This is a genomic window from Spirosoma terrae, from assembly GCF_010435915.1.
GTDB lineage: Bacteria > Bacteroidota > Bacteroidia > Cytophagales > Spirosomataceae > Spirosoma > Spirosoma terrae.
Genome location: NZ_JAAFZH010000005.1, coordinates 1 through 57671, shown reverse-complemented (window position 1 = coordinate 57671; position 57671 = coordinate 1). Strand labels below are relative to the sequence as shown.

Genomic DNA, 57671 nt, shown 5'->3' with positions numbered 1-57671 from the left:
TTTTCGTCAACGTTACGAGCGTGGAATCATTCTCTCCAACCACAGAAATGGTATGATTGAATGTTGTCTTCCCAAGCGAAAACGGCTGTCGGCTATCCCGATACCGAAGCAACGTATCGGGGCTGGCATTATACGCATTGGTATTCCACTCGGTAGTTGGAGCTACCGGAAAAAGCAACGTAATAACGGGTACGTTATTGGTAACGCTAACCACTTCCGACACATTTTTATAAATGGTACTCAGCGCGTTGAGCTGCCAGACCGCCTGATCAGAACTACGCCGGGACTCTTCGACCTGAAAAAACACTTGTCCTTTCTGTGTATACGTGCCCGTAATTTTTTCCTGTATCTGAAAAACTCGTTTCGTATAAGGGTTTGTTGGCGAATACGTTTCCTGCGTAACCTGATAAATCCAAAAATCTCCTGCCTGCAGCGGGAAATAGGCGCTCTCATCGGATGCCGGATCGACCGCGTTCTGACGACAGCTCCCGTAAATAAGCACTAGGATAACAAGCAAAATACTCCTGGAGCCACTATTTTTAAGCATAATCAGGCAACGTAATGACTGTATCGTAACGTAAATTTGAGCTGAAAGCGAAGATACAAAAGAAGCGTATTTTTATTGGTAGATTAAGGAATTGAAACCATGAGTGGAATTGCAGGAATAATCCGATTTGATGGTCGGCCCATTACCAGTATCGACGTAGAAACAATGGCATCTTTGCTGAAACATCGTGGCCAGCCAATCATTACGTCCCTAAGCAACGCTACTCTGATCACCTTTAATGGTAAGCAGGAAGTTGATGAGGACCATCATAAAGTGGCCGTAGCGGATGCCGATCTTTTTGAAAAAACGATCGCGAATCCATTCATCGAAGCGTCGCTACAGGATACCTTCAATTCCCTGCATGCCGACTTTGCCGCCGTTGTATATGACAACCAACAGCAGGCACTCACCTGTGTACGCGACCCAATGGGTGTTAAACCCCTGTATTATACCTTTTCGCCGGGTCGTTTTTTTGCCTTTGCCTCCGAGATAAAAGTACTGCTAGCGCTGAACGACGTCGATTGCCAACCCAATTACCGCAAATTTCGGGAGTACCTAACCTGGCCAACATCGTATGTTCACTACAGCGAAGAAACCTTCTACGAAGGTATTTACAGCGTATTGCCCGGCCATTACCTTCAGGCCACCAATCAGAGCCTAACGGTTGAACCCTATTGGGATATTGATCTGGACCGCTTTGCCGGGTTGAAGACAGCATCCAACTATCATGATACGTTCCAACAGCTTTTTTCTCACGCTGTTAACGTTCGTATGAGCGAAAAAAAAATCATTGGTTCTCATTTGAGTGGAGGGCTGGATTCATCCTCGGTTAGTAGTATGGCTCAGCATCTACTAAAGCAACAGCAGAGACCCAGTGTACACACATTTAATATCGATTCGGGCCTTGCTTCTACCGACGAAAGCCAGTACGTACAAGCCGTTGTGAACAAACATCAAACGCTGCACCAAACAGTACGCCCGCTGACCGATGTCCTGGGTTCGGTTACTGAAATTACGCAACAATTCGACCGTCCCGAACAATTTATTATTCCTTCCAGCTTTCACGTCTGTGTTTCGCAGGCCGCTCAACAAATCGGTTGTGATACTATTCTGACCGGTCATGATGGCGATAGTGTTATTACAGCAGGATTCGACTATCTGAACGAGTTAATAGAACAAGCGGATTGGCAAACACTAAAAGAAGCAGACCGTCAGTTTGTTTCTCACAAAGGCCGGACATTATCTAATATGAGCCCGAAGTGGAAGCAGTTAAGTGATGACGAAAGATATCAAAAGCATATTTTATCACTTGTTATTCCCTCGCTAAAGAAGACAATTAAAGAAAAATCAATCGGTGAGGTCCTTTCTACTTTTCAGAATCAGAAAAAATACCTGGAAATTTCGAATGCATCATTAGTTGCATACATAAAAAAATGGGCTCAACAAAAATGGATTCATCGAGCTTGGATAGACACTGTTTTGAGTGACGATTTCAAACAAAAATACACCTTATCTAACCAGCGATCAACGTATCAATTGAGTCAAAATATTACCAAAGCACATCATGTTTCAGTAAGTCATATAGTGAATATCAACAATGTTATCTGCAACGAGCAATTAAATCATATTGGCGCTTATCATGGCCATCAATACTCATTTCCTTTTTTCGACAAACGGATTATTGAATTAGGTGTGGCAACACCATTAAAAGTCCGATTTGATGAGGGCCGAGGACGAGGACTCATTCGGCATGGCCTTCAATCATTTCTCCCGTCCGAAGTTTATACCAGGCTCAGCAAAACTAATTTTGTCGAATACAGTCATGTAACTGCCCAGCAACTCTATGAAGCAACCCAGGAAATACTATTGAAAACCAATAATCCAGTCTGGGATATGGTAGACAGGAAAGCTTTTCAAAAAACCACCGATTTTGTCTTTTCAGAAAAAATGCCGACGAAGAAAAAAATGCGCTACAATTGGCTTTTAAGTCGGGTTATTTATTCGTCGATTTGGTTTGATCTTCTTGCAACAAAAAAGAAATAGACTCCGTCTTATACAGATCTGGAAGTTGTAAAAAAGGCCATAAACGATCTGGCGGCTCTGACAAATACGGTTATCAAGCCAAATTCTTTTGGAATATACACGATTTCTTTGCCAATCCTGAACGTACTGGCCCTGAACACACGGCTTGTACAGAACGTACTATAAATTCGTGCTTTTTTTGACAATTGGCTTTGCGCTTCGGCAAAATAGCGGAATTGGCTAAGTACCAGCGGACTAAATTCTTTTTCCGTATCAAGCTCCCAATTCTTTTCGTATTCGAAAACTAATTGCCTCACCTCTTTGCTACGTACCAAATCCAGAATAGCTTGTGGAAGCGTTAGGTCCCACATTTGCTGACACCAGTATAAACCTGCCAGCAAGATGCGCTCCATGCCATAGTTACGCATTTGACTCATCAGCCAGGGCCAATCAATGTCTTTATTATTCATTAAGAAATATAGATCATTGATGTAGTATATTTTCTGCCAGATATTCGTTACGCCGTGATGAGCAACCAGCAAAATTATCTGTACTTCAGTGTGGTAGCAGGGAAAAGATCGAATATAATTCAGATCAAACGTAGCGAAATCCTTATTGAAACAGACAATGTTCCAATGCAAATCAATATCTATATAATTGTTATTAAAAATAGCTTTAAAAAGACTAACCTCATATAAATCATTTAATACCCGCCCATCACCATCATTGACATATAATGTATGTTTTTTAGTTAATAGATACCCGTTAGCCTGTAAAAGGCGAATCGTCGATAAAGCGTCATCTTTACTCACTAAAATATCTATATCACCGCTAATTCGTAGGCTGTTATCTGGGTAGCAATATTCCGATAAATAAATCCCTTTAAAGGCAATATGATCAATATTATTTGCCGACAATAACGTATCGACAGAGCGATATTGCTGAATCTTGACCATACCATCAATGGCGGTTGCTTTATAGCTATGCCGAAGTTGGTCTATAAATGCGGAGGGAATATTATCTATGTTCTGTAATGAACGGTATAAAAACGGTATAAGCCGATGGCGGTCTGCCTGCCTGTAAACTCGATCCCAATCAATTGAATGAGTTGCCAGAAAATCACTCAATTGATTTTTCTGATCAGGCTGCAGTTCAAGCCTGCACGCCATAAGCAATAAAATTAATTCAGGACTTCGACTACTCTTCATGAAGGTCGTTCTTCTAACTACTTATTTCCAGTTTAAAATAGGTTCATAAACCTGATTTTTCTGCCCACCAAGTATAATTTTATCATCATGCGTTATCCAGGCATGTGCCGAAAATTGATGATCGTTACTTTTACTCACGCCAATGTGTAATTGCAGATTATAGTTGTTTCTCAACAACCATTTTACACTTAGTGCCTGAACAAGGCACGTAAACCCCAATGGCATTCGATTACCCAGAACAGTAATTGCCCAGATAATATCCTCTAGCCGTTCTTCTGACTCGGTAGTGATCGCTGTTTTTTTTCCATTCTTGACAAAATGGCGGAACGGCAAGAAAATAAGTATGACTTTATAGGCGCTTAATACCAGCAACGCTTCAACCAGGCTTTTTTTTCTACGCGTGTTGAGTTGCCAGAATTTCATGAAGCTAGACCGTAGTTTCGATAAGTCGTTCATGTAAAAGCCCTTCCAGAAATGTCTTTAATTCAGCCTCGCAAACCGCTTCGTCTACCTCAAACTCGGCCAGAATTTTTTCTTTCAGCTCCCCAACAGTTATAGCTTCGTTATCAGGAACTTGCGACCATATAAAACTCCCTAATTCGTCCAGTTCATAATAATTGCCTATTTCGTAATTCAGGATAATTGTTTCCTGCCCTAAAACAGACGATGATTGATTAGCTACTCTCTTAACAGGAGTGGAAGATGTTATCGGCATATCAATACTAAAAAAACGTACTTATAAAAATAGCTTGCTTTCTCAAATGTACAGAGAAAGCAAGCTATTTATTACTATTAGCTCAATGATTTACGGAGCAAATGTGCCGAAGCCATCCCCACCGGAGCCAATTTTTAGAGTCAATTTTTTAACGCTACCCAGCACTTTCAGCTTTGGCGTTTTGTAAGCCTTTTTAGGCGATGGAACCAGAGTATGTTTAGTGTTCTTATTCATTATCAATGAGATCTTAAGGTCTTGAATGAGTTTTGATGAACGAGCAAATGCTCTCCCGTTTGATGAATAGTCGATTTGAAGTAGCTTCTGATTAGGCTAACGAACACTATTCAACCACAATCCGATGCTGTCTGCTCTGTCCACGCTCTTCAACCGTTACGATGTACATACCTGTCGATAGAGTGCCTGTAGTACGTAGCAGGACGGCTCCCGATTGAACTCCGGCTTTCTGTAAAGGCAAGGCGCGGCCATCGGCACCAAACATATTAACAACGGCTGTTTCAGGTTCATCTAAATTCAACAGGAACTGTTGACCCTTTACTACTGGATTAGGATATACGCCATAAGCCCCTTCCCGTAATACTACCGATACAGCTGGATAGGTGGTTGTTTTCCCACTTAGATCAATCTGTGTCAACCGATAATAGCTGGTTCCGGCAAAAGGTGTTCTGTCGAGCAGACTATAGTACTTCTTAGCGCTACTATTTGGAGCTATTTCACCCACTTCTCCTACTTTCTCAAAGCTCTTCAGGTCTTTACTACGTTCTACCACAAACCCTTTGTTATCGGTTTCCAGAGACGTCACCCAATCCAGTTGCACCGTACGATCTTCCAGTGCTTTGGCTGTGAATGAGATTAACGCAACTGGTTGAGCAGAAGTTACCGTAATACTTCCGCTAGCCGATTGGTTGTTTCCATCTCGGTCGCTAACAGTAGCAGTAGGCGATAGAGTGGACGCCAAGTTCAAATTTCCAGCTCCCTGAGCATTACCCCGCACTCCGAAGCGAAGTGAATAGCCGCCAGCTGGATTACTAGGAAGAGGCCCCCCAGTATTAGACAGTATTAATGTATTAGTATTGGAAGAAGTCACAGTCCACAAGCCAGAAGCATCCGTAAAATTTAAAGGCGTATCGAAACGGAGTTGTGGAGTAGAGATAGTTACAGTAGCTACCGCTTCGCCTGTTGGTATTGCTCCAGGGCCATTATTTTTCAAGACTACCTCTACAGTCTGAGGCTGATTAATACCAATCGGATCACTTGTCAATGGAGCAATAGAGACGCCCTGCAGATCAACTTGCGTCTGCGCAGAGGCCCATTGGGTAGCCAGCCCAAAAAAGGACAAAAATAGAGATACGTAGAGAGGCTTTTTCATAAATTTTTATTTTTGGTTACCGTTTAAGATTTATGAATGATATTAAATATTTAATATCATTCATAAATCACATTAGAGTTAATTATTGTTTAAAAAATCTATTCGATATTGTATTATTGTTTACGGGGGTTTCTCCTCCGCCCGTTCCATCTTCAATTGTAACCGTGTTTGTCACATCACCCTTGGTCGAACCAGTAGCACGAGTTATTTTGAAAGCGATGAATTTTCTGCCATTAGCTGATATAACCCCGGATGGCCCAGCCACCGATTCGAGAGTAAAGGCGAAATTGTTGGACGAAATAGCGAAGTCACTGGTGTTAAGCTGATAACTTGTTCCACCAATTGTAACGCTTGGGTCTGTGTTTACAACCATCGTCAATCCCGTAGAAGGTACATAGTTGGTGACGTAGAATCTAACAGTGCCATTGGTTGATGTTCCAGATACGTTCCGAATCGATACCAATACATCAACGGTTTGTCCTTCTGCTATCTGAGCGCTTGACAAGAATTGTGAAGGCGTCAAATCCGGGAAGCCCTGGTTTACTAATACATGGATTGTTGCACTGCCACAGGTTCCAGCGGCATCACAAGCGGTATAAGTAAATTCAGTTGGCCCTGTTACGCCTGGTGCTGGCGTGAAGGTAAAGCTACCTGTATTGGTGATTACAAGTGTACCCGACGACGTAGTGGTGGTGCCCGTATTTGATACGTTCAGGTTGTTTCCTAAATCGTTGTTCAGCACATTACCCGTTGCTTGCGTACCGCCCGATGTTGATACGTAGTCATCATTGATCGATACTACAGTTGGGCCGCCCGGCGCCTGTACCGTAATAGTGACTGTTGCGGTTGCGCAGTTAGTACTGCTGCCTGGTTCACACACCTGATACGTTAAAACATCGACTCCGTAGAAACCAGCATTCGGTGTGTACTGTACGTTTCCACCAACAATGCTGGCCGTGCCATTTGACGGGCCTTGCGCAATAGTTGGATCACCTAACGTACCACCCGTGTTACCAGGTCCGTCATTGGCCTTCACGTTAATATTGACCGGCGGTGGCGCGGTTGGACTACCAATGATCAGCGCAAAATCAGGATTAACAACGGGTCGATTGGTTGTTACGTTAGGATCAAGAACCGTAATGGTTAATGACTGAGACACGCAATAAGTTGCCGTTGCACATACTGGTACGCTATAGACATACACACCAGGCGTAGTACTTGTAAACGTATAACTACCGGTCGATGTCAACGTCAGTGTTGGCGAGGAGCCCGACGGTTGGCTAACCAGGGTAGCAGTTGGTCCATACGTAGTACCAACCGGCACAATATCGTTTGTTCTTACGCTTCCGGCAGTAGGTACGCCCACATTGCTAACCGAGAAATCCGGGTTTGGATTAAACGGATTTACCAGAATATGCAGTGTTCCCGAAGCACTTACGGATGGCAAACCGTTATCACTAACCGTATAGGTAAAGTCAACAGGGCCGGTCGACCCAGCGGTTGGCGTGAAGGTAAAGCTGCCCGTTGATGTCAGAACAAACGTGCCCTTTCCAGGAATAGTTGTATTCTGCGTTGCTACGGTTTGGGTGTTGCCTTCCGGATCGCTGTCGTTCGTGCTAACATTACCCGACACAGGCAAGCCCTGGAACGTACTGACGTAATCATCGGCAACCAATGTCGTGTTGGCACTGTTTGGTGCTTTTACCGTTATAGTAACCGTAGCCGTAGAGCAAAGCGGAGACCCCTGGTTGGGTGTTTCGCACACCTGATATGTAAACACATCTGTTCCGTAGAAGCCATTAGCCGGTTTATATTGTACGTTACCGCCAACGATCGTAGCTGTACCATTTGTAGGTCCACTGACAACCGATGGGTCACCTAACGTACCACCGGGATTTCCTGGACCGTCGTTCACTCTGACATTGATCGTAACAGCCGTAGTGGCGGTTGGCGCGCCAGTCATGGATACGATGTCGGGATTGGCAACCGGGTTGTTCGTATTTACGGTCGGATCGAGTACTGTAATCGTTAGTTTCTCCGATACGCAATTGTTAGCTGTAGTACATACCGGTACACTATATACGTAAACACCTGGCGTAGCACTAGTGAACGTAAAGCTACCTGACGACGTAAGCGTCCACGTTGGTGTTGCTCCCGACGGCCCACTGATTAGCGTGGGCGTTGGCCCATACGTAGTGCCTGTTGGAACGATATCGTTTGTGCGGACATTGCCCGCTACCGGTACGTTCTTATTCGTTACGGCAAAATCAGGGTTGGTAGTAATCGCACAAGCCAATCCATCGCCCGACGATGTACGCGTATCGATAAAGGCCCCAAACACATCAATCGATCCAGACAGAGCAGCTACACTGGCGAGCGAACCTACTGTTAGTTTGATTTCATCGAAAGGTTTGGTTGTCACGAAGCCTACATTCACGAAATCGCTGGCCGTAGTTCCGAAAATTTGCAGAATCAAGGTCAAATCAAGCAAATTACCCCCTGTTTTAGATTCCTGCTGCTGCCCATCCAGATAGGTGGTAACCGTCAACGCATTCAACAGATCGAGGGTAACCAGGTTGGTAACTCGTCTTAAAGTGAAGCCGGCAAATGTACCCGTTGGGAACGTATTGACAGGATCGACAACCGCTAATGATACAGAAGCGACACCCGATACGTTATTTTTTATGCTGGCGAAATCGCTGGTACTAGCCGACACTACGTTCCACGGTTCGTTGACTATGGCATTGCCTAATCCAACTGATGCAATCCCTGAAGCTCCAGTCTTGGCTGCGTCTATGACAACTGGGAACGTTGGTCGATTCAGGAAATACGTATTATTACAGGCAATCGTGTTGGAACAGCTTTTCTGAACAATGGCATTGTAAATCCGAACGGTTCCAAGATTAACGGTTGCCACCTGATTGAATGTAATTTTAACCTCGTCGAAGGGTACCGTAGCAACAATACCTACTGTCTGGCTATTCGGACCAGAGGTCAGCAAGTTAGCCGTTACCCCGGCCAGCAAAACACTAGGCGACGCGGCCTGAACTAACGTACCATTATTATAAAGACTAATGGTTGCCGAACCGATAACATCAGCCGATACCAACGTCGGCGTTTCGATATGGAAACCGGCAAAGCTGCCCGCCTGATACGTATCAATAGCGTTAGCGACGGCAAATGAAGCTGTTCCCAGGGCATTGGCTGTAAGAACAATCGATGCGTAATTGGACGGATCACTATCTACCGCCCGTTCAGAGTTGTTGATGGTACAACCAGCACACAGCGCCGAAGTGAAACCAGTATTACGTCCGCTGACATAGACCGGATGAGTTGGATTGGCTACCGGTGTCAGTGTGTTGCAGGCCAGGTCAGGAACCGGGCAATCAGCCGAAAACTTCGTAAGTACGGCTCCGTATACTCGGATGGTGCCTAAATCGACCCCCGTTTGCTGAACCGTTAGTTTTACCTCGTCAAATGGTACACTGGCCACAAAACCAATCGTTTGGCGACCGGTTCCGCTCAAGATCGACGACGTAACGCTGGCCAGGCTGCCACTCGCAACCGACTCGCTGGTTGGGACACCATTGTTGTAGGTTTCTATCTTTATGCCGCTAAGTGCGTCAACACCAATCAAAGCAGTGTTTTCAATATCAAAACCAGCGAATGTTCCGGCCGGATATTCGGTAATCTGATCTTTAACCGAAAGATTAGCATTAACGGCAACCCCAACAGGTAATACAATGGAAGCATAATTCGTAGCATCAGCGTCGACCAGATTGGCAGTATTCTGAACACCACTGTTAGCGCTTATCGCTCCAGTATAACCGGTATTAGCGGCATTGACAAAAACCGGGTAGGTAGGGCTCGTAACCAGGGTAGGCGTATTACAAACCAGACCTGGCGTAGCCGCACAAAATCGCTTAAAAACAGCGCTATACACCCGAGTAGCGCCTAGTAAGTTCACATCAAGCAGCCCCGATTTAATCGAGATTTTAATACCGTTAATTGGTGCGGTTGTTACAAATCCAATCGTCTGGCGACCGCTCGAACTGGCAACTCCTGCCGACAGTAGAAGATTACTACCTGTTGCCACCTGCCCAGCAACCGCCGAGCCATTCAGTAACCCTGTGACTTCAATAGAACCTAATAAGCCAATACTTAGTAGGCCGGTATTCTGAATATCAAACCCAACAAATGTACCCGAAGGATACGTAGTCACCAGATCTTTAACCGCCAGGTTAACCGAACCTCCCGCCACACTAGCCAACATAGTCAGCGTGGCATAATCAGCTGGATCTGTACTAATTGCGTTACCAGGATCACTAATGGACCCCAAACTTAAAGCTCCTCCCGCAATACCCGTGTTATCGTCATCAATGATAACCGGATACGCCGGAAAATTTAACGCAATAGGTGTATTACAAGTAGCACTGGCTACAGGCGTACCGGCACAAAAACGACGAATTAATGGGTAATAAACCCGGAAAGCCCCTAATCCCGAAGCGCTGACCTCTATAGCATCAAATGACAACCGTGTCGTAAAACCGATATCGTTACTAGAGGTAATAGCCCCTGTATAGGGGGTTGTATACACATCTCGCTGATTGCCATTGAGATAGGTTTTTATAGTAAGATTTCCTACGAATGCCGTTACACCCGAACCAACACGAAACCCTACATAATACGTTTCTGTACCACTCGCATTGTAATCATTGGTAGGGTCTCCCACCCGAATGAAACGATCACTAAACGTTCCTGATGTTAACGCAAAATTGCTGGTGCCGTTATCGATAACATCGCCCGGATCATTCCATCCATTGATCGGTAGAGTTGTGGTTCCACTATTTGTTTGTGTCAGTGAAAAAGGTGTATTAACCCAATTTGTGCTTGCTGCGGCATTACATGTTAAGTTACTTTCCTGTGCTAGAACTGTTGGAGCATACAGTACCCAACATACCGTAGCTGTTACCCATGTGAGGCAACTGGAACATAACAGCCTACACCATTGCGTAGATAGTTTTTTCATAAAACAGTTGATTAGTAGAGAAAATTGAACGTAAAGGATAAGAAGGAGGAGCACCGTGTCGATACAGGTGCTCATAAGCTATTGCCAGACATGCAATGCGATAGAGAGCAATTCATTCATGTTCCAAGAAAAGTTTTAGAAGCTGTTTACGCTAATCACTTTGTCTGGATAAGTTGTCCTTAGAACGTAATTCGTATTCCTTTCCTGACAACGGTCGACCTATAGCACCTGGCTGACGATCAACGTCTATCCATCAAACTGCTTAACGCAGACACCTTTTGAGGTTGAGTTTCAATGAACACTTAGGCTACTTATTTCAGATTATAGACCATCATTGTATAGACTAAAAAACTTCTATAATCAATTTGTAACCCTGACGACTTTCATGAGTCACAAATGTATACGCATGAACATACAAGAAAATAAAAATATACTATTTGGTTAATTTATATGATCATATATACTATACGTAAAACTTTATATATTCAGTTGTGTAAAACTACATATGATAAAATACACTTATCATCACAGTATAGTCCATAAATATTATAGAATAGTACCAAAACTAACATAATAACCAGGAACAATACTTACTTTTTAGTGACTAATTCATTCATATTCATCCGTTTTGAGTAATTAAGTGTATTTACTTACTAGGCTCGCTGTCGAACAGATTAGGATGAATCCTCCGTCTTGCAATCAATTACCTGCAAAAAAAAAACGGGTCAGTACACATGGTGTGCTGACCCGTTACGTTACGTTCACTTGATCGTTACTACTACAAAATCAAGCCGCTTCTACGTAGCATCGCTTTAGGTGATGGCTCACGGCCACGGAATTTTTTATACAGTTCCATTGGTTTCTCACTGCCACCCTTCTCCAGTACGTTCTTACGGAAGCTCTCAGCGGCAGCCTTATTATCCAGACCGCCTTTTTCTTTGAAGAACTCAAAGGCGTCGGCATCCAGCACTTCACTCCATTTATAGCTATAATACCCCGCCGAATAACCACCCGCAAAGATGTGTGAAAAGGCCGGGCTGAATGCTGTACCCTCAACCCGAGGAAACAGGTTGGCAACCGAATCGACTTTACCTTCAACCTGCGAAATGGTTTCTCCCGTTGGCTTCTGACCGTGGTAATACATATCGACCAGACCAAAACGCAGCTGACGCAGGTTAGCCAGACCAGCCAGGAAGTTCTGACTCGCCCGAATTTTCTCAATCAGTTCATTCGGAATGACTTCACCAGTCTGGTAATGTTTCGCGAACAATTTCAGCGCTTCCGGATCGTAGCACCAGTTTTCCATCACCTGCGATGGCAACTCAACGAAATCGCGCGGAACGCTGGTACCACTTAAACTTTCGTATTTACCGTTCGCCAGCATACCATGAAGTGCATGACCAAATTCGTGAAACAACGTAGTGACTTCGTAGAAGGTCAACAACGATGGTTTGGTTTCGGTTGGACGGGTAAAGTTGCAGACATTGATAATGTGCGGACGAACATTCTCGCCATTTTCAATCTTCTGCCCCTGAATGTCGTTCATCCAGGCACCGCTCCGTTTGCCCGGACGAGGGAAGTAATCGCCATAGAACACGGCAACAAACTTTCCATCTTTGTCGAACACGTCAAACGTTTTTACTTCTGAATTATACACCGGAATATCCTTACGCTCTTTGAACGTAATACCATACAGCTTATTAGCAACCGTAAATACGCCATTCAATACGTTCTCCAGCTTGAAATAGGGTTTCAACGTTTCATCGTCGAGATCATATTTTTCTTTCTTGAGTTTCTCGGCGTAATAGCTGTTATCCCAGCTCTGCAATTTGTCTTCGTTGAAACCATTCGCCTTCGCGTAGGTAGTCAACTCAGTCAATTGCCGTTCTGCAGCCGGGCGCGCATACGTAACAAGCTCATCCAGGAAGCTTTGTACTTTATCTTTCGAACCGGCCATACTTTCTTCCAGAACAAAGTCAGCGTGAGTTTTATAGCCTAATAAATTGGCCCGTTCGTAACGTAGGTCAACAACCTTTTTAATAATGGCCGAATTATCGTTCTTATCCCCGTGGAATCCTCGTCCGTTATAGGCCAGGAATAATTTCCTACGTAATTCGCGGTTGTCGGCGTATTGCATGAATGGGCCATAACTTGGCGCCTGCAAAGTGAAAGCCCAGCCCTCTTTGCCTTTTTGTTTAGCCGTTGCTTTGGCTGCCTCGCGGGCAAATTCGGGTAAACCGGCCAGATCTTTTTCGTCGGTTACGTACATAACGTACTCATTGGTTTCGTTCAGTACGTTCTCGCCAAACTGGAGAGACAGTTGTGAAAGTTCTTTGTCGATAGCCCGGAGCCGTTCTTTCCCTTTTTCATCCAGATTAGCGCCATTACGGGCAAACCGCTTATAGGCTTTTTCGAGCAACATTGCGCTTTCCGGATCAAGTTTCAGACTAGCCCGCTGGTCATAGACCGATTTTACACGCGCAAATAACTTCTCATTCAGCGTAATATCGTTACCGTACTCAGTCAATAAAGGCGAGGCTTCTTTGACGATTTTTTGAAGTTCGGGCGATGTTTCAGCACTGTTTAGATTAAATAGGACGGCTGCTACTTTTCCCAGTAACTCACCCGACCGCTCCAGTGCAACAATGGTATTCTCAAACGTAGGTTTAGCCGAATTCGTAATAATCTTGTCAACATCGTTACGTCCCTGCGCCAGGCCGTCTTTCAATGCAGGCAGATAATCTTCATTTTTAATTTTGTCAAAAGGAGCCGTCTGATGGGGTGTCGCATACGGCAAAAGGAATGGATTCTGAGTCATAGTAACCTTGGGGGGCGCTGGCTGAGCAAAAACCGACGTAGCGGCTACAGCCAACAGAACGCCCGTTTTTTTGATCTGTTGATGTCTTAACATACAGTTCTATAGTATGAGTTTCCTGGAAAAATACGAATAAAGACGGACACACTCATCAAGCGTTGCATGTACGGTCGTAGGTAAGGCTGAATGGCAGTACTACTAGGGCTGGAGGCTCAACAAAAAACCAGCCGATCCAAACGACCGGCTGGTTGTAACCTCACTCCTCTACAATTAATAACTTCTTGGGTAATAGCCCCGATCATTGCCATAACCGCGCCCCCGACTGGCCGAACGTTCATAAGGACGCATCCGCTGAATAACCCGGTCGCGCTGATCAGGATTGAGAACCGCCATCATATCGAAGAACTCGCGCTGACGAGTCTGACGGAAGAAATCCCGTTGGCGCGGATCACGCGCATCAATACCACGGGTTTGTTGTTCAAAACGATTACGAATCCGGCGAATTTCCCGCTCCTGCCTCCGCGACAGATTCAACTCACGATCCCACCATTCCAGATGCCGGTCAAACTGATAATCATCGTAATCGTAGTTGTAATTGGGCTGATTGTAACCTGGTTGATTATACCCAGGCCGGGCAGGCGGATAAGAAGGATAGCCATAGCGTTGCGCTACTACGTTCGTCGATAATAACACAACCAGAGTAGCGGCAGTCATCAATGCTTTTTTCATTTGTAGTTGTTGTTTAAGGTGGTATTTGCCCCTTTGAACAACAACCCACGAAATGGTTTAATTTTTTCGTCGAATAAGCCTAAAAATTTTAAATAGTATACGCTAATCTACTAATTATCTAGTACTTATAATCGCCCGATTCGCTTTCGGTAACTCCGCTGGCAACTTGATTATATTTAACCCGGTCAAATTCGCGTTCGTTGTTGGCAATAAAAATCGTTGCGACCGTATTACCAATGATGTTTGTGATTGAACGCGCTTCCGACATAAAGCGATCGACACCCAGCAAGAGCGCCAAGCCTTCCACCGGAATCACTTTAATAGCGGTCAGCGTACTGGCCAACACAATGAAGCCACTACCCGTAACCCCGGCCGCCCCTTTCGACGTAACCATCAGAATGCCAATAATAGTAAGTTCCTGCCCTAGCGTAAGATCTACCCCAAAAACCTGAGCCAGAAAAACTGTAGCCATAACCAGATAAATGGTTGTGCCGTCCAGATTGAACGAATACCCTGCCGGTACTACCAACCCGACAACCGAACGAGAACATCCCAACGCTTCGAGCTTATCCATGATCTGGGGCAAAGCCGACTCCGACGACGATGTACCCAACACAATCAGGAGTTCTTCTTTGATAAATTTGAGCACTGTCCAGAGGCTGATTTTATAATAACGTAGTATCAGATTCAGAACCACAAACACGAACAAGAACATGGTTGCATAAACCGTTCCCATCAGCTTGGCCAATGGGACTAACGTACTGAGGCCATATTTACCGATGGTGAAAGCCATTCCGCCGAATGCTCCCAGCGGTGCCAGTATCATCACTACGTTCAGAATATTGAAAAACACTTTCGATAAGCGTTCAAAGGTCAGAATGAGCGGTTTGCCAAAGTCGCCCATACGGGTCAGACCAACACCGAATAGAATCGAAAAAACCAGAACCTGCAAAATATCACCTTCGGCAAACGCCTTAATAGCATTGCTGGGAACGATGTGCAGAAAAAACTCCGTCCAGTCCATTCCAGCGCCCTGCTCGGTATATTTGCTAACATCGCCCCCTTTTACGGCACTGGTCTGAACGCCATCGCCCGGCCGAATCAGATTCGCTAACACCAGTCCAATGGCCAGTGCGCCCGTCGTAACGATCTCAAAATAAAGCAGCGCCTTACCTCCTACCCGTCCTACTTTTTTCAGGTTGCCCATATTGCTGATTCCCAATACAATCGTCAGGAAGATAATGGGCGCAATCACCATCTTAATCAGATTGATAAACAGATCGCCAAGGGGCTTCAGTTTTGCTGCTGTTTCGGGGAAAAAATAGCCTGTTAAAATACCAAGTGTGATGGCAATCAGGACACGAACGGTTAAGTTATTGAGGAGACGCACAGGGGAGAGTTTTTTTCAACTTGCAGTTTACGGTTTTCGACTCAATTTTGGTAGCAATCCAGGCAAAATCACCCCAAAACCATTGTTGTATCGCTAAATTGCTTTAGTGGGGAACAACTGGTTCTTGATTTCTTTGATTCGATCGTTAAAGCTAATAGCCGGATAGTCGACATCAGGCAGTTTTGTTGCTTTCAAATAATCCATCACTTCCGGATCGTGGGGGGTCCGTTTTCCGGTTACAACACTGATGTATTTTGATGTCATCCATAACACATTTTTCAGGTGCGTTTTGGCATCGTCGGTCATAAAAAACTCCTCCACGAGCGTATCATCATTGTAATAGATCAGCCGGGACGTAATACGTACCCACTCACTGACCAATGCAGGCCGGATGTAGGCAATCTGATGCTGATAAACGACCCAGCTCGTTTTCAGCTCCCGGAACATTTGTCCGTAATTAAAATCATAGAGCTTTGCTACCTGATCCTCACGGGCATTGAAGTAATAGTCAAAATACTTGGAATTATTCAGGTGCTGCAACGGGTCGCAGTCCTGAAATCGAATAATCATTCTCGACTCTGTTTCAGTTGGATAAGAACGGTTGGGGTCGCGATGGAACATAGCTTAATTAGACCAGCAAAGCGGTTAGAGTTAGACCTGATTAATAACGGAACAGTACGTTCGATACCTCTATAGATACGTAACAATACGTTGTAAATCTAAGAATCTCGCCCATCTATCGGTAGACTTTTTGCCCCATATTTACGTTAGTACAACAAAATCGCATTTTATTCTAATTACTAAATCCACATGAGAAGCATTCGTAACCTCTCAATCGTTCTTATTCTCTTCATCACACAAACCGCCTTTGCCCCTAAAGAGAACCCGGATGCCGTTATTGGCACCTGGCTTAATGGCACCAAAAAGGGACACGTGCAAATTTATAAGCAGGGTGGTACGTACTTTGGCAAACTCATCTGGCTTAGCGAACCCAACGATCCGGCAACGGGCAAACCCAAAACAGACGCTAGAAACGGCGATGCTTCCAAACGGAACAGGCCGCTTATGAATTTGCCAATTATGTATAATTTTAAATTCGATGGTGGAAATGTCTGGAGCGATGGGAAAATCTATAATCCCGAAGACGGAAAAGAGTACAATTGCAAAATGACCCTGAAAGACCCTAATACGCTGGACGTTCGTGGTTATTTAGGCATTTCGCTAATTGGAAAAACCCAGACGTGGGTACGGGTTAAATAAAACCAATGGACTATGGTTTTCAGATTGCATAACTGTTGGTTAATTCGATGGTACGTCGTTTCCCATACCTACCTACGCTGAAAACCACATTCCAGAAGTTATGTCAACAATTATTATTGGAGCAGGGCCAGCGGGATTGGCTATAGCCGGTCAACTGGCCTTTCATAACATCGCGTTTACCGTTCTGGAGGCCAGTGATTATATTGGCTTTTCATGGCGCAATCACTACGACCGGCTTCACTTACATACGGTCAAAGAGTACTCGGCCCTGCCTCATTTCCCCTACCCGGCTAATTTCCCTACCTATATTTCCAGACTACAGTTTGTCGATTATCTGGAACGATATGCCGAACAGTTCAGCATCAAACCGCTTTTCAATCAGTCGGTTACAAAAATCCATAAAGCATCTGATGGTACGTGGACGGTGAACACCCAAACCGATACGTTCTCGGCGGATCGGGTTATTATCGCCACGGGCTACAACCGGGTTCCCTTTCGACCCGAACTCCCCGGCCAGCGGAATTTTCGGGGTATTATCTGGCACAGCCATGAGTATAGAAATGGAGCGCCTTTTCGGGATGAAAACGTGCTTGTCGTAGGCATGGGGAATACCGGAGCCGAGCTTGCGTTGGATCTGCTCGATTATGGCGCAAAATCATTTATTTCTATTCGAAGACCAATCAACATTATCAGACGCGATACGTTCGGACGGCCTGCCCAGCGAACAGCTATTTTGCTGAGTAAATTTCCAGCCTGGTTTTGCGATCTGGTTTCTGGCCTCACGCAAAAAATTACCGTAGGCGACGTATCACCATATGGTCTGGGAAAACCGGAACATCCGCCTACGTATGACTCCCGGCGAGGTAAAATACCCGTCATTGATGTGGGTACGCTGGATCAAATCAAAGCAGGCAACATCACGGCACTGCCAGCGATTACTCAGGTAAACGCGAAAACAGTAAATTTTTCTGATGGTCGTGAACTCCCATTCGATGCCATCCTGCTGGCTACTGGTTATCGCCCAGAAATCGCTTCATTTATCGGTGACGAGTTGGCTGATAACGTACTGAATGAACGAGGGTTTCCCAAAAAACTCTGGTTCGACACACCGTCCCTGAAAGGACTCTATTTTCTGGGTTTTTCGGTTCCGGCAAAAGGCGTTCTTTATCACCTTGCTATCGACTCTGAGAAGATTGTCGAACACATCGCAGAAAACAATTCTGTCTCCACATAGTTCTATTGATGTAACTACGAAAGTTACATTTTTTCTCAACGCATAAACACTACTGTCATGAACGAGACAACGATTAAAGGAGGCTGGAACGAACTGAAAGGTAAAATCAAACAAGCCTATGGCGACCTTACTGACGACGATCTAACCTACGCAGAAGGTAAGGAAGACGAAATGTGGGGTAAAATCCAGCAGAAAACCGGAAAAACGAAAGACGAAATCAATAAAGCAGTCGCCGATCTGTAAGTGATCAGGTAATCATATTAAGAAAGCCGGGGCAATATTGCTCCGGCTTTCTTATTGTATTTCATTCGCTTCGCAAGCTCTTGATAGGATTCACGAATGCCGCTCGTATTGTTTCGTAGCTGACAACCACCATTGTCAGAAACATGACCAGGAAAATGCTGAGCAGGAAAATGAAAACATCCAGACTGACGCGGTATGTGAAATCCTGAAGCCAGCGGTGCATCATATACCAGCCCAGCGGAATCGCCAGCAGGCAGGCTACGGCCAGCAACGTAAGGAAAGGCGTGAACAGAAGGCCAAGAATCTGAGTCAGCGATGCGCCCATCACTTTGCGAATGCCAATTTCCTTCTTGCGTCGTTCGGCCAGATAAGACGATAGGCCAAACAAGCCCATGCAGGCAATCAGAATCGACAACAGCGAAAACGCTTTGAACAAACCGGCCATCCGATTTTCACCTTCGTACATCCGCCCGAATTCCTCACTCATGAACCAGTGCCCAAAGCCAACTCCCGGTAGCACCTGTTTCCATTTTGCTTCGACTTCGGCAATCTTTTCCTGAAACTTTCCGGCGGGTAATTTGATGTACACAATCCGATCTTCCGGATCAGGGCGAGCGCTGATGGCTAAGGGGGAAATGGTGTGATGAATGGATCGAAACGGAAAATCACGAACAATGCCAATGACGGTTCCTTCCTTTTTCTGATTCGCTTGTTCGTAGGGGCGTTTTATGGTTAGTCGCATTCCCAGTACTTTATCCAGCGGCAAACCCAGTGCTTTTAGGGCACTTTCGTTGAGCAGATAGGCACTTGAGTCGGCTGGGGTATCGTTGCGGAAACGTCGCCCGGCGAGTAGTTCCAGCGAAAAAGCCTGCGGTAAATCGAAGTCGCCGTTCATACCCGCCCACCGATACGATTGATTGCCCAACTGAGGGAACGTAACATCGTGGTCGAGCGAACCAAAATAATCCTGATTCGGCAAGTGATTGGCCATCGTTACCACCTCGATTTCGGAATCTTCCAGAATACGTTGTTTTAAGGAACGATATTTATCCATCGACGCCATGCCCGACCAGCGAATAGACAGCAATTGATCGCCACTTTTGCTCAGCGTCGACTGGTGGATATAATTCATCTGTTTCATCATCACCCAGGTCGAGATAATCAGCAGCATGGTAATGGTGTATTGCAGCACAACCAGCCCTTTCCGAAGCCAGTCGGAGCTGGGACTGGTAAACCGGGCATTCTTCAGGATACTCACCGGCAGCAAACCCGACAGATACAGAGCCGGATAGCTCCCGGCCAGCAACCCAACCAGCAACGTAGTGCCGAGCGTCATGCCAATCAATCGGCCTTGCACCAGATGGGCCAGTGTGAACTGCTTTCCCGAAATCAGATTAAACACGGGCAGCAGGAAAAGAGTCAGCATAAACGCAATCAGCAGAGCGATGAACGTAGTAAATAACGATTCGCCCAGGAATTGCCAGATCAGTTGTAATCGATTGCTGCCCAGTACTTTTCGTAAGCCAATCTCCTTGGCTCGCCTGACTGCCCGGGCTGTGGCCAGATTCATGTAGTTGATACTGGCGATGATAATGACCAGCAATGCCGTACAGGCGAAAATATAGAGGTATTTGACGTCGCCAATCCGGCTGTTGTTATAACTCGATCGCAGAGCCTCGTTGAAATGGACATCCTTCAACGGCATAATAACCGGCTCAATCGTTTGCATAGGGTCTTTCTTCAAATTCGCCTGAACGACCTGATTCAGCGATTTGGTAAGCTTGCCGACATCGGCAGTGGGTTTAAGGTGCAGATACGTCAGGAAGTAGCCCGCTCCATTGCCCCAGTTTTCCAGCCAGTTCTGGTTATTAGCCGTCATCATGGGCCGAAGCATACCAGTACTAATCAGATAGTCGGGCTGGATGTGCGAATTGGCGGGGTAGTCTTCCAGCACACCCGTTACCGTAAGTGGTACGTATCTGTTCTCCGTGGCATAAATGTGGCTTATCTCCAGCGTTTTACCGACGGGATTCTGATCGCCGAAAAATTGCCGGGCAATGGTTCGGCTAAGAACAATGCCGTTGGGTTTTTCAAACGCCGTTTCGGGGTTGCCGTGCAGCAGCGGAAACAGAAAGACCTCTTTAAAATCGGAATTTACCCAGAACGCATTTTCCGACAGGAGGATCTTATCGGATTTTTTGTCCCAGAACGAAGCCGGATACCCCAGCGAAACCACCTGAGTACCACCTGTAACATCCGGGAAACGACTTTTGAGCGCGTTTAGCCAGGCTCCGGCCGCATAAGCCGTTGTATATTCCTGGCCATTACTTTTCTGGTGGCTACCCAGAATATACAGATTGTCGGAGTCGGGATGAAATCGGTCGAAACCTTCTTCGTCAATGATAAACAGATAAATCAACGTAACGCTGGCCAGCCCAATAGCCAACCCGAATACATTAAGAAGCGTAAACCCTTTCTGACGTTTGAACGTACGTAGCGCAATAAGCAGATAATTACGTAGCATGGTAAGAGGAATTTGATTGGTGAACGCTTAGTTCATGAGCTGAATACCAACTGTGTCATCCAGACGGGCCACAATGCCCCATCCGTAGAAATAGTTAGCCAAACCGATCAGGATTTCATTGTTACCTTCTTTCAGTGGCAATCGGATGGTTGTATTCTCAATGGTGCAGCGGCCACTCGGAAATTTCTGCTGGGGAGTGCCGAAGTAATTTTTGTCGGCGTACAGAAATTGGCCGTTGATAAAGACCCAGACTTCGTCGCTGAAACCCAGATGCAGGACACGTTCCTGCGCCTTACTGGATTGAATACTGGTTTTAAGCCAGGCCAGCGTCCGCGCTTCATCCTTCGTCCGCGCTACGTGCCGGCTCAGATTGACAATGCCCCGGTGTTCGGCTTTGATTGGCATCCATTTAGTAGTGCTGTCGGGTAGTTGGGCCGGACCCGCTTTTGCATAGGTGCTCTGTAGGCCGATAACGGGCTCGTTGCCAAATGGGAAAGGCTTTGCTTCGCTGACGAGCCAGTTACGGAGGTAACGGGTATCATGGTCAATTAGATTATAACCAGCCTCCGGATTAATGCCCTCCGTTACGTCGGGTCTGATCACCAGATTGGCATAATTGACGGCACCACTCAGCGAGATACCACCCGATAAGGCCGGACTTTCCAGTTCAGGAACGATCAGGGCAGGCTTACTCATGTCGTTGACATAGGCTTTCATCTGCCGTCCCGAAATGACTAGCTTGACGTGGTTCCAGCCAGCCTCAAACATGGTTGCACCCGCCTGATATTCATCTGCCAGATCCCACATACTCATACCATTGACGATGGACGCATATTGCAGCGTAGTTCGTATGTCGGGCGTTACTTTCCCGAACGAACGCAGGTAGAAATTTTCGCCGTTCAGTTGGTCGGCATCCATTCTGAAATTAATGCCGGGGAAACCGGGACCCGTGAGTTCTACGTCGTACTCAATGGTGCCATTAGTAAACGTAACGTCGTTCAGAACGATGCTTTTCGGACCTTTTATTATTTTCATGGCGGTCGTTCCTTTCTCTTTACTGGGTATAAATTCGACCTGTCCGGGGGCATAAGTCCACTGCTGAGCGGTCATGGGAATACGTAGTTCGGCTGGTTTACGATTAGGCACTTTCTGAGCGTTTGCCAGACGTATCAGCAGAAAAAAGAGAAGAAAAGCGAGACGGTACATAAGGGTATAAGTAAGCGTTTGGGATTGACGAAAAAGCGACAACAGATCGTTTTAAGGCGGACAGGTGGTGTTGAGTTGATCGTAAAAAAATGTATACTCGTACCCCGATTAACGATGTGTCGGCAAACATACCGAGAAAGCCCATCTGCATAAAATCATTCAGCAATCAAGTTTTTTCAACTTATATCACACTGATTTTCAATGGTTACCGAGTCAGCAGATTTACTGCGATGTAAACAAGTGATTGAGCAAAAGCTCGATTGGGGCGCGGGTGAAACCTGGAATAGTGCCGACTTTGAGAATCTTCAACAACGTATTCTGGACGAAACGGGCGTTTCGCTCAGTGCCAGTACGCTACGTCGAATCTGGGGGCGGGTCGATTATCAGCATATGCCGAGCGGCACTACGTTGAATACGCTGGCTCAATTTGCCGGTTTCGCCGACTGGCGGCAGTTTGTTAAGTTGCAGGAGAGCAAAAATGAGGTACCAGTCTCTGTTGATACGTTATCTGAGAAGTCTACCAAACCAGCCATCAACTGGCGTAAGCTGGGCTGGATTTCGGGGGTTACTATCGTGATAGTCTTGCTCGGGATGGCAGCATTTGAACAGAAAAACCCCCAGATCAATGCCGCCCGCTATACGTTCAGCAGTAAACCACTTACTCGCACTATTCCGAACTCGGTCATTTTTACTTACGATGCCTCAGCATCGCCAACCGATTCGGTTTATATCCAGCAATCCTGGGATCAGACCCGGCGGGAAGTCGTTGCTAAAGACGGCCAAACGCATACGTCAATTTATTACGAACCGGGTTTTTACCGAGCCAAACTGGTGGTGGGGCATGAGGTTGTGAAAGAACATTCGCTGTTGATTCCGACAAACGGCTGGCTGGGCACGATTGCGACCAAGTCGGTTCCGATCTACCTAAAGTCGACCGATTTTATTACGCCGGATATGATGCGCTTGCCCCTGGCGACAATCAACGAGAAGAACGTACCGCTACAACCAGAAGCTCCCCTGGTAAAGTACTTCAACGTTGGCAATTTTTCTCCCGTGCCCGTAACCGAATTTACGTTCGACTGTGACGTAAAAAATGAATATAGCGAAGGTTCCGCTACGTGTCAGCTATCCTGGATTGTGCTGATGACCAACGATATGCCCATTTCGATTCCGCTCTCTACGAAAGGATGCGTGTCTGAGCTGGCGCTGATGGACGGAACACGTAACGTTTCTGGGAAGAACACGGATTTGTCCGGGCTGGGCGTCGATTTCACCAACTGGGTTCACGTAGGCTGTCACAGCGACGGGAAGAAACTGTATTATACTGTCAATAATAAGGTCGTCTATTCGTCAACACTGCCCACCAAAAAAGTAGATATTATAGGCATCCTGTATGGTTTTCGCGGAACAGGAGCCGTAAAAAACGTTACGTTGCGGACAACGAATAAACCAATGTTCCAGTCGTTCTGAGCAACGTATTGTTGAATTCGTTGTCTCTTTGGTTGATCCACAACGTAGTATGAAACCTCAATTCGGTATAAACGGGTATGATCTCTTATTTCTGGCAGCCATTTTCATTGGTGCTACGTTCAGCCTGTTGTTAGTACTGACAAAACGAATCAATCAGGCTGCCAACCGTTTTTTGGGGCTGGTTTTACTCACTATTGTTTTATGGATGGTTTGGGTGGTGGCTATTGACGTACAGCTGGACCGATACTATCCCCGTTGGAGCTGGATTCCTCTCCAGTTTTCATTAACCATTGGCCCACTGCTTTATTTTTATGTAAGCAAGCTGACTCGGCCCGAATTACCGATTAAGCCTAACGATTTCCTGCACTTTAGTCCATTACTGCTTGAGCAGGCTGTGCAGATTTTACAAATACGGGAGAGCAGTCACCAACAGATTCCTACCTATACTACCCAGATTTTTCAGCTCATCAACCCCGTTCTACAACTGCTGGCCATTATTTCCGTGTTAGTCTATTCTGGATTAGCGCTGAAACGGTTGCGGGCGTTTGACCAGGAGCTATCGGATCAATTAAGTGATGCGCAGCGCTATCAGTCGAAGTGGTTACAGCGTCTGTTGGTTCTGTTCGGGCTACTTTGGATTGCCTGGATTCCGTATACGCTGGTCGATTATTTCGTCTATCATTACCAGTTAAGCATTGCCAGTTACTATCCGCTCTACCTCCTGCTCGCGTTCATGACCATCTGGATTGGTGCCGAATCGTTCTTACGGCCAGAGCTATTGATTGTCGAGAGAGAGAAAGAAAAGCTTGTTCAGCCTCAGACGGAAAAGACCTCAGATGAGCTGCTGGAAACTGCCCAATGGCTACGAACGCAATTGGAAACGAACCTATTCTACTTAGATCCGGGGCTCACGCTACGTTCGCTGGCCGAAGCGCTGAATCTGCACCCGAACGAATTATCCAGAATCATCAATCTGGGAACCGGCAAGAACTTCAATGATCTGATCAATGAGTATCGGGTCAACGAAGTCATGCGCAAAATGCAGGACCCGACCTACGATCGCATTACGTTATTGGGTATCGCCTACGATTCTGGCTTCAACTCCAAAACCACATTTAACCGCACGTTTAAAGAAATTGTCGGACAAAATCCCGCCAGCTATAAAAACAGCCTGAAAAAAGCGCCCAGTTTATAATCTGGTTCGTTCCACCGGGTTGTTTTTCGTCTCTTCGCGCAGGATTTTATTTTTCATTCTATGCAAGTTCGCGTACTTCTTCTCTATCTGGCCCTACTGTCGGCTTGTCAAGTTTATAGCCAATCGGTTGATTGGATCAAGACGCAGGGAATCACCTCTGAGTTACACCGGGCCAACATTGGCAAAATTTGTTTTACGAACCAATCGATCACCCCCGCCGACCTGAAGCAAGCCGACTTTCTGAGTAGTTACGAGCTAACCAATAAAAGCAATCTATTCATGACGGTTTTTATGGGCACCTCGCTAACGAATTATTTGCACCAGCTGGCTCCTAACCTACCCGCCGATTCGCTCACGAAAAACGGGGGGTACCAGTTTAACTTTTACGTTGATGATCGGCTGATTTATCAAAGCAATCTGCATCCGGGAGCGCCCTATGCACAGATTAAAAATACCGAAACGACGATTCGAAAGCCGTTGATCGATAACCAGCACGAAGGAGCCTGGTGGAGTCAGTCGGCCTGGTCGCGGTTTATGAACAACGGCGGAGATAAGGCATTAAGCGATGGCTCACATGTATTCAGGCTCGACATCAAACCCTGTTTCAATTATGCGAATCCCATTGTTGGTGACTTAATGGCAACCGGCCAGCTCAACCTGAACGTAAAGCGCAAACCAACGATCAACGTAGCAACCATCCAATTGACCAAACCAACTCCTTACGCTGATATCAGCGTTTCGGCGGAGTCGTTCGATACAGATAAAATCAAAGTATTGAAAGGTAATCTCGATGCTGGCGTTTTCAGGAATATCACCAGTATAGTCGTCCTGAAAAATGGGAAGCTGCTCATCGAGGAGTATTTCAATGGAGCCACCCGCGATTCGCTCCACGATGTGCGCTCGGTAGGTAAATCATTTGCATCTACGTTAACCGGCCTTGCGAAACAGGAAGGCTATCTAAAAAGCGAAGATCAGACGCTGGCTAACTTTTACGACCTAACGAATTTCGCCAATTATTCATCGGCCAAAGCCAGTACGTCGCTAAAGGATCTATTAACGATGAGTTCAGCATTTGACGGCAACGACGACGACAACGACTCGCCTGGTAACGAAGAAAATATGTATCCAACCGCCAACTGGATCAAATTCGTGTTAGATCTGCCCGTTGAACCTGACAAGTTCAAAGGCGAATGGCATTACTTTACGGCCGGGGTTGTGCTCCTGGGCGATGTATTAAATAAAGTAGTGCCCAACAAGCTGGAGCAGTATGCCAGTCAGAAACTCTTTAAGCCGTTGGGGATTACGAAGTATGAATGGCAATATACACCTCAGAAAGCCATCAGCCTGGCCGGTGGCATTCGGATGAACGCACTCGATTTTGCGAAATACGGCCAGTTATATAAGAATAACGGCCGATGGAATGATAAGCAACTGCTTCCGGCAGCCTGGGTTAGCCAATCGTTTTCTCACCAGAAAGTTATCCCCGGCCGAATCAATGAGTATTACGGCTATCTGTTCTGGAACAAGACGTACCGGGTTGGTGACCAGTCGCACGAAACGTATTACTGCTCAGGAAACGGCGGTAATAAGATTTTTGTCTTTAAAGACCAGCCGCTGGTTATTGTTGTTACGGCGAAAGCCTATAACACAGGATACGCTCATTCGCAGGTTGATAAGATGATGGAAGAGTATATTTTACCAGCCGTAATCCGCAACAACAACTAATTTCCGGCTACTAACGTATCGTTGCCCACCGATTGGGCAACGATACCAATCATGCTTACTGAGCCCGCTTATACCAGAGCGGTTCGGCACGTAACACCGATGAATAAACCGGGCAGTGGTCAGCGTGGGCACCCGGCAGATAGCCAATGCTCATTAGAAACTCACCAACGATTTCACCGCCCGTAAACCGAAAGGTCTTTTTGAAAAGCTTCACCCATTCTGCTTTGGATTTTGGATGGTGGCTTTCGAGCCACTTCTCAAAGGAACCATGCGCCTGCTGAAGTTCCATAATGGTTTTGGCGTTCTCGATAGCGGCATTGATTTTCAACCGATTGCGAATAATACCCGCATCGCCCATAAGACGATCACGATCTTCATCCGTATAAGCGGCTACTTTCTCAATGATGAAATTATCGTAGGCTTTACGAAAACCGGCTTCTTTTTTCAGAATTGTCTCCCAGCTCAAACCTGCCTGGTTAATCTCTAAAACCAACCGGCAAAATAGCTCATTGTCGTCGTGAATTGGAAAACCGTAATAGTGATCATGATACGTTTTATGAAGCGCCTTTCTATCGGCGGGCATTGAGTCAATGGCACTACAATAGGACATAAGCTGCGTGATTATTATTGATCCGTGAATTAGTCTGTAATGAAAGCTACTTCTTTTTTATTGAAGAATGCTTTCACTAATTCAGGCTCGTTTTCTAAACGTTTTGTTTGCTCAAGAACTGCTATTACTAGTTCGTCTAGGCTAGTAAACACTCGGTTTTTTAGGTTGCCCTTTAACTGACTCCAAACCAGTTCAACCGGATTCAATTCCGGACTGTAAGCGGGCAAGCGTTCCAAGTGGATCCGACCAGGGCGCTCTCGAAGGAACTGCTTAACAGCCTCGCTACGATGAATGGCCGCCCCATCCCAGATAAGTAGCAAATCCCGCTTTCGGTAACGCCCGCAGAGTTGGCTTAAAAACCACACAATGTCTTCTCCAGTGAAGGCCTGGTCCTGACCAGCCACATAGACCCCACCGTTAGGAGCAATAGCAGCAAGGAGGCTTAAGTGGGCGCGTCCCGCTTGCTCAACCAGTACTGGTGTCTCTCCGCGAGGTGCCCAAGTGTGAGCTACTAAGGGCAGGAGATAACAGGCTGACTCATCCACATATAATATAACTCGCCCTTCATCCTTCGCTTTTTTTGAGTTCGGGTAAGCGTTGCTCTCGCCATAGAGCAACTGCCTGCGCATCTTGCTGACGGGCTTTGCGTTGCGGCAACTGCCTGCTCCAACCGACTTTCTTCAGAATACGACCCACTTGAGAGGGGTCATAACTGACGCCAAAGAACCTCCTGATCACTTCATTGATTCGAGGACGGGTCCAAACTGTACCGCTAAAGCCGTGATGTTCTGCTCCTTTATTAAGCTCAATGACTAGTTGCCCCAGTTGCTCAGCCGATAGTCGGGCAGGTGCGCCAGTTCGCTTCCCTTCTTGCAAGGCGGTTAGTCCTTGCTGATTGTATTTCTTAAGAGTTCGAGAGACCCAAGGTTGAGTTAGTCCGAATGCTTGAGCAATAGCTGCCTGTTGCCAACCGGCCTGACTGAGTTCAACACAACGTCGTCGGAGCGCTTCTTAATCTGCTTGTTTGTAGTTGGCCATAGAAAGCAAAAGACACTCACATTACAAACTTACTCACGGATCAATAATGTCACAAATATCTAGCACGAGAGCCATAGAATCATAATAGTATGTACTATTGATTTAGCTAAGTATACAGGCAGAAAATAATCAATGCACTGTAAAATTAATATATTATGCTTTCAAAATAGGATATTCAACCCAAAACCATAATGAAAGAAAATTTAAAAATGAATGCAAGTGACAAGTACTTAATCCAATTCTATTCAGCATTGTATATCAGTAGACTAAAAGCAAACCATAAAAATCTTTTGAGCTATTATAGAACGCACTTAGGATGAACCTTAATTTTCAATAAATTAGCATATAAAATATTGATCACAGAATTATGTCTAACATTTTCCAAAAATAGTTTATTTGTGATATAACATGAAAAAACTTATTATTTATGGAACAGGCTCTCATGCGGAGTTAGTTTACGCCTATTTTGTAAAAGACTCCAACTATAAAGTAGTAGCATTTACAGTTGAACAAGCATATTACCAGCAAAAAGAGCATTTTGGTTTACCCGTATTCTGCTTCGAAGAAATTGAAAATCATTTCTCACATCAAGAAGCAGAAATGTTCATTGGTGTAGGCCCTTACTATTTAAATGCCGTATTAGAAAAGCTGTGCATACAATCAAAAGCTAAGGGTTATCAACTTGCTAATTATCGCCCCTCAAACAACAATACCTTATTTTTACCTACTTTTGGAGAGAATACTTTCATAGATGATGCCAGTAGGTTCCACCCTTACGTTCAATTTGGAAATGGAGTAACTTCTATTGACTCTCAGTTTGGGCATCATTCAAAAATTGGAGATTATTCGTTTATATCTGCAGCACTGATTGGGGGTAATGTTACAATAGAAGACCATGTATTTATAGGCATGGGTAGTATTGTGAAATCAGGAGTTCATATTGGAAAAGGGAGCTTCATTGGAATGGGTTGTATAATAAACAAAGATGTAGAGCCTCATTCAGTATATAGCGTACAAGGCACAAAAAAAAGAGAAGGATTAGATGCCAGAAAGCTTAGATCATTTTAATATATATGTTAACTAATACTAAGTCAAATATATTATTCATTACTTTAGGAGATCAGACTGGCGCAAATACTGCACTTATTAAAGTAGCAGAATCTTTACATCAAAAAGGACACAGAGTAGAGGTATTAGTTCGTGACAAAGTAGACTACAACGTCCTAATAACGAAATTACCACCACGAAAAAACTATTCTTCTCTACTTGGACACCTAGTAGAGAAGAATGGCGTTCTCAAAGCTGTAGATAGAGACCCTAAGTATATTTTTAATACAATAAACGAAGAGAACTCCTATCAGGATACATCAGTAATTTTACAGCATCTTAAATTTACCCCTCAAATCATTTTTGTCGGAATCACATTTGACTTTCTTACTTCTACTGATATTCTAAACCTTTCAGAAGCCACTAAGGCAATTGTGTATAATGTTGCAGTAGACATGAATCATTTCACAGGAGGCTGCCATTTTGCCTGGAACTGTGAAGGTTTCATACACGGTTGCGATACGTTACGTTGCCCCGCTATTCTAGATAATAAGTTTAGAGAGATAGCAGGACGAAACTTCCGTATAAAAAACAATAATGTAAAATCGGGCAATTTTAAATTATTAGCAGGAACTAAATGGACCCAAAAACAAGCCTTAAAATCGTTAATATACAAAACTCAGGAACCTATTTTTAACATTTCCGGTGTTGTAGACACGACTATATATAATCCATATAAAAGACATATCGCTAAAGATTTTTTCGGATTAGATAGTAACATATTTTATATTCTCGCAGGCGCTGAGAATACGCAAGACGAACGCAAAGGTTACGATTATTTCGTAAAAACTATAATTTTTTTTTGGAACAAATTACAGCCAGTAGAGCGCGCACAAATAGAAATTTTATCTGTTACTAAAATTTTAGACGAGCCTATTCACAAAGACATTAAGTTCAAGAAGAAACAAATTCCATATATCAAAGACGAACGTTTATTGTCGTCATTATATCAAGCGGCAGACGTCTATGTAAATTGCTCTGTGGAAGACTCTGGACCTTCAATGCTAGCAGAAGCAATGGCATGTGGAACTCCCGTTGTATCCTTTGACATGGGATCTGCCCAAGAATTTGTCATTGACAAGGAGACCGGTTACATCGTACAAAACAAAGACTCAGAAGCTCTTTCCGAAGCTCTTTTAAGAATTTTCAATACTCCGTTTCAAAACCGTCTTGAAATAGGAATTAATGGATACAAATTAGTTTCACAAAAAGGCTCACTAAGCCAGGCGGTAAATACAATAGATACAATTTTAGAATACCACCAGAGTGATTTTAATAAATATAGCCAATCTATTTCTGTAGCTCTTTGCACCTATAATGGCCAAAAATATATTGCGGAACAATTAGACAGTATTTTACAGCAGTACTTAATACCAGATGAAATTATTGTATGTGATGATAACTCTTCAGATAATACATTAAATATACTCCAAACTTATCAACTTAAGTTCCCTGATCTTGTAAAGATTTACAAGAATGATGCACGTCTGGGAGTTGTAAAGAATTTTGAAAAGGCAATCAATTTATGCACAAAAGAAATAATATTTTTATCGGATCAAGATGATATATGGCTTCCCAAAAAAATCAGCTCAATCGCTTGTCTATTTAATTACCATCCTGCTGTAGAAGCAATAAGCCATAATTTACAATTATGTTCAGAAGATAAGGCTTTATTTAATTTCACCATGTGGGACACAATGGGCTTTCAAAATTTTTTAGCAAAAAATTATAGCAATAAAGATTATTTATTTCATACACTGTTTTTTGGAAATATGGTAACAGGAGCATCATTGTGTTTTAAAAAACCATCAAATCCAGTCGTATTTCATGACCATATTCCTCACGTGATACACGATTACCAGCTTGCAATAACATACTTATCAAAAAAAAATATTTATTTTCATAATGAATGCTTAGGACTGTATCGACAACATAGCAAGCAGCAAATAGGCGCAGTATTAGATAAAGTTATTCAGCACACGAAAGCTATTAATTTATTTTACGAGTTGAGTAATCCCTTGTGGAACTTACTGTACATAAATAAAAGAATGAAAAATGAACCTATCTTTGAGTACGTAAAGCCTCTTCAAATAAAAGAAGTGAAAGATACAATCGACATGATTATCAAAGATACAATAATAGCTTTCTTCTTACCCAAGAACTGGGAAAAGCAACTAAGGTTTTTATTGGGCAAAATAATTAGTAAAATAATCAAGAAAATCCATGAAGAATAACTTAATAATTATACTTATTTAGAATAGCATTAAGGTATCGATCTAATATAGAATAAATTTTATTAGCTGTATATTTCAATAAAGGTATACATTCAGAAAAAGGATCCAGCTGTTTATATAAACTATTCTTTTCTTCTCGTAAACGGTCTAAAGCTATACTAATTTCTACATGTAAATCCGTGTAAGGTGTAAGCTTTCTTATTCTCCTATTTATGTACCAAACTTTCACCGATACACTTGTATTATTAAATACGCCATAAGGAGACAAGTTGCTGTGTCTCCTTATTTTTAGGCCTGAATTTTGTGATTTATGAAGTCTATAATCTACAAGACACTCATGTAAAATACCTAACTTATTACTACGTGTATAGTCTAATGCTAATAAGTAGTCATGCAAGAAAAAAGGAAGACTCCCTTTTTTAACTTTAACGTTATTTGTTTTAATAAATATTGGTTTATGTGGTTTACGTATTGCTAGAGCGGCCCCCGTTACAACATTATTAAAATAAGTTATAAACCAATTTAATTTCTCTGGCCTTCTACATTCTTCATAAAAAAATACAGTATCCCACAATGTCTGATTTATTATCTGGCCATTTAACATCAGCCTTAAATTATGAAAAACGGCATCCTTATCATCGTTATTTTTAAAAAAATTTATAGTACGTATTACTTTATCTTCATGCCATATATCATCTTGGTCACAAAGAAATATTACATCTTTTGTGCATAGATTAATTGCATGCTCAAAATTTTTAATTATACCAAGTCTGTTCGGGTTAATATATATTTTAATAATATCTGGGTGTTTTACCCTGTAACTTTCAATAATATTAGTGGTATTATCAATAGATCCATCATCGCATATAATGATCTCATCCACACCTTGAGTTTGAGCCAATATACTTTCTAGTTGATGTGCAATATAATTTTGCCCATTGTATGTACACAAGGCAACAGAACTAGTCATTTTTGGCTGTTTAATATACAAATAAATCAAAACACTCAAAAAGCCAAATATAATTCAATACTTACAAATTATATAGTACACATATACTTTTAAATCAGGAAGAAGATGATTTAGCGAAAATGCCCATCCGATAGGCTTAATAGAGCTCTGACCCCTGCTACTATTTCTTTTAGCTATCTACCTAAGCAAACATTTTAGAAGAGGATAATTGCTGCTATTACCATTCATCCTTGCTTTTGTTAAAAATATATAATAACCGTTGCCACAAACGTACATTCTTTGTAACTAGACGGATAGTTAACTTTGTACCCAACTAAACATTACTCCCTATGCGTATAGCTACGCTGAACAAGCGTACCCCCAAGAGCATGTTGACCGCAGCCCTGCTGGTCGGCAGCTTAACGTTATCGTCTGCGCAGGACAAAGCCGCTTCCGCTCTGCCTGCTGGCGTTACCAAAGGAGCTTCTGTGGAAGGCATTACTGAATATCAGCTAAAAAACGGCCTGAAAGTTTTGCTTTTCCCCGACCCTTCTAAACCCACCATTACGGTAAACATTACGTATCTGGTAGGCTCCCGGCATGAAGGTCTGGGCGAAACGGGGATGGCTCACCTGCTGGAACACATGGTGTTCAAAGGATCGACCAAGCACACCAATATTCCGCAGGAATTAACGGCCCACGGCGCCCGGCCCAATGGTACAACCTGGCTCGACCGTACGAACTATTTCGAAACCTTTGCGGCCACCGACGAAAACCTGAAATGGGCGCTGGATCTCGAAAGCGACCGGATGATCAACTCATTCATCAAGAAAAGCGATCTTGAAACAGAGTTCTCGGTGGTACGTAACGAATTCGAAATGCGGGAAAATTCGCCCCAGAACGTACTGAACGAACGGGTAGTATCGTCGGCTTATCTGTGGCACAACTACGGTAAATCGACCATCGGGAACCGGTCCGACCTGGAAAAAGTCCCCATTGAAAACCTGCAGGCTTTTTACAAAAAATACTACCAGCCTGATAATGCCGTACTGGTCGTGGCGGGTAAAATCGATGAGGCCAAAACACTGCAACTCGTCAACGAATACTTTAGCCCAATTCCTAAACCAACCCGTGTTCTTCAGCCAACCTATAGTGTTGAACCTACGCAGGATGGCGAGCGCGAAGTGTCGTTACGACGTGTTGGCGACACTAAAGTTGTGTCGGCGCTGTATCACATCATGCCCAGCTCGCACCCCGATTATCCAACGATGGACGTATTGACGGGTGTTCTGACAGATGAACCCAGTGGCCGCTTGTATAAATCGCTGGTCGAAACGAAGAAGGCTTCACAGCAATACGGCTATTCGTTCATGACCAAAGACCCTGGCTACGTGTACTTTGCGGCCGAACTGCTGAAAGATAAATCCATTGACGAGGCTCGTGCAGCCTTGCTCGGTACGCTGGATTCAGTAGCCATCAAAGCACCTACCAAAGATGAAGTTGAACGGGCTAAGGCGAAGTTGCTGAAAGATGTCGAAATGAGTTTTAAAGACGTTGAACGATTGGGCCGTACGCTGAGCGAATACATTGCGACCGGCGACTGGCGTCTTGGCTTCCTGTACCGCGACGCACTCGAAAAAGTTACGCCAGCCGATGTACAACGCGTAGCGAAGTTCTACTTCAAGCCATCGAACCGCACCGTAGGGATGTTTATTCCCGAACAAACACCCGATCGGGTTGAGGTTCCCGACGCACCCGATATCGATGCTTTAGTGAAAAACTATAAAGGTCGTGCTGCTATTGCGAGTGGCGAAGCGTTTGATCCATCACCGGCAAATATCGATGGACGTACTCGCAGGGTTGAGCAACCCAATACGATCGAATTGGCTTTGCTTCCTAAATCAACTCGGGGCAATGAAGTAAACGCTCGGCTGACGCTACGTTATGGCGATGTAAACAGTCTGAAAAACAAAAGCGCGATTTCGGTCTTTACCGCTTCAATGCTCGACAAAGGCACAACTACGCGTTCTCGCCAGCAAATTAAGGATGAGTTCGATAAACTGAAGGCCCAGGTTAGCGTATTTGGTGGTGGCAATCAGGTTAATGTAAATATCAAAACAACCAAAGAGAACCTGCCTGCCGTTATACGTATCGTCAGCGATATCTTAAAACATCCGGCCTTCGACCCCAACGAATTCGAAAAGCTAAAGCAGGAGCAGCTGGCTCAGATTGAAGCGCAACGCTCTGAACCCCAGTCGCTGGCGTTCACGGCTTTTCAGCGCCAGATGAGCCCTTATCCGAAAGACGATATTCGCTACACATCGACTCCCGACGAAGACGTGGCCGACGTTAAAGCGATGAAACTCGACGATCTAAAACAGTTTCATAAAGATTTCTATGGTGCTCAGAATTCAACACTCGCCGTAGTTGGCGACTTTGATGAGGCCCCAGTTCGGAAAATTATTATGGACGAGTTGGGCACCTGGAAAGCCAAAAAGCCATTCAGTCGGTTGGTTACTCCGTTCAATGATGTAAAACCAACACCCCAGAAACTGGAGGCTCCTGATAAGGCCAATGCTTTTCTGGTTGCCGGTGTAAACATTCCGCTACGTGACGACGATCCCGATTACCCAGCGCTCGTTATGGGCAACTATATGCTCGGAGGAGGTTTCCTGAACTCGCGTTTGGCCGTACGTATCCGTCAGAAAGAAGGTATTAGCTACGGTGTCGGTTCTCAGGTTCAGGCGAACCCACTCGACAAAACAGGGGTGTTTATGACGTATGCCATTTACAACCCTGAAAATGCGGAGCGTTTAACGAAAGCCTTCCTGGAAGAAATGGAAAAAGTGGTGAAAGATGGTTTCACCGCCGAGGAGCTGGCAGCCGCTAAATCAGGTTATCTGCAATCGCGGATGGTTGGCCGGGCGCAGGACCCAAGTCTGACGAGTACGCTCAACAACTATCTTTACCTGAACCGGACCATGGCCTGGGATGCTGATTTCGAAAAGAAAATCAACAGCCTGACAGCCGAGCAAATCAATGCCGCCATGAAAAAGCATATCGACCCCGCTAAAATCTCCATCATTCAGGCCGGTGACTTTGTGAAAGCAGCCAAGAAACTCTCCGACAAACAGCCTGCGTCGTCGGTGAGTGGCGGTCAGAAAAACTAAACCAGGATTTAGCTGATTTTTGGATTAAGGGGGTTTTGTTATTAAAGCTGTTTAAACTTTCTATTATTAAGCTATAATCAGTGTGTTTTTGTCATCCCGACGCAGGAGGGATCTTCGGTAGCGCCCGTGTACAAGCCATTTACCGAAGATCCCTCCTGCGTCGGGATGACAAAAATGCTTCTTTGAAGCGACAAAAAGATCTCTTTAATCCAAAAATCAGCTAAATCCTGGTTTTTTTTATGGAATTTAACTATAAATATAGTCATACACCTATAACCATCGTTGCACATGAAAAAGCTAGCTATTTTTTTACTATCAGGCTTAGTAGCGCTATCGGCTAAAGCGCAGGTAAAGGTGATCTTGTTACGAGATACAACGGCTTATGGCGTCAGTCCCGCAGCGCTCGATAAGCAGCACCCTTCGTTAACTACCTTATTTCAGTCAAAACCGAAAGTTGCTCAGGAAGCTATATATGCTGCCCATAAGCAATTCGAAACCTATATCAAGAACCGAAAGGACATTCCAAAGAAGGGCTTTTATATAGCTCTACACGAATACTATCAACCAGATGGCAAAGCACAATGGGTATTCATTCAGCCCGACCGTCCGCTCGCTGATTCGGTACAAACCCGCATGCTTTCTGTACTAAAGGATTTTTACTCGACAACATCACACCCGGCCCTTGGCAACGTTCCGTTCAGAGTCATGCAATTCATGGGATACGGGCAAACCGTAGCTGGCCCCCGTACCGTCCGGCGAGGTTCCGGCATAATCAGTACGGTAGAAGCGGCTCAGAAAACAACTCGACCTGACACGGTAAAAATGCTGGCTTTTAATCAGTTGGATCTAACCAACGTACCGGAAGTCGTCTACCAGTTTCCTAATCTGGAAGAACTGGACTTGTCAAAAAATAATCTGCATGAACTCCCCGCTCGCCTGACCGCCGACATACCCACTCTCAAGCGACTTAGTGTGCTTTACAATGCTATTCCTAACGACAGTGTTTTCATTACTCGTAATAAACATCTTATATCACTGAATTTACAGGGCAACAAACTAACGCAAATTCCGGCATCGGTACGTCTGAATCGGCGGCTCGAAAGCTTGTGGATGGGCAACAACAAAGTAGCGAAATTAACCAGCAACCAGTTTCGGGGACTTCGCCGGCTGACCGATCTGAACCTGTACAATGCAGGCCTAACTCAGTTACCAAAGGGTGTTGGTCGAATGAAACGGCTGACGGTATTGGATTTGTACTACAACAAATTCACCGAACTACCGAAGCAGTTGAGCCGGTTGAAGAAACTAGAACAACTGGCCATTGCCCATAACGACCTGAAAGAAATAAACAAATCGCTGGCGAAACTACGTCGGCTTCAGGTCTTATATGCCCATCATAACCGTATCAGCCAACTCCCTGCGGAATTACAACAACTGAAGAACCTTCGAACGCTTGATCTGGGCTATAACTGGTTTTCAACGGCTCCCGCAGTATTGAGCGCCCTCCCTAACCTGGAAGAACTTGATCTGAATAACAACAATTTACAGGAATTTCCGACTGTGTTATTATCGATACGTAGTTTGAAGAAGGTGTATCTGGGTAGTAATCCACTCTGGGGACGCGAGGGATTACAAAGCCCGTATGCCGCTCATATTAAACAGCTTGAAGCGAACAACACGCAGGTCACCTACTGACCAAATAAAATTTTGCTTAGAATCTTCATAATCTATCTTAGAAAGGCAGAAAAAACTGGCAAACAACGGAGAAAAATAGAACATATTGGTGTTAAGTCGGCATTAGTACCTCTATTGCCATGCAAGCTATTTCCTCTCCTGTTGCCAATGGCCCTGGTCGCGTCGCACTTTGGGCAAATTTAGTTTCGGTCTATATTCTGTGGGGTTCTACGTACCTGTTCATTCATTTTATGACGGAACAGATGCCTCCGCTCTACATGGTGTCGATGCGCTACATGGTGTCAGGAACGATTCTCTATACCTACGCACGTCTTACCGGAACGCCCCGCGCCACTAAGATCGAATGGCAATCGGCGGGAATGATTGGCGTAATTCTGCTGGCTATCTCCAATGGCTGCCTATCGCTGGGGCTTCAGTATATTCCGAGTGGCATAGCGGCTTTGCTTGGTGGTTTACTGCCTGTTTTTCTGCTTACACTTAACTGGGTCTCGTTTGGGCGGCAACGCCCCAGCAACCTGGCGCTGGCCGGATTGGTGGTTGGTATAGTTGGCATCTATTTTCTGATCAAGCCGGATAAGTTGCAGGGCACGGGCGATACGCATGGCTATCTGGTTGGGGCCAGTCTGGTGGCTTTCGGCAATTTTGCCTGGGCTATCGGTACGTTGCTTTCCCCTCGGGTGTCGTTACCATCGGGCGCTATATCCAGTGGCATACAGATGATTGTGGGTGGCCTTGTTCTGCTACCGATCAGTCTGGTGATGGAGCCCGTTACGTTATTCAGCATTTTTGATGCACCGGCTAAAGCGATCGGCTCCATGTTCTACCTGGTCATTTTTGGCAGCATCATTGGTTTTTCTTCATACGCCTGGCTGGCACGTAAGGCTCCTCCACAATTGCTCTCTACCTACGCATTCGTCAACCCGGTGGTAGCTATGTTATTGGGCACATTTTTCGCTGGCGAAGTTTTTTCCAGTCAATCGTTAATCGGTGCCGGGATCGCCCTTATTGGCGTCATCCTGATTACGTTGGGCAGAAAATAAAAGTGAATTTTCCATGAATCCTACATACGCCATGTCTTGGAGACATGGCGTATGTAGGATTCATGATTTATGAAATTAATCTGTCTAATAACGTAGCCCACCCATGCGAACAGTCGCTATATTGCTTTTTAACGAAATTGAAGTACTGGATTTTGCGGGTCCTTTTGAGGTTTTTGGCGTTGCCGGAAAAGTATCCGGCAATCCGCATTTTCAGGTCTTTACCGTTGCAGAACGAGGTCCTGTTTACGCACGAAACGGGTTATGTATTACCCCGACATATCTGCTCAATGACCATCCGAAAGCTGATATTATCGTCATTCCTGGTGGAGGGGGCTATCATACCGATGGCACACCCTTCGGATCGCGACGGGAGGTAAACAACGAACCGTTGCTTGCCTGGATTCGTCGGTCGGCCGAAACGGCGGAGCTGGTGCTATCGGTTTGTACCGGTGCCTTGTTATTGGCGAAGGCAGGCTTGCTCGACTCGCTATCAGCCACGACGCATTATATGGCCATCGACAGTCTGTCGCAACTGGCGCCCAACACGACGGTTCTCCCCACTGAACGCTACGTCGATAATGGCAAAATCATTACGTCGGCGGGCATATCAGCCGGTATTGATATGTCGCTTTACACCGTCGGCAAGCTTCTGGGCAAAGCGGTAGCTGATGAAACAGCCCGATATATGCAGTATGACTACTGGACGTTGTAACGCTCTACGGATAATTACCCGACCGGTGGCGGACTGACACTAGTCCATCCTCCGTCTACAACCAGGCTCTGGCCGGTAATATGCCGGGATGCGGGTGCAATCAGGAATAAAGCGGCATTGGTTATATCATCGACGGTGGCGGGCCTCCCCATCGGCGTAATCCGCGACCAGATCGGTACGTAAGACGGATCGTCCAGCGTGCGCTCCGTTTGTGTGGCGCCCGGCGCAACGGCATTAACTGTAATTCCCAAAGGGGAAAAATCAATAACCAGTTGTTTCGCCAGCATTTCAAGACCGGCTTTGGTCATGCTATAGACAGGTAATCCTGGGTGAGCCTGATGCCCAACCACCGACGACATAAACAACACACTTCCGCCCCGGCCCTGCTCACGCATTTGTTTGGCTACCGTCTGCGCCAGGAAAAAGCTCCCCCGAAGATTCAGATTCACAATTTTCTGAAAAGCCTCGGGCGTTGTGGTAAAAATATCGCCGAAGATGGTGATACCCGCGTTGGCAATGGCTATATCGACCGAACCAAACGTATCGACGGCCGTTTTGACCATGTTGTCAATAAACGTAACGTCAGACGCATCGCCTGCGCAGGCGATGCAGGTTCCTGCCTGCTCAGTTTCACGATCCTGACGAATGGCTTCCACGGCTTGCAGAGTCAACGTATCATCAAAGTCATTAAGTACTACGTTGGCTCCCTGCCGAACTAATGTCCGAGCGATGGCAAATCCGATTCCCTGCCCTGCCCCGGTAATAAGTACTGTCTGGTTATGAAATGGTAAAGTCATGGATACTTTTGAGGTAGCGGCCGAATCTGATTCGGCCGCTGACGATTAATGCGAATCGCGTTTTACTTCACTACCTGAAGCTCCCCGCAAAAAGTCAAAGTCGGCACCTTCGTGCGCCTGGGTAACGTGACGAATGTATAGATTGACGTAGCCACGATCGTAGCCCAAATCAAGCGGTTTAAAATGAACCAAACGACCGGCTAATTCTTCATCCGATACGTGCAGATGCAGGCTCCGATTCTCGACATCAAGCGTAATGAGATCACCATTTTGCACCAGGGCCAGGTTTCCACCAACGGCCGCTTCGGGCGATACGTGCAGCACAACCGTTCCAAACCCTGTACCGCTCATACGGCCATCCGAGATACGTACCATATCATGAACCCCCTGCGCCAGAACTTTGGCCGGCAACTGCATATTACCCACTTCTGGCATACCCGGATAGCCCTTAGGGCCGACATTCTTCATAACAAGCACACACGTTGGGTCAACATCCAGCTCAGGATCATCGATACGCGCTTTGTAGTCGTCGATGTTTTCAAAAACAACGGCCCGGCCTGTATGCTTCATCAGAGCCGGTGTGGCGGCCGATGGTTTCAGAACCGCTCCATTCGGGCAGAGATTCCCTCGTAAGACAGCGATTCCCGATTCGGGTTTGAAGGGTTTTTCTACCGTGGCAATAACCGTAGGGTCATAACACTGTGCTTCGGCGCAATTCTCACCTAAGGTCCGTCCATTAACGGTTAACGTATCATTATGGATATACTCACGAAGCTCCCGGATAACAGCGGGCAATCCGCCAGCATAAAATAAATCCTCAACAAAATGTTCGCCAGAGGGCTGAAGATTCGTCAGTAATGGAATTTTTGCCGACAACGTATCGAAATCATCCAGCGACAGATCAACCCCAACGCGCCCGGCAATAGCGGTCAGGTGTAGAATGAAGTTCGTTGAACCACCTAAGGCCGCATTCACCATAATGGCGTTTTCGAAAGCCTGCCGGGTCAGAATTTTAGATGGTGTAATGCCTTCCCGCGCCAGTTCAACAGCCCGTATACCAGTCAGGTGGGCTAGTACTTTCCGACGAGAGTCAGCTGCCGGGATGGTGGCATTGTCAGGTAACGCCAGCCCCAGCGATTCAACCATAGCGGCCATGGTGGAGGCCGTTCCCATCACAGCACAGTGCCCCTGCGAACGGGCCATACTGGCTTCGGCAGCAACAAATTCGCTCTGGCTCATCTCGCCCATCTTGTAGGCTTCGGCAAATCGCCAGAGGTCGCTGGTTCCGATCTTTCGTCCCTGAAAACGACCCGCCAACATTGGTCCTCCCGACACCACCAGGGTAGGTAGGTCGACGCTGCAGGCCCCCATCACGAGCGAAGGCGTTGTTTTATCGCAGCCACACATCAGAATGACGGCATCGAGCGAATTTCCCCGAATACTTTCCTCAACGTCCATGCTCGCCAGATTCCGAAACAGCATAGCTGTCGGTTTAATCTGACATTCGCCCAGCGACATCACCGGAAATTCCAGCGGGAAACCACCAGCTTCCCACACCCCCCGCTTGATGGCCTCCGCCAGTTCGCGAAAATGAGCATTACAGGGCGTCAGCTCCGACCAGGTATTACAGATACCGATAACGGGTTTTCCTTCAAACTCATGGTGTGGGAATCCCTGGTTTTTCATCCAGGCACGATAAATAAAGCCGTCTTTGCCGGTGCGGCCAAACCAATCTTGGGAACGTAATGGCATTTTTGTATAAACAGATGGCAGATGCCGGTTAATTACTGGTCAAATAGTAAAAAAAGAACCGAAATCGAATAATCTACCAACAATTTTAATGTTTATCGCCTGCATTATTTTAAGGTCGTGATTATCAGGACACTTCGCTGCCCATACGGTTAAAATTATAGAACAGAAAACACCAAACCTATATAAAATATTGATTATCAATAAACTATTTAAAGTGCTAAGACCGTTATAAACCCAGTACCATCCTGATTAAGTTTTGTTCAAGCAAGTTGGATTTTCTTTATTGATGGCCGTAATACGTCCGGCCATCACGGTCGCTGCGAAGTTTACCGCCCATCCAATTCCCAATCTGAATCCATCAAAAATTAGCGCTGTTACGCAATCAGACGCCACTCGATCAAACGAAATAAGATCCCTGGCCACCAATACCTTGATGGAAACTTCGCTTACGAAGGCTGAACTCCCTCTCCTCGATGTCAATTTCTGCGGAGAATGCTTACCTCTCGATCAAGACGATGTCGTTGATCGCTGGAAGCATGTGTTTACGCTGTTCAAAAGCCACGCCACCGATATGGGCAATCTCCGGCAAAAGGCCGATACGTTTTTCCCAATCATCGACCCCATTTTGGAAAAGTATGACATCCCAAAAGATTTTCGCTACGTCCCGCTGGCCGAAAGCGGGCTGCGAGCCAAAGCCGTTTCCCGCGCGGGTGCTGCTGGTTACTGGCAACTGATGCCGGGAACAGCCCGTGCGCTGGGATTACGCGTCGGTGGACGTAACGACGAGCGATTTAACGTGCATAAAGCCACGGATGCCGCCTGTCGGTATTTGCGTAAGCTGTACGACCAGCTAGGTTCCTGGTCGTTAGTGGCTGCGGCTTATAACGCCGGACCAGGGTTGATGAAGAATCAGCTAAAACGGTCGGCCCACCGCGATTACTACCGGATGCAGCTTCCCCGCGAAACTCGTTATTATCTGTATCGGGTATTATTGTATAAAGAAGTGATGTCCCGGCCCGATGATTATTCATCGTTCCTGTCGCCAGCGCCCCAAACGGCTTATCTACCACTCTGGCAAACCCAGTTACGGCAGGCAGCATAGCGCTTCTACTGATTACGTCAACCAGTAGCCAGACGAAAACTCGTCTGGCTACTGGCTTTTTACGGCTATTTAGGCAACTTTTCCAACTGTATTCGACTTAGCAAGTAAGACTTTAGATCAAATTAAAACTCCTGTAGCCTATTTCGGTTATAAGGATAATTCGATCAGTAATACGGTCCGCGCTTGAATGCAGTCAGACACTACTCCTACCAATCAGTCGTCCAGTAAACCCGTTGTTACCCGACGGCTCGACAAGTTTTTTACCAATCTGGCCGACGTATCGGCTTTTGTTGCCCGCTTCTTTCGGGAAGCGGTCCTACCTCCCTATGAGTTTAAGGAAATAATACGTCAGTGTTACGAGGTTGGCTACCGTTCGCTGTTGCTGATTTCAACCACTGGTTTTATTACGGGGGTCGTGTTTACCAACCAGTCCAGACCATCGCTATCCGAGTTTGGTGCTACGTCCTGGCTACCTTCCCTGATTGCCATTGCTGTTGTGCGCGCTCTGGGGCCTCTCGTAACAGCGCTAATTGCATCGGGGAAAGTCGGCTCCAGCATTGGCGCTGAATTGGGGTCTATGAACGTAACGGAACAAATCGATGCCATGGAAGTATCGGGCACCAACCCGTTTAAGTTCCTGGTGGTGAGTCGGGTTCTGGCTACGTCCGTAACCATTCCAGTCCTAACGATGTACACGATTTTTTTGGCTTTGCTTGGGGCTTATCTGAATGTCAACCAGAATGAGCAAACCAGCTTTACGTCATTTTTTCAGGAAGTTTTCGGTGCCATTACGTATACCGACATTTTTGCCTCTCTGACAAAATCAGTCGTATTTGGTTTTACGATAGGCATGGTTGGCTGTTACAAAGGCTATCATTCATCGAAAGGTACAGAAGGCGTCGGCAAAGCTGCGAATTCATCCGTTGTGACAGCCATGTTTTTAGTATTTATTGAAGAGCTGCTTTCCTTGCAGATCATAAGTGCCATTCGGGGAAACTAACCATTTACTATCCTTGGCAACCTCCAACACACATAAAAACAACCCATCGCCCGACCGGCAATCAGCCTCCGAAACTGAGCCTATTATCAGTATTCATGGCTTAAAAAAATCGTTTGGAGACCTCCACGTACTACGTGGTATTGACCTGGACGTTAATCGGGGCGAAAACGTAGTGGTACTGGGGCGCTCTGGTACGGGCAAATCGGTATTGATTAAAATTATTGTTGGCCTGCTCAAGCCCGATACGGGTAGGGTTATGGTACTGGGTCAGGATGTTGAACAATTACGGGGTCAGGAACTGGACGAGTTCAGGCAGAAAGTTGGCTTTTCGTTTCAGAGCAGTGCGCTGTACGACAGTATGAGCATTCGCGAAAATCTCGAATTTCCGCTCATCCGAAACGTACGGAATCTGACCCAGGGCGAAATTGACCGGGCCGTTGAAGAAGCGCTGGACGACGTTGGTCTGTCGCAGACCATCAACCAGATGCCCTCCGAGTTATCGGGTGGTCAGCGCAAGCGGATCGGCATTGCCCGTACGCTGATGCTGAAGCCAGAAATTATGCTGTACGACGAACCGACGGCTGGTCTCGACCCCATTACGAGTATCGAAATCAATAACCTGATCAACGAAGTGAAAGAACGATTCAAGGCTACGTCGATCATTATTACGCACGATCTGACCTGCGCTAAAACCACCGGCGATAGAATAGCTATGCTTCTGGATGGTCGTTTTGAACGAGTGGGTACATTCGAGGAAGTATTTGCCGACTCCGACGAGCGCGTTCAGCAGTTTTATAATTACAACTTTATCAATTAAAACAGTATTCGTCCTTAGTGGTTGGAGAGTAATAAACGCCACTAACTCTTACGTTGCGAAGCACTACACACTATATATGAGCACAGAATCTAATAAACGCGCCGTTATCGTTGGCATTTTTGTCCTGCTCGGTATCGTCATCTTCATTGCAGGGGTGTTTGTGCTGGGCGGTCAGCAAAAACGCTTCACTAAAAGTATACAACTTGTTGCTGTTTTCAAGGATGTATCTGGTTTGAAAGCCGGTAATAACGTCTGGTTTTCGGGCGTAAAAGTCGGCACGGTTAAGCGCGTCAGTATTTACAGCAACGCACAGGTTGAGGTCGATATGAACGTTGAGCAGAGTTCGCAGCAATACATTCGCAAAGACGCCGTGGCGAGTATTGGTTCCGACGGTTTGATCGGGAATAAAATCGTCGTGATTTCGGGGGGAACCAACAGTCATCCAGAAGTAGAAGATGGCGATAAACTCCAAACCCAGGCTGCGCTTAGCTCCGATCAGATTATGGAAACTCTACAGGAAAACAACAATAATCTTCTGCGGGTAACCAACGATTTTAAAGAGTTAGTTGGTAATCTTAAGCGTGGCAAGGGAACTGTCGGAGCCGTATTGACCGATTCGATTGTTGCCGGAAACTTCAAACGCGCGATGCAAAATCTGGAACGGGCATCCGATAATACGGCCAAGATCACAAACTCCGTTTCTTTGTTTGCGTCTAAACTCAACACGCGCGGTACGTTGGCGAACGAACTGGTGGCCGATACGAGCGTATTTCGTCGGCTGAGTCGTTCAGCTACTAAGCTCGAGAGTGCAGCCAGCTCCGCCGATCAGGCTGTTTCTAATTTAAAACGGGCTTCTACCAACCTAAATCAGGCGTCAGAAAAGCTGAATAATACGAATAGTCCGCTTGGTGTGCTGCTTACGGACCAGGAGGCTGCTACCAACCTGCGCGCTACGTTACGCAATCTGAATCAGGGCACTGTGCTACTGAACGAAGACCTGAAAGCGGCTCAAAGTAATTTCCTGTTACGTGGTTTCTTCAAGAAAAAAGCCAAAGAAGACGCCAAACGTAAAGCCGATAGCACAGCGGCAAAACCGTAAAGCGATACGTAGTATAGTCGATCAACGATGTAACAAAACTGCCTGTAGCCATATACTACCACCCATTTACGTGCGTTGTATCTATGCACGGACTATCTACCCTTGCTACGAGTTACGTATATAGCAGACGGCAACTTTTAGCAGGGGTAGTGTCTTTTTCAAGACCGCTTACTTCTCATGCTACGTTATCTGCTAGCCCTGATTCTTGTCTTCTGCGGTTCTTTTTACAGGGTTAGCGCGCAGACAAAACGGGATACGCTCTTTCCGACGTATCGGCAGATTAAGCCGACCCAAAACGAGATTATCGATTACCGTCCAAACGCTGATACGTATAGCCGGAGTCGGAGAATAAACATTTTCGATTATCCAGCCGGTACTGTTACGTATTACTTAAACGAACAGCCAACTTCCGACATCAATTACGTGAAGCAGGTATTGGCCAATAAAAGTGTATCGGTCGAAACCATATCGATAAGCCCGCCCGATAATCGAGGAAAGCGACAGATCAGGATCACTTATACGGTAGAAGGCCAATAACCGAAGAACTGACGGCAATCTGCTATGTTCGTTTGAACCATCTGCGGACGTAACAGTCTTACAAGCTCGGCCTACGATCAGAGTAGCAGCTCCTGCCAGGATATTAGCGCAATAGCCAGTACGGCCAATACCAAACCTATTCGGTTGGCCGTAGACAGCTTTTCCCGAAAAAACAGCGCAGCCAGCAAAGCCGCCACCAGAATTACCCCAATATTGTAGAGCGGATACACAAAGGCCCCATTACCCCCGAACTGCGACAAGGCTAGCAGTAAGGTGTAAAAACTCAGGAAGTTAGGTACACCCAACGTTACGGCACCAATCAGGTTTCGTACAACAATTTTTTCCTGACCCCGAATCAGGCGAACGCCTAACATAATCGTTCCCGCTACGATAGCCCCCATTATCATGGTCAACATAACGACAACCGTATTACCCGACGATGCGATATAATGGATATTCATGTAGTTGATGATCGTATTGGTAGCTCCATATAACAGAAATACCGCAACAGGTAGCAGCAACGTAGCACCCGATAGCCTGGCTTTGTGCGGATACGTAGCCGTTGATCCATCCGGGTCGGATGTCGGCGCTGGCTCTTTTTTATAGGTACTCAGGCCCACCGCTACCACCGCCAACACTAACCCCAGATAATTGAAACTATCAAATGTTTTGCCACCTGTCTGGAACACAAACAAACTGAAACAGACCGGAATAACCAGCGATAAATTATTGGCCAGCGACGTAGCCGTAATGCCGATACGTTGCGTTGAAAGCCCCGACAAGAGGAATGTCAGGATAAAACCAACGCCTAATCCGAGCGCAAGCCAGGTCCAGGTTTGCGATAAATCAATGGAAACCGATTGCCCCTCAGGCAGCAATAGATAGCCCGTCAGGAAACAAACAAAATAGTTAAAAACAATGGCCTGAAACGTATTGATTTCGTAGCGAGGAAACAGCCGAAAGTTTAACAGCAATACGACGGAAAGTAAAATACTGAGGAATAAAAAGAGCATATAAATCAGCTGGCAATCAAACAGATAAAGAAATTACAAATGGCTGTCAAATTAACTCATCGGCCCTGGATCAAACAATACGTGCCAATTCGTGTTTTATGTAAAGTTCTATATATCAACGTTATAAAAAATAAACATCATGAAAAAGACCATTCTTCTGGCCCTGTTCGTAGCGAGCGGCCTTACTATGCAATCGTGTGGTAGCAGCGAAAACAAAGACAGTACAGAACGTGCCGAACAGGCTAACGAGGAGTTAAAAACCTCTGACGACGACGATGCTGAATTTGCCGTAAAAGCAGCGAGCGGAGGCATGATGGAGGTTGAACTAGGCCGTATGGCTCAAGAAAAATCGCAGAACCAGGCCGTAAAAGACTTCGGGGCCATGATGGTTAAAGATCACTCGAAAGCGAATGAAGAACTGAAAGCCCTGGCGGCCAGCAAAAATATAATTCTACCAGCTACTCTGGGCGAAGATCATCAGAAACATGTTGATGAACTGGCCAAACTGTCGGGTAAAGAGTTCGATAAAAAATATGTCAGCATGATGGTCGATGACCATAAGGAAGATGTTGATGATTTCAAAGAGGCCGCCATTGGCGCTAAAGACCCTGAAATAAAGGCCTTTGCCGAAAAAACGGTTCCTACGTTACAGGAGCATCTGACTAAAATAACAGCTATCAACGACGCCATGAAATAGTCGTTAATTAGCTCAGAAAAAGGGCGCAGACTTGGAGTCTGCGCCCTTTTTTAGTTTAATTCACTGAAAAACCACGTCAAATTCCCCTATGACCAAACGATCGGCTACGTTATTTCTGCTCATTTCGCTCACTACGTTATCTGTTTTTGGTCAGGACAAGCTGTCCGTTTCAGCAACCATTACGCCCCTGTACACCAATACGAATTACACGAGTCATTATCTATTTCCAGACAGCGATGGGCAGGTGGTTGAGCCTGTTTTATTAGCGGGGAATAAAGGATCGCTGGGTTATCTGGCGGGCATAACCGCTTACTACAATTACGCGTCCCAATGGTCGATTGCAACCGGGCTCTGGTTCCGTTATCAGGCCATTCGAACCGAGCGCCTGGCTTTGGCGGGCGAAGGAGCATCCAGCGTACGTTATCGATCCATTCGACTTCCTATTCTTTTCAATTACCGATCATCAGAGCATACGCTCTCGCCGTTTTATTCCTTTGGCCCCCTGATCGATATTCCACTCAGCGCCCGCATTGTGGCTTCCCGCGCCGGAGAATCGACGCAACAGCTACGGCTGGATTCAGAGTCGGGACCGGTATTCAATTTTATGCTGGGTGCCGGCGGTATTTATCAGGTAAATTCACAAATTGCCTTGACGGGTCAACCAACCGTTACGTATCGGCTGGGGCGGCTGGGCGGTGCCCGCACCAACTTCCGCACATTCGAGCTTGGTTTGCAGATGCAGGCTATTTATACCTTCTGACGCACCAGGCTACGATCACTGGCTAATTAACCTTGATTTAGCTTTGCCTTATTTTCTTCCAGCCAACGCATTCGATACGCATTCATGGCCGTACGACCAAGCTGACTGATCAACTGATAATTAGCCACAATGCCCACAGCCGCCCCAATACCCGGAACAAGCTGGGCCATCTTCGCCAGATCAATATAATCGCGGTACTCCTGCTGAAACGTAAGCCAATCGAACTGATTGATATCGTCGGGGAGCTGACGACTGTGCTCTTCCCAGTTCACAATGTGCTGATATACCACTTGTCGACGCTCCTGGCTCGAAAATGCCAACTGAAAAATATACAGGATATAGACCCGCTCTTTGTAGTCAGCCACCGAATGGCCATACAGAGCCGCAATCTCAAAAAGCATTTTCATCTTTAGCCCTAACAGAAGCGGAAAATCGGCCAGACCAAGCCATATACCACCCGCCCCCGTTACCCCTCCTTCTGCCGCACCCGCTTTTCGATAAAAATCGATTCGGGAAATCACCGTCGACTCACGTTGCGGCAGTGTAAGACCCGGTTCGGGCAGCCGGGTTAAAAATTCGGCACCAAATAAAACCGCTCGGGTCATCTGCTTGATGGTGGCGGTTATCAGTTTATGAATACGTTGGGGAATGATCCGATTTATCCGCTTTTGCAGCGACGTAGACAGCTTTCCGAACCTCGACGGCGGTTTCTGCATGGCTTGTTGCCAGCGAACCACTTCCGCCCGAACGGATTCTTCGTAGGAGTTCATACTTACGGTTAAAAGCAAAAAGATAGCCTTTCAGCGAATTAAAACGAGCTGATTCAGGTTTTATTAGTACATTTCCTCATAAAACCCATACAATATACACTTGTGCTTATGAAGAAAGTCGTTTGGCTTCTGGTTGTTTTTGGATTAGCTTATCTGGCAACCACCGGATTCAAATCTACTCGTAAAGTCGTAGCCGCTTCGCCTGTTGTAGAGCCTGTTCCTGCCAAGAAAACATTTTCGCGGCTTGATGTATATGATCAACTCAATCTGGCCCATTCTGGTTTGCAGAAAAACGTTTTTGAGTACGCTTTGCGTGGGTGGCAAAAGACGGATACAACTAAATCAATCATATCGATTGTTGATTTGAGCCAGCCGTCCAACAAAAAACGGTTATATATTGTCGATCTGGTCAACAAAAAGCTGTTGTTTAATACGTATGTATCGCACGGGCAGAACTCAGGCGATCTGATGGCCACGCAATTTTCAAACACGAACTCATCCTTTCAGAGTAGTCTGGGATTTTATCAGACGCTCAACACGTATATGGGCAAACACGGCCTTTCGCTGCAATTGAAAGGACTCGAAAAAGGATTTAACGACAATGTCTACAACCGGAACATCGTTTTGCACGGGGCCGATTATGTCTGTGAAGATTTTATTCGCAAAAACGGTCGGTTAGGTCGTAGTCAGGGATGCCCGGCCGTACCGTATGCCGACTCCAAAAACATCATCGAATTGGTAAAAGGTGGCACGTGCCTGTTTGTGTATGCCCCTAATGATAACTACCTCAAAAATTCAGCGTACCTGACGAATGCAATAGCCTCGTTATAGGTCAATTCTCATCAACAATGCTACGTCGAAACAGCCAGAACCTGTCCGACGTAGCATTTTCATTTCCTCACAGAATATACTCCCCATTAACAGCTTCTACGGGAGCCGGTACCTGTGGATTCTTAAGCGTTTCCAGCGTATTGATTTCAATAGTACGTACAATCGCGTTCAACGAAATACTGGCTGGATTTCCATCGAAGGGATTCATCAGGCTCAGCCCATTGATATGCGTTACGTGAAAAACAAACCCGACTAACCACCCCAGAGCGATCGACCAGGCTCCAGCTTCATCAGCAATGACCATAGTCAATAACGTAATAAGCATCCAGATGAAGACCCTCGTAAAATAGATGTAGGTTACGGGGAAAACCGTTGTCTTAATCCGTTCGCATTTACCCATCCCATCGCTGAATCGAACGATCAGGTCATTGAGCGCCAGAAAGGCGTAACCATCGACCTGATTCCGTTCCCGCAGCAACTGCAAGTCCTGATTCTGCAAATCCAGCAAGGCCGACGGTATATTCGTGAAACGGGCAACCGTTTTCTGATCGGCCTCTTCCAGATACGTTTTGTAGTCTTCTTCGCCAGAACCACGCAGCGATCGTTTCAGCGCGTACAGAAAACTCAGATGCCGTTTAATCATCCGATACGGAATCGCCTGGGCTTCGTCAAAACGGTCGCTGAATAGTTTAGAGTCCGTTTGCGCTCCCAACGAGTAAAACAATACGCTGCGGGTCCAGGATCGGGAATCATTCACAATTCCCCCCCAAATGGTGCGGGCTTCCCACCAGCGATCGTAAGCCTGATTATTGTTAAAGCCCACAAAAAAAGCGATGGCTGTGCCCATAAGCGTTGGAATGGCGGCCGGGATATGAACATATTCTTTCAGAACATGAACCTCAACCCAGTAGGCCACGATGCATAAGGCAATCATAATCAGATCGACCTTCCAGGTGATCAGAATCATGCGGGCAAATTTCAAATTAGGATTAAGTAGCATACGACTACGTAGTAGAAAAATTACTCTTGATGCTTCCCAAACAAAATCGCCTGATAATCAGCAGCGTGAAGTATTCTTGACTCAGATTAAACAGCGCCAGAACACGACTCCGCTGATGGCCAGACGATTCAAACCAAGGTAGTAATTGGCAAACAGGTCATTTTGTTTGCCTTCTGCCCTTTTTTATTTTGCTACTTCATACACATCCTTGTAGAAACGAAGTCGGCCGGCCGCGTCCACATCGGCCACATTGTAGGTAATAAACACTGGAAATGGTTTAGGAATCGATAACGTCTGCGGTTTCTGATCAATTAAGCAGCGGTTCATAAAACCAGCGTCGAACGTTTCCTTCCCGAGCACAAAGTTGGCCAGCTCAACGGGCTTCTGAACGCGAACACAGCCATGACTACGCCAGCGGTCGTTGGTGACCGTAAACAGATCCCGTCCGTTCGTGTCGTGCAGATAAATAGCCAGCGGATTCTCGAGATCGAACTTGATTAGTCCCAGCGAATTCTCACAACCCGAAGCCTGCCGAATCCGGTACGGGAAGTTCGTTTCCGATAATTCGTTCCAGTCTACATCTTCCGGATCAACGACCTTGTTACGACTATCCAGCACCTCCAGGTTCTGGTTGTACAGAAATGCCACGTCTTTCTGAATCTTCGGCAGCATTTCTTTCGTGGCAATACTCTTGGGTACGTTCCAGTAGGGATAGGCCACAATATCTTTGATGTACGTAGTCATACAGGGAGTCCGCTTGTCTTTCTTTCCCGCAATCACCCTCATGGCGGGGAGCATATGCCGGCCGGTTTTATCCAGTACGTTCAATTCCCCCGCCGGAATATTCACCAGCACAAACCGATCTGGCTCGAACCGGTTGATATACCGATAAAAATTTAGCGTCTGCCGAACCAGACGTAACGAATCGGCAATGGCCGGGTTGTTTTTAGATTGATTACGGAGCCGGTTGTAATGCCCAACCAGCTGTTTATACGGCATAAACGACGTATTGCTCAGCAAAGACGGTGTAAACGACGTATCGGCTTTGGCAACCCAGGCCGAATCCAGCTTTTCGTCCAGCCCATCAAACACCATCATAGATGGTTTCTTACCGTAGCGGGCTTCCATCAAAAGCTGGTGTGTCTTGCTGGTGATTTCGTCGAACGTAGCCGACGTAGCGACGGTAAAACGGCTCGTATCGATACCAACCGAATCGGCGTATCGACATACCTGATGCAGCGTTTGTTTTGCCTGCGCTACCATGCGCTTCTGTTGTGCCTGCTCGGTGCTGGCAGCCTGCTTGTTCTGTTGCCAGTTACTGATTTCCCGACCAACAAAGAATAGAACGACTAATGCGACCACAACGGCGGCACCAATCCATAGTTTACGTTTTTCCATTTTCACGTTGAGTGTAGCTTCATATAAAACAACTAATTAGCCCCTAAGGTTAGCCGATCCGGCATTTATTCCCCTAAAAACGCAAAAACACCCTTACCGATTCGATAAGGGCGCTTGCTAATCAGTGCCAGACTGCTAACTATATGGCGGTTTGTCAATATCGGGTTTGGGATTAGGATTCCGGTTTGGATGCATCATACGTACATTATCGCCCGGTTCGTCTCCATCCATATACTCGTCTTCAAGTGCGTCGGGAGCCAGTTCTTCCGGGTCGATTTCACTACCGGGGCCGCTCGTTCCTTCAACCGACTGATCGCCCAGTCCTGCGGGCGAAATGGCCTGCTTTGCCCGAATGATGTCTTCTTTTTCTTCGTTTTCCATAACGTTCTCCTTCCGAGTTAGCTAATTACTTAAACTCTGTTGTCTTAACATTAACCCGTACGGATACGTAATGTTTCCGACTGCTATATATAACAATACCGCCAACTGAGGATACGGCTGGCGGTATTGTTGCAAACCAATTAACACTTACTTCGTACTGACGGCAGGCATCAAAACGGTATCTATAGAATGAACAATGCCATTGGTTGTTTCCACATCGGCTGCGTTCACGGTGGCCGTATTTCCGGCTCCATCGGTAATGGTGACAGCGTCGCCCTGCTTACCTACGGTTAATATTCCGCCCGTAACGGTTTTGAGCTTTTGCCCATCCTGAAGCTGGTCGGAGGTAAGTTTACCTTTCACAACGTGATAGGCCAGTAACTTAACCAGTTTTTGCTTAGCGGCTGGTTTCATCAGTTCATCGACCGTTCCAGCGGGCAATTTATCGAAGGCCTCGTTGGTAGGTGCAAAAACGGTATAAGGCCCTTTGCTACTCGCCTGTTCGGTTAGACCCGATACACGTAACGCCCGAAACAAAACAGTATGATCGGCCGATTTTGCCGCGCTAATCGTTAAATCCTTTCCAGTTGACACGCCCGATTTCAACGCACTTCCGGGCATACCCATCGTGCTGGCGGTTGAGGGTTGCGTTGCCGAATTCTGGCCCTGAGCCATGGTTGCAGCATCTACTCCTACGAAAAGGGCGACTGCCAGTGCCCAGCCGAAAAACGATTTTGAATTCATAGTCGAGTTTTTATGGTAGATAATAAATCGACTTATTCTATGGAATAAGCCCCAATGTCACACACACCGGTTTCAACCTAACGGTAGAGGAGCGAAAAATATTTCGTAAACGGTAGTTTATGGATCTAAAACTACGGATTGGCCGCCCGACTGGCTTACCGAAGCAGTATTAAGAACTAAAAAACAGGTGCTCGATAGCTCGATAAACTTACCAACGTGTCTGTAATTGTTTTCCAACAATTAATTATTTTCAGGGAATAAACCCAACTTTGCATGTCGATTGTTTCTTACTAAAACCAATCGATACAGTTTATCATATGCAAATCTCGAAACACAAAGTAGCGGCTATTCATTATACCCTGCGCGATGATGCGGGCACTATTCTAGATTCCAGCGAAGGCCGCGATCCCCTCTACTACCTGCACGGCAAAGGCAATCTGATTCCAGGTATGGAAGATGGGCTCGAAGGAAAAGTAAAAGGTGATAAGGCTAAAATAGATGTCGCCCCCGAAAAAGGCTACGGTGTACGCAATCCAGAACTTATTCAGGAAGTGCCCAAGCAGGCTTTTGGTGGACAGCCGGTAGAGGTAGGAATGCAGTTCCAGACCAACCAGGGCGAGTTGATTACTGTAACCAACGTTGGCCCTGATACAGTAACGGTTGACGGCAATCATCCACTTGCCGACCAAAACCTCCACTTCGACGTTGAAGTGGTAGAGGTTCGGGAAGCTACCGCAGAGGAATTAGCACACGGGCACGTTCACGGCCCCGGTGGTCATCATCATTAATTGGACTGGTTTATGGTTTGGGGTTTATGGTTTTCAGTGCAATAGCCTGAACCACAAACCTTAAACTATAAACCATTTTATAAGTAACTACTTAGAGAAAACACCCTTTGCAATCAAGTAAGGAATAATTAGCCAAAGCAGGCCTTTAATCAGAAAAAACAAAAAGCCCAGCCAACCTACGCGCTTGAGCCATATCTTGAAACGCTCATTCATGGCTGTTTTTTCGGCAAAGATAGGCACTGCTCCTGGAGCAGTTACTATTACAGAGCATGATTATACGATAAAATAGCCTATCGCTTATTCCCACTCGCTCCTATTTTGTGGATCTCTGTATTAACCTCTTTTAGTCACTACTGACATAGGGTTGTCGCAGGTCGTGGTTTTCTTTGTTGCAGAAATGGTTTTGACAGTCCTGCTAACGATCAACCGCTATGAAACTCCATACGACGAATTACATCAACACATTCATTGAAGTAGCCGACGATAGCCCGGCCCTTCAGGGAGAAGCACCTCCGCAAAAAGACGAGAAACGCTCGGTAGCCAGCTTACAATTTGAGCTTATCCGTAAGAATCCATACGTGTACACATCCGACGACGTTCTGTTCGACATATACGCTGAAAAGCATGAACTGATCGATAGCGAACGGGAGGAAGCCCGACAAACCTTTTTTTCAAAAGGGCAGCCCTGTCTACGCTCCTCCCCTCTACCGAAGCGATATGGCTGGGGGATTCATTATGATGCTGAAGGGAAAATGGCGATTTATGCGCTTGAGTCCAAGGAATATAAGGCATTGGCAGCTGACAGTTCGTTACATCACCTTAAAGCCATGCGATCAAAACGAGCCTTGTAGCTATTAAAATTCCAATTCCACTACGGTACGATTAGAAGCCCGGTTGTAGCGCGACCAGAAGCCAGCCGCCATCAGATTTCAATTCCACTACGGTACGATTAGAAGGAAAACGTAGGCGATGCCCAGGAGGTGATCAGCTTTGATTTCAATTCCACTACGGTACGATTAGAAGTCAGCCGCCCCTGGTTTTCCCGGTAGGCTTTCCCGTATTTCAATTCCACTACGGTACGATTAGAAGCCAGACCATCTGGTCTACTCGTTACGACGCGAACCATTTCAATTCCACTACGGTACGATTAGAAGGTTGCGGCTGCCATAATCTTCATGGCACCAGGCAGAATTTCAATTCCACTACGGTACGATTAGAAGCCCCCTGGTCCTGGTCCATGTTGGGCCGGGTAATATATTTCAATTCCACTACGGTACGATTAGAAGTCAGGTTGCTATAGCGTCTGAGTTTTGGATTCCTGTATTTCAATTCCACTACGGTACGATTAGAAGTTCCTCAAAATCAGAAACCAGCGAATCAATATCATATTTCAATTCCACTACGGTACGATTAGAAGTGTGCTGGTTCGCTAAATTCGAGCCTGTTTAGCGTATTTCAATTCCACTACGGTACGATTAGAAGTATTGTATTTTTGGTACTGTAGATTAAGGATTGTTATTTCAATTCCACTACGGTACGATTAGAAGAATTCATGATCAAGTAATTGCCAATGACTCAGTTACATTTCAATTCCACTACGGTACGATTAGAAGGACAACTTTGGCTTGTTTCAGGCCCGAATCCCTTTATTCCAATTCCACTACGGTACGATTAGAAGACTACTGATCGGCAGTTTACCAAACTTATCAAATTGATTTCAATTCCACTACGGTACGATTAGAAGGGGGCCAGCGTGACCGTACCCGCGCCGGTATTGCCATTTCAATTCCACTACGGTACGATTAGAAGTGCACCATGCCCATTTGCTCCCAGCCCTTAATGACATTTCAATTCCACTACGGTACGATTAGAAGACGCCCGTCCGTGAGATAAAACTTGTCTTCAAAATTATTTCAATTCCACTACGGTACGATTAGAAGTGGTACAACCGAATGGAGCTACTGGTCGAGGCCAAAATTTCAATTCCACTACGGTACGATTAGAAGTGAAGGGTCTGAAACGTGGATCGAACCGCCCTCAGAATTTCAATTCCACTACGGTACGATTAGAAGAGTTTACCCGCACCACAATGCCCAGCGCCGACTCATATTTCAATTCCACTACGGTACGATTAGAAGACACCTCCTGGCGGATCGGCGGTATCCGTCACAAATTTCAATTCCACTACGGTACGATTAGAAGACTAGTTTACCTATCCCTCCGGGCGGGTTTATTCCTATTTCAATTCCACTACGGTACGATTAGAAGCCCTATTCTCCTGTTAGGCCCCAGTCCTGTTACTAATTTCAATTCCACTACGGTACGATTAGAAGGGCAGTTGATTAGCCCATCGCCTGGTCTAGTCATCAATTTCAATTCCACTACGGTACGATTAGAAGCCGATGAAAAACCGTATAGGTTTCACCTTCGACAAAATTTCAATTCCACTACGGTACGATTAGAAGCTCTGCTTATACGGCATCCGATAAATTTACTATATCATTTCAATTCCACTACGGTACGATTAGAAGTGCAACTCCTGATTCTGCTGTTCCAGCGCATCCAGAATTTCAATTCCACTACGGTACGATTAGAAGGGTTTGTCGTAGACGATACCGGTACACTAATTAGAAATTTCAATTCCACTACGGTACGATTAGAAGTTCCTCCGGCGCTATGTATTATAGTATTATGAATTTATTTCAATTCCACTACGGTACGATTAGAAGTATTACCCCTATAGAACTGTTTGGGCAAGTTATCAAAATTTCAATTCCACTACGGTACGATTAGAAGAAATTGAAAAGGAGCGTAATGATGCTGAACGTAAAGATTTCAATTCCACTACGGTACGATTAGAAGCGTGGTTAAAGTTTTGCATTTGAATGGTCAAGTTTTATTTCAATTCCACTACGGTACGATTAGAAGTTC

48 protein-coding genes, 1 pseudogene and 1 CRISPR repeat array (1 of these 50 running past the window's edge) are annotated in these 57671 nt (G+C 45.7%); of the genes and pseudogenes, 23 read left to right on the top strand and 26 right to left on the bottom strand.

Features of this window, described 5'->3' with window-relative positions:
• Window positions 1-547, bottom strand: the 5' portion of a protein-coding gene (locus GK108_RS13290; RefSeq protein ID WP_163948776.1) for a hypothetical protein. The gene continues 155 nt to the left of window position 1, outside the view; the window shows 547 of its 702 coding nt (coding positions 1-547); the start codon lies at window positions 545-547; its stop codon lies beyond the left edge, outside the window.
• A 99-nt stretch (window positions 548-646) separates the two neighbouring features.
• Here GK108_RS13290 and GK108_RS13285 point away from each other — a divergent pair, with 99 nt between their 5' ends.
• On the top strand, window positions 647-2590 hold the full coding sequence (locus GK108_RS13285; RefSeq protein ID WP_163948772.1) for an asparagine synthetase B family protein: 1944 nt from the start codon (window positions 647-649) through the stop codon (window positions 2588-2590).
• 8 nt (window positions 2591-2598) lie between these two features.
• Here the strand turns inward: GK108_RS13285 and GK108_RS13280 are convergent, their stop codons facing one another.
• The 10 genes from GK108_RS13280 to GK108_RS13240 all read right to left on the bottom strand — a co-directional run bounded on the left by GK108_RS13280 (window position 2599) and on the right by GK108_RS13240 (window position 16463).
• Entirely contained in the window at window positions 2599-3738 is a 1140-nt protein-coding gene (locus tag GK108_RS13280; RefSeq protein ID WP_163948769.1) for a nucleotidyltransferase domain-containing protein, read from the bottom strand.
• Window positions 3739-3798: 60 nt separating this feature from the next.
• A complete protein-coding gene (locus GK108_RS13275) occupies window positions 3799-4200 on the bottom strand; it encodes a lasso peptide biosynthesis B2 protein (protein WP_163948765.1) in 402 nt (133 codons plus the stop codon).
• Window positions 4201-4204: 4 nt separating this feature from the next.
• On the bottom strand, window positions 4205-4492 hold the full coding sequence (locus GK108_RS13270; RefSeq protein ID WP_163948762.1) for a PqqD family peptide modification chaperone: 288 nt from the start codon (window positions 4490-4492) through the stop codon (window positions 4205-4207).
• Window positions 4493-4582: 90 nt separating this feature from the next.
• Complete coding sequence (locus GK108_RS31080; RefSeq protein WP_170305396.1) at window positions 4583-4726, bottom strand: hypothetical protein; 144 nt, start codon at window positions 4724-4726, stop codon at window positions 4583-4585.
• 106 nt (window positions 4727-4832) lie between these two features.
• The gene (locus GK108_RS13265; RefSeq protein ID WP_163948759.1) at window positions 4833-5879 is read right to left on the bottom strand and encodes a T9SS type A sorting domain-containing protein; all 1047 of its coding nucleotides are present in this window, start codon (window positions 5877-5879) and stop codon (window positions 4833-4835) included.
• An 82-nt stretch (window positions 5880-5961) separates the two neighbouring features.
• A complete protein-coding gene (locus GK108_RS13260; protein ID WP_163948756.1) occupies window positions 5962-10908 on the bottom strand; it encodes a beta strand repeat-containing protein in 4947 nt (1648 codons plus the stop codon).
• Window positions 10909-11686: 778 nt separating this feature from the next.
• Complete coding sequence (locus tag GK108_RS13255) at window positions 11687-13819, bottom strand: M3 family metallopeptidase (protein ID WP_163948753.1); 2133 nt, start codon at window positions 13817-13819, stop codon at window positions 11687-11689.
• Between the two features lie 174 nt (window positions 13820-13993).
• Window positions 13994-14452, bottom strand: a complete 459-nt coding sequence (locus GK108_RS13250; protein ID WP_163948751.1) for a hypothetical protein — start codon at window positions 14450-14452, stop codon at window positions 13994-13996.
• 118 nt (window positions 14453-14570) lie between these two features.
• Window positions 14571-15842, bottom strand: a complete 1272-nt coding sequence (locus GK108_RS13245; protein ID WP_163948747.1) for a dicarboxylate/amino acid:cation symporter — start codon at window positions 15840-15842, stop codon at window positions 14571-14573.
• A gap of 93 nt (window positions 15843-15935) precedes the next feature.
• Complete coding sequence (locus GK108_RS13240) at window positions 15936-16463, bottom strand: acyl-CoA thioesterase (RefSeq protein ID WP_163948745.1); 528 nt, start codon at window positions 16461-16463, stop codon at window positions 15936-15938.
• Between the two features lie 189 nt (window positions 16464-16652).
• Between GK108_RS13240 and GK108_RS13235 the strand changes: the two genes are divergently transcribed.
• From GK108_RS13235 to GK108_RS13225, 3 genes are all read left to right on the top strand, one after another.
• Entirely contained in the window at window positions 16653-17102 is a 450-nt protein-coding gene (locus tag GK108_RS13235) for a DUF2147 domain-containing protein (protein WP_163948740.1), read from the top strand.
• A gap of 100 nt (window positions 17103-17202) precedes the next feature.
• Window positions 17203-18336: a flavin-containing monooxygenase gene (locus tag GK108_RS13230; protein WP_163948736.1), complete on the top strand. Its 1134-nt coding sequence runs from the start codon at window positions 17203-17205 to the stop codon at window positions 18334-18336.
• Between the two features lie 57 nt (window positions 18337-18393).
• Complete coding sequence (locus tag GK108_RS13225) at window positions 18394-18579, top strand: CsbD family protein (RefSeq protein ID WP_163948733.1); 186 nt, start codon at window positions 18394-18396, stop codon at window positions 18577-18579.
• Between the two features lie 61 nt (window positions 18580-18640).
• On the opposite strand, the gene GK108_RS13220 is transcribed toward GK108_RS13225, so the two are convergent.
• Entirely contained in the window at window positions 18641-21103 is a 2463-nt protein-coding gene (locus GK108_RS13220; protein WP_163948730.1) for an ABC transporter permease, read from the bottom strand.
• 27 nt (window positions 21104-21130) lie between these two features.
• The gene (locus GK108_RS13215) at window positions 21131-22309 is read right to left on the bottom strand and encodes a hypothetical protein (protein ID WP_163948726.1); all 1179 of its coding nucleotides are present in this window, start codon (window positions 22307-22309) and stop codon (window positions 21131-21133) included.
• A 201-nt stretch (window positions 22310-22510) separates the two neighbouring features.
• On the opposite strand from GK108_RS13215, the gene GK108_RS13210 reads away from it, so the two are divergent.
• The 3 genes from GK108_RS13210 to GK108_RS13200 are packed head-to-tail and all read left to right on the top strand — an operon-like array spanning window position 22511 to window position 26699.
• A complete protein-coding gene (locus GK108_RS13210) occupies window positions 22511-23779 on the top strand; it encodes a hypothetical protein (RefSeq protein ID WP_163948723.1) in 1269 nt (422 codons plus the stop codon).
• Between the two features lie 49 nt (window positions 23780-23828).
• On the top strand, window positions 23829-24974 hold the full coding sequence (locus GK108_RS13205; protein ID WP_163948720.1) for a helix-turn-helix domain-containing protein: 1146 nt from the start codon (window positions 23829-23831) through the stop codon (window positions 24972-24974).
• A 60-nt stretch (window positions 24975-25034) separates the two neighbouring features.
• Window positions 25035-26699: a serine hydrolase domain-containing protein gene (locus tag GK108_RS13200; RefSeq protein WP_163948717.1), complete on the top strand. Its 1665-nt coding sequence runs from the start codon at window positions 25035-25037 to the stop codon at window positions 26697-26699.
• A gap of 55 nt (window positions 26700-26754) precedes the next feature.
• Here the strand turns inward: GK108_RS13200 and GK108_RS13195 are convergent, their stop codons facing one another.
• From GK108_RS13195 to GK108_RS31265, 4 genes and pseudogenes are all read right to left on the bottom strand, one after another.
• The gene (locus GK108_RS13195) at window positions 26755-27309 is read right to left on the bottom strand and encodes a DNA-3-methyladenine glycosylase I (RefSeq protein WP_163948714.1); all 555 of its coding nucleotides are present in this window, start codon (window positions 27307-27309) and stop codon (window positions 26755-26757) included.
• A gap of 29 nt (window positions 27310-27338) precedes the next feature.
• Window positions 27339-27938 carry an IS630 family transposase gene (locus tag GK108_RS31275; protein ID WP_246224887.1) on the bottom strand — a complete coding sequence of 200 codons (600 nt, stop codon included), beginning with the start codon at window positions 27936-27938 and terminating at the stop codon, window positions 27339-27341.
• Window positions 27874-28185: a winged helix-turn-helix domain-containing protein gene (locus tag GK108_RS31270; RefSeq protein WP_246224885.1), complete on the bottom strand. Its 312-nt coding sequence runs from the start codon at window positions 28183-28185 to the stop codon at window positions 27874-27876. The genes GK108_RS31275 and GK108_RS31270 overlap by 65 nt, the downstream gene beginning before the upstream one ends.
• A gap of 9 nt (window positions 28186-28194) precedes the next feature.
• Window positions 28195-28263: pseudogene (locus tag GK108_RS31265) on the bottom strand (hypothetical protein); the annotation flags it as partial.
• 492 nt (window positions 28264-28755) lie between these two features.
• Here GK108_RS31265 and GK108_RS13185 point away from each other — a divergent pair.
• Both GK108_RS13185 and GK108_RS13180 read left to right on the top strand, forming a co-directional pair.
• Window positions 28756-29415, top strand: coding sequence for an acetyltransferase (locus tag GK108_RS13185; RefSeq protein ID WP_163948711.1), 660 nt, complete (start codon window positions 28756-28758; stop codon window positions 29413-29415).
• Between the two features lie 5 nt (window positions 29416-29420).
• The gene (locus GK108_RS13180; protein WP_163948707.1) at window positions 29421-31688 is read left to right on the top strand and encodes a glycosyltransferase; all 2268 of its coding nucleotides are present in this window, start codon (window positions 29421-29423) and stop codon (window positions 31686-31688) included.
• Window position 31689: 1 nt separating this feature from the next.
• Here GK108_RS13180 and GK108_RS13175 read toward each other — a convergent pair whose 3' ends face one another.
• On the bottom strand, window positions 31690-32658 hold the full coding sequence (locus tag GK108_RS13175) for a glycosyltransferase (protein ID WP_163948704.1): 969 nt from the start codon (window positions 32656-32658) through the stop codon (window positions 31690-31692).
• A gap of 329 nt (window positions 32659-32987) precedes the next feature.
• Here GK108_RS13175 and GK108_RS13170 point away from each other — a divergent pair, with 329 nt between their 5' ends.
• From GK108_RS13170 to GK108_RS13155, 4 genes are all read left to right on the top strand, one after another.
• Window positions 32988-35807, top strand: coding sequence for a M16 family metallopeptidase (locus tag GK108_RS13170; RefSeq protein WP_163948671.1), 2820 nt, complete (start codon window positions 32988-32990; stop codon window positions 35805-35807).
• 288 nt (window positions 35808-36095) lie between these two features.
• Window positions 36096-37502 (top strand): leucine-rich repeat domain-containing protein, encoded by a 1407-nt coding sequence (locus GK108_RS13165; protein WP_163948667.1) that lies wholly within the window; start codon window positions 36096-36098, stop codon window positions 37500-37502.
• 119 nt (window positions 37503-37621) lie between these two features.
• Window positions 37622-38542, top strand: coding sequence for an EamA family transporter (locus GK108_RS13160; protein WP_163948665.1), 921 nt, complete (start codon window positions 37622-37624; stop codon window positions 38540-38542).
• Window positions 38543-38645: 103 nt separating this feature from the next.
• A complete protein-coding gene (locus GK108_RS13155) occupies window positions 38646-39254 on the top strand; it encodes a DJ-1/PfpI family protein (protein ID WP_163948662.1) in 609 nt (202 codons plus the stop codon).
• A gap of 14 nt (window positions 39255-39268) precedes the next feature.
• Here the strand turns inward: GK108_RS13155 and GK108_RS13150 are convergent, their stop codons facing one another.
• Together GK108_RS13150 and GK108_RS13145 are read right to left on the bottom strand one after the other, a co-directional pair.
• Entirely contained in the window at window positions 39269-40051 is a 783-nt protein-coding gene (locus tag GK108_RS13150) for an SDR family NAD(P)-dependent oxidoreductase (RefSeq protein ID WP_163948659.1), read from the bottom strand.
• 45 nt (window positions 40052-40096) lie between these two features.
• Entirely contained in the window at window positions 40097-41803 is a 1707-nt protein-coding gene (locus tag GK108_RS13145) for an IlvD/Edd family dehydratase (protein WP_163948655.1), read from the bottom strand.
• A 256-nt stretch (window positions 41804-42059) separates the two neighbouring features.
• On the opposite strand from GK108_RS13145, the gene GK108_RS13140 reads away from it, so the two are divergent.
• The 5 genes from GK108_RS13140 to GK108_RS13120 all read left to right on the top strand — a co-directional run bounded on the left by GK108_RS13140 (window position 42060) and on the right by GK108_RS13120 (window position 46358).
• Window positions 42060-42905, top strand: coding sequence for a lytic transglycosylase domain-containing protein (locus GK108_RS13140; protein WP_317166520.1), 846 nt, complete (start codon window positions 42060-42062; stop codon window positions 42903-42905).
• Between the two features lie 187 nt (window positions 42906-43092).
• Window positions 43093-43905, top strand: a complete 813-nt coding sequence (locus GK108_RS13135; protein ID WP_163948652.1) for an MlaE family ABC transporter permease — start codon at window positions 43093-43095, stop codon at window positions 43903-43905.
• An 82-nt stretch (window positions 43906-43987) separates the two neighbouring features.
• Window positions 43988-44722, top strand: coding sequence for an ABC transporter ATP-binding protein (locus GK108_RS13130; RefSeq protein WP_163949663.1), 735 nt, complete (start codon window positions 43988-43990; stop codon window positions 44720-44722).
• Between the two features lie 76 nt (window positions 44723-44798).
• Complete coding sequence (locus GK108_RS13125; protein ID WP_163948649.1) at window positions 44799-45821, top strand: MlaD family protein; 1023 nt, start codon at window positions 44799-44801, stop codon at window positions 45819-45821.
• Window positions 45822-45998: 177 nt separating this feature from the next.
• Window positions 45999-46358, top strand: coding sequence for a hypothetical protein (locus GK108_RS13120; RefSeq protein ID WP_163948646.1), 360 nt, complete (start codon window positions 45999-46001; stop codon window positions 46356-46358).
• 77 nt (window positions 46359-46435) lie between these two features.
• On the opposite strand, the gene GK108_RS13115 is transcribed toward GK108_RS13120, so the two are convergent.
• On the bottom strand, window positions 46436-47371 hold the full coding sequence (locus GK108_RS13115) for an EamA/RhaT family transporter (RefSeq protein ID WP_163948643.1): 936 nt from the start codon (window positions 47369-47371) through the stop codon (window positions 46436-46438).
• Between the two features lie 139 nt (window positions 47372-47510).
• On the opposite strand from GK108_RS13115, the gene GK108_RS13110 reads away from it, so the two are divergent.
• Window positions 47511-48068: a DUF4142 domain-containing protein gene (locus GK108_RS13110; RefSeq protein WP_163948639.1), complete on the top strand. Its 558-nt coding sequence runs from the start codon at window positions 47511-47513 to the stop codon at window positions 48066-48068.
• Window positions 48069-48156: 88 nt separating this feature from the next.
• On the top strand, window positions 48157-48828 hold the full coding sequence (locus tag GK108_RS13105) for a PorT family protein (RefSeq protein WP_163948636.1): 672 nt from the start codon (window positions 48157-48159) through the stop codon (window positions 48826-48828).
• 26 nt (window positions 48829-48854) lie between these two features.
• On the opposite strand, the gene GK108_RS13100 is transcribed toward GK108_RS13105, so the two are convergent.
• The gene (locus tag GK108_RS13100) at window positions 48855-49598 is read right to left on the bottom strand and encodes an EcsC family protein (protein ID WP_163948633.1); all 744 of its coding nucleotides are present in this window, start codon (window positions 49596-49598) and stop codon (window positions 48855-48857) included.
• Between the two features lie 108 nt (window positions 49599-49706).
• Between GK108_RS13100 and GK108_RS13095 the strand changes: the two genes are divergently transcribed.
• Window positions 49707-50429, top strand: a complete 723-nt coding sequence (locus GK108_RS13095) for a murein L,D-transpeptidase catalytic domain family protein (RefSeq protein WP_163948628.1) — start codon at window positions 49707-49709, stop codon at window positions 50427-50429.
• Window positions 50430-50496: 67 nt separating this feature from the next.
• Here the strand turns inward: GK108_RS13095 and GK108_RS13090 are convergent, their stop codons facing one another.
• From GK108_RS13090 to GK108_RS13075, 4 genes are all read right to left on the bottom strand, one after another.
• Window positions 50497-51429, bottom strand: coding sequence for a bestrophin family protein (locus GK108_RS13090; protein ID WP_163948624.1), 933 nt, complete (start codon window positions 51427-51429; stop codon window positions 50497-50499).
• Between the two features lie 183 nt (window positions 51430-51612).
• Window positions 51613-52827 carry a L,D-transpeptidase family protein gene (locus GK108_RS13085; protein ID WP_163948620.1) on the bottom strand — a complete coding sequence of 405 codons (1215 nt, stop codon included), beginning with the start codon at window positions 52825-52827 and terminating at the stop codon, window positions 51613-51615.
• A gap of 135 nt (window positions 52828-52962) precedes the next feature.
• Entirely contained in the window at window positions 52963-53208 is a 246-nt protein-coding gene (locus GK108_RS13080; protein WP_163948617.1) for a hypothetical protein, read from the bottom strand.
• Between the two features lie 147 nt (window positions 53209-53355).
• Window positions 53356-53952: a fasciclin domain-containing protein gene (locus GK108_RS13075; protein ID WP_163948614.1), complete on the bottom strand. Its 597-nt coding sequence runs from the start codon at window positions 53950-53952 to the stop codon at window positions 53356-53358.
• 317 nt (window positions 53953-54269) lie between these two features.
• On the opposite strand from GK108_RS13075, the gene GK108_RS13070 reads away from it, so the two are divergent.
• Both GK108_RS13070 and GK108_RS13065 read left to right on the top strand, forming a co-directional pair.
• Window positions 54270-54740: an FKBP-type peptidyl-prolyl cis-trans isomerase gene (locus GK108_RS13070; protein WP_163948610.1), complete on the top strand. Its 471-nt coding sequence runs from the start codon at window positions 54270-54272 to the stop codon at window positions 54738-54740.
• A gap of 431 nt (window positions 54741-55171) precedes the next feature.
• Window positions 55172-55591, top strand: coding sequence for a DUF6157 family protein (locus tag GK108_RS13065; RefSeq protein WP_163948607.1), 420 nt, complete (start codon window positions 55172-55174; stop codon window positions 55589-55591).
• An 8-nt stretch (window positions 55592-55599) separates the two neighbouring features.
• A CRISPR array of direct repeats spans window positions 55600-57668; the repeat unit is 30 nt; unit sequence ATTTCAATTCCACTACGGTACGATTAGAAG.
• Window positions 57669-57671: the final 3 nt, after the last annotated feature.

Bases quoted from the DNA above. Each gene is read 5' to 3' on its own strand.
- GK108_RS13285 (WP_163948772.1), top strand. From the start codon at position 647: ATGAGTGGAATTGCAGGAATAATCCGATTTGATGGTCGGCCCATTACC.
- GK108_RS13280 (WP_163948769.1), bottom strand. From the start codon at position 3,738: ATGGCGTGCAGGCTTGAACTGCAGCCTGATCAGAAAAATCAATTGAGT.
- GK108_RS13275 (WP_163948765.1), bottom strand. From the start codon at position 4,200: ATGAAATTCTGGCAACTCAACACGCGTAGAAAAAAAAGCCTGGTTGAA.
- GK108_RS13270 (WP_163948762.1), bottom strand. From the start codon at position 4,492: ATGCCGATAACATCTTCCACTCCTGTTAAGAGAGTAGCTAATCAATCA.
- GK108_RS31080 (WP_170305396.1), bottom strand. From the start codon at position 4,726: ATGAATAAGAACACTAAACATACTCTGGTTCCATCGCCTAAAAAGGCT.
- GK108_RS13265 (WP_163948759.1), bottom strand. From the start codon at position 5,879: ATGAAAAAGCCTCTCTACGTATCTCTATTTTTGTCCTTTTTTGGGCTG.
- GK108_RS13260 (WP_163948756.1), bottom strand. From the start codon at position 10,908: ATGAAAAAACTATCTACGCAATGGTGTAGGCTGTTATGTTCCAGTTGC.
- GK108_RS13255 (WP_163948753.1), bottom strand. From the start codon at position 13,819: ATGTTAAGACATCAACAGATCAAAAAAACGGGCGTTCTGTTGGCTGTA.
- GK108_RS13250 (WP_163948751.1), bottom strand. From the start codon at position 14,452: ATGAAAAAAGCATTGATGACTGCCGCTACTCTGGTTGTGTTATTATCG.
- GK108_RS13240 (WP_163948745.1), bottom strand. From the start codon at position 16,463: ATGTTCCATCGCGACCCCAACCGTTCTTATCCAACTGAAACAGAGTCG.
- GK108_RS13235 (WP_163948740.1), top strand. From the start codon at position 16,653: ATGAGAAGCATTCGTAACCTCTCAATCGTTCTTATTCTCTTCATCACA.
- GK108_RS13230 (WP_163948736.1), top strand. From the start codon at position 17,203: ATGTCAACAATTATTATTGGAGCAGGGCCAGCGGGATTGGCTATAGCC.
- GK108_RS13225 (WP_163948733.1), top strand. From the start codon at position 18,394: ATGAACGAGACAACGATTAAAGGAGGCTGGAACGAACTGAAAGGTAAA.
- GK108_RS13220 (WP_163948730.1), bottom strand. From the start codon at position 21,103: ATGCTACGTAATTATCTGCTTATTGCGCTACGTACGTTCAAACGTCAG.
- GK108_RS13215 (WP_163948726.1), bottom strand. From the start codon at position 22,309: ATGTACCGTCTCGCTTTTCTTCTCTTTTTTCTGCTGATACGTCTGGCA.
- GK108_RS13210 (WP_163948723.1), top strand. From the start codon at position 22,511: ATGGTTACCGAGTCAGCAGATTTACTGCGATGTAAACAAGTGATTGAG.
- GK108_RS13205 (WP_163948720.1), top strand. From the start codon at position 23,829: ATGAAACCTCAATTCGGTATAAACGGGTATGATCTCTTATTTCTGGCA.
- GK108_RS13200 (WP_163948717.1), top strand. From the start codon at position 25,035: ATGCAAGTTCGCGTACTTCTTCTCTATCTGGCCCTACTGTCGGCTTGT.
- GK108_RS13195 (WP_163948714.1), bottom strand. From the start codon at position 27,309: ATGTCCTATTGTAGTGCCATTGACTCAATGCCCGCCGATAGAAAGGCG.
- GK108_RS31275 (WP_246224887.1), bottom strand. From the start codon at position 27,938: ATGCGCAGGCAGTTGCTCTATGGCGAGAGCAACGCTTACCCGAACTCA.
- GK108_RS13185 (WP_163948711.1), top strand. From the start codon at position 28,756: ATGAAAAAACTTATTATTTATGGAACAGGCTCTCATGCGGAGTTAGTT.
- GK108_RS13180 (WP_163948707.1), top strand. From the start codon at position 29,421: ATGTTAACTAATACTAAGTCAAATATATTATTCATTACTTTAGGAGAT.
- GK108_RS13175 (WP_163948704.1), bottom strand. From the start codon at position 32,658: ATGACTAGTTCTGTTGCCTTGTGTACATACAATGGGCAAAATTATATT.
- GK108_RS13170 (WP_163948671.1), top strand. From the start codon at position 32,988: ATGCGTATAGCTACGCTGAACAAGCGTACCCCCAAGAGCATGTTGACC.
- GK108_RS13165 (WP_163948667.1), top strand. From the start codon at position 36,096: ATGAAAAAGCTAGCTATTTTTTTACTATCAGGCTTAGTAGCGCTATCG.
- GK108_RS13160 (WP_163948665.1), top strand. From the start codon at position 37,622: ATGCAAGCTATTTCCTCTCCTGTTGCCAATGGCCCTGGTCGCGTCGCA.
- GK108_RS13155 (WP_163948662.1), top strand. From the start codon at position 38,646: ATGCGAACAGTCGCTATATTGCTTTTTAACGAAATTGAAGTACTGGAT.
- GK108_RS13150 (WP_163948659.1), bottom strand. From the start codon at position 40,051: ATGACTTTACCATTTCATAACCAGACAGTACTTATTACCGGGGCAGGG.
- GK108_RS13145 (WP_163948655.1), bottom strand. From the start codon at position 41,803: ATGCCATTACGTTCCCAAGATTGGTTTGGCCGCACCGGCAAAGACGGC.
- GK108_RS13135 (WP_163948652.1), top strand. From the start codon at position 43,093: ATGCAGTCAGACACTACTCCTACCAATCAGTCGTCCAGTAAACCCGTT.
- GK108_RS13125 (WP_163948649.1), top strand. From the start codon at position 44,799: ATGAGCACAGAATCTAATAAACGCGCCGTTATCGTTGGCATTTTTGTC.
- GK108_RS13120 (WP_163948646.1), top strand. From the start codon at position 45,999: ATGCTACGTTATCTGCTAGCCCTGATTCTTGTCTTCTGCGGTTCTTTT.
- GK108_RS13115 (WP_163948643.1), bottom strand. From the start codon at position 47,371: ATGCTCTTTTTATTCCTCAGTATTTTACTTTCCGTCGTATTGCTGTTA.
- GK108_RS13110 (WP_163948639.1), top strand. From the start codon at position 47,511: ATGAAAAAGACCATTCTTCTGGCCCTGTTCGTAGCGAGCGGCCTTACT.
- GK108_RS13105 (WP_163948636.1), top strand. From the start codon at position 48,157: ATGACCAAACGATCGGCTACGTTATTTCTGCTCATTTCGCTCACTACG.
- GK108_RS13100 (WP_163948633.1), bottom strand. From the start codon at position 49,598: ATGAACTCCTACGAAGAATCCGTTCGGGCGGAAGTGGTTCGCTGGCAA.
- GK108_RS13095 (WP_163948628.1), top strand. From the start codon at position 49,707: ATGAAGAAAGTCGTTTGGCTTCTGGTTGTTTTTGGATTAGCTTATCTG.
- GK108_RS13090 (WP_163948624.1), bottom strand. From the start codon at position 51,429: ATGCTACTTAATCCTAATTTGAAATTTGCCCGCATGATTCTGATCACC.
- GK108_RS13085 (WP_163948620.1), bottom strand. From the start codon at position 52,827: ATGGAAAAACGTAAACTATGGATTGGTGCCGCCGTTGTGGTCGCATTA.
- GK108_RS13080 (WP_163948617.1), bottom strand. From the start codon at position 53,208: ATGGAAAACGAAGAAAAAGAAGACATCATTCGGGCAAAGCAGGCCATT.
- GK108_RS13075 (WP_163948614.1), bottom strand. From the start codon at position 53,952: ATGAATTCAAAATCGTTTTTCGGCTGGGCACTGGCAGTCGCCCTTTTC.
- GK108_RS13070 (WP_163948610.1), top strand. From the start codon at position 54,270: ATGCAAATCTCGAAACACAAAGTAGCGGCTATTCATTATACCCTGCGC.
- GK108_RS13065 (WP_163948607.1), top strand. From the start codon at position 55,172: ATGAAACTCCATACGACGAATTACATCAACACATTCATTGAAGTAGCC.